The organism is Micromonospora sp. NPDC048835 (genome assembly GCF_040649995.1).
Taxonomy (GTDB): Bacteria; Actinomycetota; Actinomycetes; order Mycobacteriales; family Micromonosporaceae; genus Micromonospora.
Genome location: NZ_JBEZGM010000002.1, coordinates 1 through 55,824, shown reverse-complemented (window position 1 = coordinate 55,824; position 55,824 = coordinate 1). Strand labels below are relative to the sequence as shown.

Annotated in this window: 53 protein-coding genes and 1 tRNA gene (1 of these 54 only partly in view); 29 read left to right on the top strand and 25 right to left on the bottom strand. The window is 70.8% G+C overall.

What is annotated here, in order from left to right; all coding sequences use genetic code 11:
* Both AB0C15_RS02690 and AB0C15_RS02685 read left to right on the top strand, forming a co-directional pair.
* On the top strand, positions 1–1,060 hold the 3' portion of the coding sequence (locus AB0C15_RS02690) for a low temperature requirement protein A (RefSeq protein ID WP_357347995.1). 101 nt of this gene lie to the left of the window's left edge; the window shows 1,060 of its 1,161 coding nt (coding positions 102–1,161); its start codon lies off the left edge, out of view; it ends in the stop codon at positions 1,058–1,060.
* 73 nt (positions 1,061–1,133) lie between these two features.
* Positions 1,134–2,030: a helix-turn-helix domain-containing GNAT family N-acetyltransferase gene (locus AB0C15_RS02685; RefSeq protein WP_357347993.1), complete on the top strand. Its 897-nt coding sequence runs from the start codon at positions 1,134–1,136 to the stop codon at positions 2,028–2,030.
* Between the two features lie 96 nt (positions 2,031–2,126).
* Here the strand turns inward: AB0C15_RS02685 and AB0C15_RS02680 are convergent, their stop codons facing one another.
* The 6 genes from AB0C15_RS02680 to AB0C15_RS02655 all read right to left on the bottom strand — a co-directional run bounded on the left by AB0C15_RS02680 (position 2,127) and on the right by AB0C15_RS02655 (position 9,321).
* Positions 2,127–4,034 carry an ABC transporter permease subunit gene (locus tag AB0C15_RS02680; RefSeq protein WP_357347991.1) on the bottom strand — a complete coding sequence of 636 codons (1,908 nt, stop codon included), beginning with the start codon at positions 4,032–4,034 and terminating at the stop codon, positions 2,127–2,129.
* A 125-nt stretch (positions 4,035–4,159) separates the two neighbouring features.
* On the bottom strand, positions 4,160–5,590 hold the full coding sequence (locus tag AB0C15_RS02675; protein WP_357347989.1) for an extracellular solute-binding protein: 1,431 nt from the start codon (positions 5,588–5,590) through the stop codon (positions 4,160–4,162).
* Positions 5,591–6,037: 447 nt separating this feature from the next.
* Positions 6,038–6,808, bottom strand: a complete 771-nt coding sequence (locus AB0C15_RS02670) for an IclR family transcriptional regulator (protein ID WP_357347987.1) — start codon at positions 6,806–6,808, stop codon at positions 6,038–6,040.
* Between the two features lie 340 nt (positions 6,809–7,148).
* Positions 7,149–8,195 carry a hypothetical protein gene (locus AB0C15_RS02665; protein WP_357347985.1) on the bottom strand — a complete coding sequence of 349 codons (1,047 nt, stop codon included), beginning with the start codon at positions 8,193–8,195 and terminating at the stop codon, positions 7,149–7,151.
* A 58-nt stretch (positions 8,196–8,253) separates the two neighbouring features.
* A complete protein-coding gene (locus AB0C15_RS02660) occupies positions 8,254–8,682 on the bottom strand; it encodes a hypothetical protein (RefSeq protein ID WP_357347983.1) in 429 nt (142 codons plus the stop codon).
* Between the two features lie 72 nt (positions 8,683–8,754).
* Positions 8,755–9,321, bottom strand: coding sequence for a phospholipase A2 (locus AB0C15_RS02655; protein ID WP_357347981.1), 567 nt, complete (start codon positions 9,319–9,321; stop codon positions 8,755–8,757).
* A 105-nt stretch (positions 9,322–9,426) separates the two neighbouring features.
* On the opposite strand from AB0C15_RS02655, the gene AB0C15_RS02650 reads away from it, so the two are divergent.
* The 3 genes from AB0C15_RS02650 to AB0C15_RS02640 are packed head-to-tail and all read left to right on the top strand — an operon-like array spanning position 9,427 to position 12,282.
* Complete coding sequence (locus AB0C15_RS02650; RefSeq protein WP_357347979.1) at positions 9,427–10,542, top strand: ATP-binding protein; 1,116 nt, start codon at positions 9,427–9,429, stop codon at positions 10,540–10,542.
* Positions 10,535–11,656, top strand: coding sequence for a hypothetical protein (locus AB0C15_RS02645; RefSeq protein ID WP_357347977.1), 1,122 nt, complete (start codon positions 10,535–10,537; stop codon positions 11,654–11,656). The genes AB0C15_RS02650 and AB0C15_RS02645 overlap by 8 nt, the downstream gene beginning before the upstream one ends.
* The gene (locus tag AB0C15_RS02640) at positions 11,629–12,282 is read left to right on the top strand and encodes a response regulator transcription factor (RefSeq protein ID WP_357347975.1); all 654 of its coding nucleotides are present in this window, start codon (positions 11,629–11,631) and stop codon (positions 12,280–12,282) included. The genes AB0C15_RS02645 and AB0C15_RS02640 overlap by 28 nt, the downstream gene beginning before the upstream one ends.
* A gap of 109 nt (positions 12,283–12,391) precedes the next feature.
* On the opposite strand, the gene AB0C15_RS02635 is transcribed toward AB0C15_RS02640, so the two are convergent.
* A tRNA-Lys gene (locus tag AB0C15_RS02635) sits at positions 12,392–12,463 on the bottom strand.
* Between the two features lie 219 nt (positions 12,464–12,682).
* Here AB0C15_RS02635 and AB0C15_RS02630 point away from each other — a divergent pair.
* The 3 genes from AB0C15_RS02630 (at position 12,683) to AB0C15_RS02620 (ending at position 15,503) form a co-directional block, all read left to right on the top strand.
* Positions 12,683–13,078: a PadR family transcriptional regulator gene (locus AB0C15_RS02630; protein ID WP_357347973.1), complete on the top strand. Its 396-nt coding sequence runs from the start codon at positions 12,683–12,685 to the stop codon at positions 13,076–13,078.
* A complete protein-coding gene (locus AB0C15_RS02625) occupies positions 13,075–14,124 on the top strand; it encodes a GlsB/YeaQ/YmgE family stress response membrane protein (RefSeq protein WP_357347971.1) in 1,050 nt (349 codons plus the stop codon). The genes AB0C15_RS02630 and AB0C15_RS02625 overlap by 4 nt, the downstream gene beginning before the upstream one ends.
* Before the next feature lie 296 nt (positions 14,125–14,420).
* Positions 14,421–15,503 (top strand): NAD-dependent epimerase/dehydratase family protein, encoded by a 1,083-nt coding sequence (locus tag AB0C15_RS02620; protein ID WP_357347969.1) that lies wholly within the window; start codon positions 14,421–14,423, stop codon positions 15,501–15,503.
* Between the two features lie 136 nt (positions 15,504–15,639).
* Here the strand turns inward: AB0C15_RS02620 and AB0C15_RS02615 are convergent, their stop codons facing one another.
* From AB0C15_RS02615 to AB0C15_RS02595, 5 genes are all read right to left on the bottom strand, one after another.
* Complete coding sequence (locus tag AB0C15_RS02615; RefSeq protein WP_357348660.1) at positions 15,640–16,824, bottom strand: hypothetical protein; 1,185 nt, start codon at positions 16,822–16,824, stop codon at positions 15,640–15,642.
* A gap of 82 nt (positions 16,825–16,906) precedes the next feature.
* Positions 16,907–17,656, bottom strand: coding sequence for a ZIP family zinc transporter (locus AB0C15_RS02610; RefSeq protein ID WP_357347967.1), 750 nt, complete (start codon positions 17,654–17,656; stop codon positions 16,907–16,909).
* A gap of 55 nt (positions 17,657–17,711) precedes the next feature.
* The gene (locus AB0C15_RS02605) at positions 17,712–18,902 is read right to left on the bottom strand and encodes a GNAT family N-acetyltransferase (protein ID WP_357347965.1); all 1,191 of its coding nucleotides are present in this window, start codon (positions 18,900–18,902) and stop codon (positions 17,712–17,714) included.
* An 89-nt stretch (positions 18,903–18,991) separates the two neighbouring features.
* On the bottom strand, positions 18,992–19,711 hold the full coding sequence (locus AB0C15_RS02600; protein WP_357347963.1) for a protein phosphatase 2C domain-containing protein: 720 nt from the start codon (positions 19,709–19,711) through the stop codon (positions 18,992–18,994).
* A 114-nt stretch (positions 19,712–19,825) separates the two neighbouring features.
* Positions 19,826–20,386 carry an XRE family transcriptional regulator gene (locus tag AB0C15_RS02595; RefSeq protein ID WP_357347961.1) on the bottom strand — a complete coding sequence of 187 codons (561 nt, stop codon included), beginning with the start codon at positions 20,384–20,386 and terminating at the stop codon, positions 19,826–19,828.
* A 55-nt stretch (positions 20,387–20,441) separates the two neighbouring features.
* On the opposite strand from AB0C15_RS02595, the gene AB0C15_RS02590 reads away from it, so the two are divergent.
* A complete protein-coding gene (locus tag AB0C15_RS02590; protein ID WP_357347959.1) occupies positions 20,442–21,686 on the top strand; it encodes a benzoate/H(+) symporter BenE family transporter in 1,245 nt (414 codons plus the stop codon).
* On the opposite strand, the gene AB0C15_RS02585 is transcribed toward AB0C15_RS02590, so the two are convergent.
* The 4 genes from AB0C15_RS02585 to AB0C15_RS02570 form a co-directional block, all read right to left on the bottom strand.
* The gene (locus AB0C15_RS02585; RefSeq protein ID WP_357347958.1) at positions 21,599–21,970 is read right to left on the bottom strand and encodes a hypothetical protein; all 372 of its coding nucleotides are present in this window, start codon (positions 21,968–21,970) and stop codon (positions 21,599–21,601) included. The genes AB0C15_RS02590 and AB0C15_RS02585 overlap by 88 nt on opposite strands.
* 214 nt (positions 21,971–22,184) lie before the next feature.
* On the bottom strand, positions 22,185–22,436 hold the full coding sequence (locus tag AB0C15_RS02580; RefSeq protein WP_357347956.1) for a hypothetical protein: 252 nt from the start codon (positions 22,434–22,436) through the stop codon (positions 22,185–22,187).
* Positions 22,437–22,517: 81 nt separating this feature from the next.
* Positions 22,518–22,979 carry a large conductance mechanosensitive channel protein MscL gene (mscL, locus tag AB0C15_RS02575; protein ID WP_357347954.1) on the bottom strand — a complete coding sequence of 154 codons (462 nt, stop codon included), beginning with the start codon at positions 22,977–22,979 and terminating at the stop codon, positions 22,518–22,520.
* Between the two features lie 39 nt (positions 22,980–23,018).
* Positions 23,019–23,702, bottom strand: a complete 684-nt coding sequence (locus AB0C15_RS02570) for a FadR/GntR family transcriptional regulator (RefSeq protein WP_357347952.1) — start codon at positions 23,700–23,702, stop codon at positions 23,019–23,021.
* Positions 23,703–23,881: 179 nt separating this feature from the next.
* On the opposite strand from AB0C15_RS02570, the gene AB0C15_RS02565 reads away from it, so the two are divergent.
* Complete coding sequence (locus AB0C15_RS02565) at positions 23,882–25,030, top strand: MFS transporter (protein WP_357348658.1); 1,149 nt, start codon at positions 23,882–23,884, stop codon at positions 25,028–25,030.
* Positions 25,031–25,043: 13 nt separating this feature from the next.
* On the opposite strand, the gene AB0C15_RS02560 is transcribed toward AB0C15_RS02565, so the two are convergent.
* Positions 25,044–25,400, bottom strand: a complete 357-nt coding sequence (locus tag AB0C15_RS02560) for an STAS domain-containing protein (protein ID WP_007454464.1) — start codon at positions 25,398–25,400, stop codon at positions 25,044–25,046.
* Positions 25,401–25,563: 163 nt separating this feature from the next.
* Between AB0C15_RS02560 and AB0C15_RS02555 the strand changes: the two genes are divergently transcribed.
* Genes AB0C15_RS02555 through AB0C15_RS02530 form a run of 6 tightly spaced genes read left to right on the top strand, consistent with a single transcriptional unit; the run spans position 25,564 to position 31,161 of the window.
* Entirely contained in the window at positions 25,564–26,424 is an 861-nt protein-coding gene (locus tag AB0C15_RS02555; RefSeq protein ID WP_357347950.1) for an STAS domain-containing protein, read from the top strand.
* Positions 26,424–26,834 carry an STAS domain-containing protein gene (locus tag AB0C15_RS02550; RefSeq protein WP_357347948.1) on the top strand — a complete coding sequence of 137 codons (411 nt, stop codon included), beginning with the start codon at positions 26,424–26,426 and terminating at the stop codon, positions 26,832–26,834. The genes AB0C15_RS02555 and AB0C15_RS02550 overlap by 1 nt, the downstream gene beginning before the upstream one ends.
* Complete coding sequence (locus AB0C15_RS02545) at positions 26,831–27,250, top strand: anti-sigma regulatory factor (protein WP_357347946.1); 420 nt, start codon at positions 26,831–26,833, stop codon at positions 27,248–27,250. The genes AB0C15_RS02550 and AB0C15_RS02545 overlap by 4 nt, the downstream gene beginning before the upstream one ends.
* Complete coding sequence (locus AB0C15_RS02540; RefSeq protein WP_357348656.1) at positions 27,247–28,260, top strand: SpoIIE family protein phosphatase; 1,014 nt, start codon at positions 27,247–27,249, stop codon at positions 28,258–28,260. Before AB0C15_RS02545 ends, AB0C15_RS02540 begins: the two co-directional genes overlap by 4 nt.
* The gene (locus AB0C15_RS02535; protein ID WP_357347944.1) at positions 28,257–29,618 is read left to right on the top strand and encodes a sensor histidine kinase; all 1,362 of its coding nucleotides are present in this window, start codon (positions 28,257–28,259) and stop codon (positions 29,616–29,618) included. The genes AB0C15_RS02540 and AB0C15_RS02535 overlap by 4 nt, the downstream gene beginning before the upstream one ends.
* A 13-nt stretch (positions 29,619–29,631) precedes the next feature.
* Positions 29,632–31,161 carry a SpoIIE family protein phosphatase gene (locus tag AB0C15_RS02530; protein ID WP_357347942.1) on the top strand — a complete coding sequence of 510 codons (1,530 nt, stop codon included), beginning with the start codon at positions 29,632–29,634 and terminating at the stop codon, positions 31,159–31,161.
* A gap of 33 nt (positions 31,162–31,194) precedes the next feature.
* On the opposite strand, the gene AB0C15_RS02525 is transcribed toward AB0C15_RS02530, so the two are convergent.
* The gene (locus AB0C15_RS02525; RefSeq protein WP_357347940.1) at positions 31,195–32,022 is read right to left on the bottom strand and encodes an AraC family transcriptional regulator; all 828 of its coding nucleotides are present in this window, start codon (positions 32,020–32,022) and stop codon (positions 31,195–31,197) included.
* 31 nt (positions 32,023–32,053) lie between these two features.
* On the opposite strand from AB0C15_RS02525, the gene AB0C15_RS02520 reads away from it, so the two are divergent.
* From AB0C15_RS02520 to AB0C15_RS02505, 4 genes are all read left to right on the top strand, one after another.
* Positions 32,054–32,638, top strand: coding sequence for a TIGR03086 family metal-binding protein (locus tag AB0C15_RS02520; protein ID WP_357347938.1), 585 nt, complete (start codon positions 32,054–32,056; stop codon positions 32,636–32,638).
* Positions 32,639–32,777: 139 nt separating this feature from the next.
* Positions 32,778–33,314 carry a PadR family transcriptional regulator gene (locus tag AB0C15_RS02515; RefSeq protein WP_357347936.1) on the top strand — a complete coding sequence of 179 codons (537 nt, stop codon included), beginning with the start codon at positions 32,778–32,780 and terminating at the stop codon, positions 33,312–33,314.
* Positions 33,311–34,015, top strand: coding sequence for an ABC transporter ATP-binding protein (locus tag AB0C15_RS02510; protein ID WP_357347934.1), 705 nt, complete (start codon positions 33,311–33,313; stop codon positions 34,013–34,015). Before AB0C15_RS02515 ends, AB0C15_RS02510 begins: the two co-directional genes overlap by 4 nt.
* Positions 34,012–35,541, top strand: a complete 1,530-nt coding sequence (locus AB0C15_RS02505) for an FtsX-like permease family protein (protein WP_357347933.1) — start codon at positions 34,012–34,014, stop codon at positions 35,539–35,541. Before AB0C15_RS02510 ends, AB0C15_RS02505 begins: the two co-directional genes overlap by 4 nt.
* 33 nt (positions 35,542–35,574) lie before the next feature.
* Here the strand turns inward: AB0C15_RS02505 and AB0C15_RS02500 are convergent, their stop codons facing one another.
* Both AB0C15_RS02500 and AB0C15_RS02495 read right to left on the bottom strand, forming a co-directional pair.
* Entirely contained in the window at positions 35,575–35,760 is a 186-nt protein-coding gene (locus AB0C15_RS02500; protein WP_357347931.1) for a hypothetical protein, read from the bottom strand.
* A 167-nt stretch (positions 35,761–35,927) separates the two neighbouring features.
* Entirely contained in the window at positions 35,928–38,024 is a 2,097-nt protein-coding gene (locus tag AB0C15_RS02495; protein WP_357347929.1) for a S9 family peptidase, read from the bottom strand.
* 96 nt (positions 38,025–38,120) lie between these two features.
* Between AB0C15_RS02495 and AB0C15_RS02490 the strand changes: the two genes are divergently transcribed.
* Positions 38,121–39,479 (top strand): FAD-binding oxidoreductase, encoded by a 1,359-nt coding sequence (locus AB0C15_RS02490; protein WP_357347927.1) that lies wholly within the window; start codon positions 38,121–38,123, stop codon positions 39,477–39,479.
* A 31-nt stretch (positions 39,480–39,510) separates the two neighbouring features.
* On the opposite strand, the gene AB0C15_RS02485 is transcribed toward AB0C15_RS02490, so the two are convergent.
* Entirely contained in the window at positions 39,511–39,939 is a 429-nt protein-coding gene (locus AB0C15_RS02485; protein ID WP_357347925.1) for a hypothetical protein, read from the bottom strand.
* 46 nt (positions 39,940–39,985) lie between these two features.
* Entirely contained in the window at positions 39,986–42,049 is a 2,064-nt protein-coding gene (locus AB0C15_RS02480) for a SpoIIE family protein phosphatase (RefSeq protein ID WP_357347923.1), read from the bottom strand.
* Between the two features lie 283 nt (positions 42,050–42,332).
* Here AB0C15_RS02480 and AB0C15_RS02475 point away from each other — a divergent pair, with 283 nt between their 5' ends.
* On the top strand, positions 42,333–46,700 hold the full coding sequence (locus tag AB0C15_RS02475) for a HAMP domain-containing protein (RefSeq protein ID WP_357347921.1): 4,368 nt from the start codon (positions 42,333–42,335) through the stop codon (positions 46,698–46,700).
* Complete coding sequence (locus AB0C15_RS02470; RefSeq protein ID WP_357347919.1) at positions 46,697–47,251, top strand: response regulator; 555 nt, start codon at positions 46,697–46,699, stop codon at positions 47,249–47,251. The genes AB0C15_RS02475 and AB0C15_RS02470 overlap by 4 nt, the downstream gene beginning before the upstream one ends.
* Before the next feature lie 14 nt (positions 47,252–47,265).
* Here the strand turns inward: AB0C15_RS02470 and AB0C15_RS02465 are convergent, their stop codons facing one another.
* Complete coding sequence (locus AB0C15_RS02465) at positions 47,266–47,601, bottom strand: STAS domain-containing protein (protein ID WP_357347917.1); 336 nt, start codon at positions 47,599–47,601, stop codon at positions 47,266–47,268.
* A 179-nt stretch (positions 47,602–47,780) separates the two neighbouring features.
* On the opposite strand from AB0C15_RS02465, the gene hemL reads away from it, so the two are divergent.
* From hemL to ccsB, 6 genes are read left to right on the top strand one after another with little or no spacing between them, the layout of a single operon-like run.
* Positions 47,781–49,118, top strand: coding sequence for a glutamate-1-semialdehyde 2,1-aminomutase (hemL, locus tag AB0C15_RS02460; RefSeq protein WP_357347915.1), 1,338 nt, complete (start codon positions 47,781–47,783; stop codon positions 49,116–49,118).
* Positions 49,119–49,124: 6 nt separating this feature from the next.
* Positions 49,125–49,772, top strand: a complete 648-nt coding sequence (locus tag AB0C15_RS02455) for a histidine phosphatase family protein (protein WP_357347913.1) — start codon at positions 49,125–49,127, stop codon at positions 49,770–49,772.
* Complete coding sequence (locus AB0C15_RS02450) at positions 49,772–50,341, top strand: TlpA disulfide reductase family protein (RefSeq protein WP_357347912.1); 570 nt, start codon at positions 49,772–49,774, stop codon at positions 50,339–50,341. Before AB0C15_RS02455 ends, AB0C15_RS02450 begins: the two co-directional genes overlap by 1 nt.
* Positions 50,341–51,159 (top strand): cytochrome c biogenesis protein CcdA, encoded by an 819-nt coding sequence (locus tag AB0C15_RS02445; RefSeq protein ID WP_357347910.1) that lies wholly within the window; start codon positions 50,341–50,343, stop codon positions 51,157–51,159. Before AB0C15_RS02450 ends, AB0C15_RS02445 begins: the two co-directional genes overlap by 1 nt.
* Positions 51,159–52,784 (top strand): cytochrome c biogenesis protein ResB, encoded by a 1,626-nt coding sequence (locus AB0C15_RS02440; protein WP_357347908.1) that lies wholly within the window; start codon positions 51,159–51,161, stop codon positions 52,782–52,784. The genes AB0C15_RS02445 and AB0C15_RS02440 overlap by 1 nt, the downstream gene beginning before the upstream one ends.
* On the top strand, positions 52,784–53,755 hold the full coding sequence (ccsB, locus tag AB0C15_RS02435) for a c-type cytochrome biogenesis protein CcsB (RefSeq protein ID WP_357347907.1): 972 nt from the start codon (positions 52,784–52,786) through the stop codon (positions 53,753–53,755). Before AB0C15_RS02440 ends, ccsB begins: the two co-directional genes overlap by 1 nt.
* A gap of 70 nt (positions 53,756–53,825) precedes the next feature.
* On the opposite strand, the gene AB0C15_RS02430 is transcribed toward ccsB, so the two are convergent.
* Both AB0C15_RS02430 and AB0C15_RS02425 read right to left on the bottom strand, forming a co-directional pair.
* Positions 53,826–55,112 carry a hypothetical protein gene (locus tag AB0C15_RS02430; RefSeq protein WP_357347905.1) on the bottom strand — a complete coding sequence of 429 codons (1,287 nt, stop codon included), beginning with the start codon at positions 55,110–55,112 and terminating at the stop codon, positions 53,826–53,828.
* 182 nt (positions 55,113–55,294) lie between these two features.
* Positions 55,295–55,543: a hypothetical protein gene (locus AB0C15_RS02425; RefSeq protein WP_357347903.1), complete on the bottom strand. Its 249-nt coding sequence runs from the start codon at positions 55,541–55,543 to the stop codon at positions 55,295–55,297.
* Positions 55,544–55,824 lie beyond the last annotated feature (281 nt).

Sequence of the window (55,824 nt, the reverse complement as noted above, 5' to 3'; positions counted from 1 at the left end):
CCAGTTGGCAGCTCACCTGCTGCACGACCTCACGCTTGCCGGCGCGCTGGGTACGGCCCTGCTGTTGGCCGGCATCTGGTGGATCTGGGTCCCCACCACCTGGTTCGCCGACTGGTACGACCCGGAGAGCCCGGCGGTGCGCTGGCTGCTGGTGTGGTCCGCGCTGGGCAGCCTGCTGGCCGGGGTGGCGATTCCGCAGGCGCTGGACGGGCGGGGTCTGCTCTTCGCCGGGGCGTACGTCTCGGTGCACATCGCCCGGGGTGTGGTCACCGCCGTCGGGCTGCGCGGTCATCCTCGGCAGCGCCGGACGCTGCGCATCCTCTGCTGGTTCAGCGTCTCCGCCGTACCGTGGCTCGCCGGTGGGTTTCTGCCGCAGTGGCGGGTACCGCTCTGGCTGCTCGCCCTGGCCCTCGACCTGACCGGTCCGCGACTCGGTTGGCCCACGCCGGGGATGGGCCGGACCAGGCGGGAGGAGTTGCACCTGGCCGGCGAGCACTTCGCCGAGCGGTACCAGCAAATCATGATCATCGCGCTCGGTGAACTGGTCCTGGTGGCTGGTCTCTCGTACGCCGGCACCGATCTGCACCTCCCGCAGACCGTCGCGTTCCTGCTGGTCTTCGCCATGGCCGTGCTGATCGGTCTGCTCTACGTCACCCCGGCCGGGCAGCGCCTCGGCCCGGCCATCGAGCACGCCGACCCGGCCCGGCTCGGCGTCATCACCGGGTACCTGCACCTGGTGATGATCGCCGGTCTGGTGGTCACCTCGGTCGGCGCCGAGCTGAGCATCGCCCACCCCACGCGGACCGGTGACCTGACGGCGGTCCTGGTCATCCTGAGCGGCCCGATGCTGTTCCTGCTCGGGCGGATCCTCTTCTCGGCGGCGATCCACCGGCGACTCTCCTGGCCCCGGGTCGCCGCCCTGCTGGTGCTCGCCGCCTCGCCGGCCGTCCTGCGGCTGCCGCTGTTGGCGGTCAGCGCGGTCGCCACCGGGGTGGCGCTGGTGGTGGTCGTCCTCGACCACGCCGGGATCGGCTCCTACCAGCATCGGGCTGGTGCGTAGGCCGGCACCGGGCTGGCGCATGGGCCGGCATCGGGCTGGCGCGCAGGCTAGAAGCCTGACTAAAGTCAGGTATATGGACTCGGCTCTCATCGCCGCCGTGCGGCGGTTCAACAGGACAGTCACCCAGCGGGTGGGCGCGCTCGACGACGAGTACATGGCCCAGGGGCGCCCCCTCGGGCAGGCCCGGCTGCTCTGGGAGATCGGCCCCGGCGGTGCCGAGGTCGCCACGCTACGGGCCCGGCTCGGTCTGGACTCCGGATACCTCAGCCGACTCCTGCGCACCCTCGAGAACGACGGCGTCGTCACGGTGGGACCCGTCGACCAGGCCGACGCCGACGGCCGGGTACGGGTCGCCACGCTTACCGACGCCGGCCGAACCCAGTGGGCCGACCTCGATAAACGATCGGACGACCTCGCCGCCTCGATCCTCGAACCGCTCACCGAACACCGCCGCGAACGACTCGTCGCCGCCATGGCCGAGGTCGAACGGCTGCTCGTCGGCTCGATGGTCGTCATCGGGCCCTGCCCGCCGAGCGATCCGCGAGCCCGCGCGTGCCTGCGGGCCTACGCCCGTGACATCTCGCGACGATTCGACGACGGCTTCGACCCCGCACTGAGCAACCCGGTCCAGGACGAAGCGCTCGTCCCGCCCAACGGAGTGCTCCTGCTCGCCACCCTCAACAGCGAACCGATCGGCTGCGGTGCGGTCAAGCTGCACCCCGACGCGCCCGCCGAGATCAAACGAGTGTGGGTGGCCGACACCGTACGCGGGCTCGGCGTCGGGCGGCGACTGCTTGGCGAGTTGGAACGGTACGCGGCAGAACGGGGTGCGACAGCCGTCCGGCTGGACACCAACCGCAACCTGACCGAGGCGATCGGCCTGTACCGGGCGACGGGTTACCGGGAGATCGAGGCGTACAACACCGAGCGCTACGCCCACCACTGGTTCGAGAAGCAGCTCGGGCGGTGAGGCGACGGCACCCTGACCCGACGCTTGCCGGAGCCGTCGTGAGGACGGGCCGTCGTCGGGCCGCTGGTGCGCGATCGGCACCAGCGGCCCGACGGCTCACCCCTTCACCGCTCCGGCGGTGAGACCTTCGGTCAGGAAGCGCTGCCCGAGGGCGTACATGATCACCACCGGGATGCTGACCAGCAGCGACGCCGCGGCGAGTTGTCCCTGCGGAACGACGTCCCCGGCGATCATCGACTGCATCCCCACCGGGAGCGTCTTGTACTCGTCCTTCGTGATGAACACGAAGGCGAAGAGGAACTCGTTCCAGGCGTTGGTCAGGGTGAAGAGCGCGACCGCAAGCAACCCCGGCTTGGCCAGCGGCAGCACCACCCGGCCGAACGCCTGCACGCGGCTGCAACCGTCGACGAGAGCGGCCTCCTCCAGCTCGATGGGGATCGACGAGAAGTACCCCACCAGCAGCCAGGTGGCGAACGGCAGCGTGAAGGTCGGGTACGTCAGCACCAACGACCACAGCGAGTCGGTGAGCCGGGCGCCGATGAGCATCTGGTACAGCGGGATGAAGAGCAGCGCGCCCGGCATCACGTAGGTGAGCAGCACCGTGACGGTGAAGCTCTGCGCACCGCGGAACCGCAGCCGGGCCAACGCGTAGCCCGCCAGCGCGGCGCAGACGAGTGCCACCGTGGTGGACGCCGCGGACACCAGCAGGGTGTTGAGGTACCAGCGGCCGAACGGCTGGTTGGCGAAGAGCGCACTGAACTGCTCCAGCGTCCACGGCGTCGGCCACAGGTCGTCGGTGCGCATGACGACCTGTCCCTCGGACTTGAAGGCCGTGACGGCGATCCAGTACAGCGGACCCAGCACGAAGAAGAGCAATCCGGCCAGCGCGACCCAGGACCCCGTGCCGGACAGCACCGACGACGACCGGCGACCACCCCGCGACTGGAGGGTCGAGACCAACCGACCGACCGCCGCCGCGATCAGCAGGATCACCCCGAGGACCACCGCCGCCTTCCAGAAGATCTCCGGCGATGCCCAGAGCAGCAGACCGGTGACGAGCGCGGTGGCTACCCACGGCAGGGCGCTCCGGGCCGTTCCGACCCACGGCTGTGTGCCGATCCAGCGCGCGGCTCGGCGGCGTCGGGGGAGTTTGATGGTGGTGTCCTGGCGCAACAACCGGACCAGGTAGAACACCAGCCCGCCGATGATCGGCAGCATGACGAGCGTGACCGCCGCGCCCGCGCCGTACTGCAACTGCAAGATCGCTTTCGAGTACGCGATGAGCACGTACGGCGCTGTCACGTCGCCCGGACCGCCCTGCGTCAGCAGCCAGACGAGGTCGAAGTTGTTGAACGTCCAGATCGACGACAGGGTCACCGTCACGGTGATCACGTGGCGCAGCCCCGGCAGCGTCACGTTCGCGAACCGCTGCCACGCCGAGGCCCCGTCGATCGTCGCCGCCTCGTAGAGATCCGCCGGGATGGCCTTCAACCCGGCGAGGAAGCACACGGTGAAGAACGGCACGCCCTTCCAGACGTTCACCAGGATCACCGACGGCATGGCCAGCGACGGGTCGGACAGCCAGCCTGCGGGCCAGCTGTCCACCAGATGCAGGCTGACCAGCAGCGGCCCGATCCCGGTGGCGGTGAGCAGCGTGTTGACGCTGCCGAAGATCGGGTCGAGCAGCGCACGCCAACTGAACGCCGTCACCACCGTCGGCACCACCCACGGCACCAGGAGCAACCCCGCCAGCACCGCGCGCCCGCGACGTCGGTGGTGCAGCAGCAGGGCCGCGGCCAGCCCGAGCACGACCTTGAAGATCTCGGCGTACGCGGTGAAGACGAACGAGTTCACCACGCCGGTGTGGAACTGGTCGTCGCCGACGAGCGCGACGTAGTTGTCCAGGCCGACGAAGACGGTGTCCTGCCCGTGCCGTTCGGTGGTGCTTGTGATGATCGACTTGGCGATCGGCACGAGGACGAGCCCGCCGACCAGCACGGCCATCGGCGTCAGGAACAGTGCCGCCAGCCGCCAGTCACGCCCCAGTCGCCGCTGGACCGCAGTGAGGGAGCCGGGTCCCGACGGCGGGGAGTTCCGCGCCGTCGGGACCCGTACAGGACGGACCGATCTCACTGTGGCAGCCCCTGCTGGTTGAAGATCTGCACCATCTTCGTGTGGGCGGCCGTCACGGCCTGCGCCGGCGCCGCACCCTGGACGACCTGCTGCATCATGTCGGTGAGGACGTAGGCCGCGCCGACGGCCTGCTGACCCGCACTGGCCTTCTGCGGGAAGGTCAGGCCGTTCTTCGTGTTCAGCGGCAGCTTCAGTTCAGTGATCTTCCGCAGCATGTTGAACGCCGGGTCGCCGCTGGTGAAGAACGGGTCGGCGTCCCACACCTTCTGCCAGGCGGGCATGACCAGGCCGGGCGCCTCCTTCGCCACCCCGAGCAGCGCGGGTGCGCTGACCAGGTACTGCGCCAGGAGCTTCGCGAGCGCGGAGTTCTTGGCGCCCTTGAAGACGACGAAGCCCTGCGACTGGCCGAGCAGGAGGGGGTTGTCGGTCGCCGGTCCGATGCAGTCGGAGAACACGTGGGTCTTCTCGTACACCGGGTTCTTCTTGGTCCGGGAGTCCGCGTAGACGCTGAACTGGTTACGGGTGTAGCCGAGGATTCCGGCGAGCCAGTTCTCGTTGTTGCTGGTGTCGGTCCAACTCGCGATCCCCGGCGGCAGCATCGGCTTGTACTTGGGGTTGGTGTAGATGTCGCCGAGGAAGGTCACCGCCTGCACCGTCTCGGGGGAGTTGAACGTGACCTTTCGGCCGTCGTTCGAGGCGATCGACCCGCCGTACGCGTTGATCAACGCCTCGATCATGCCGTTGCCGTCACCCGACCGGTTCACCGTCATGCCCCAGCCGAAGCGGCGCTTGCCCGGGTCGGAGATCTCCAGGCAGAGATCCCGCAGCTCCTCCCAGCTGTAGATGTCCTTCGGGGTGATGCCCTTGTCCTGCATCCAGTCCTTGCGCAGGAACGACCCGATCCCGATGAAGTGGTACGGGATCGCGTACCACTTGCCGTCGAAGACGCAGTAGTTCTTGGCCTCCGCGCAGGGCTCGCCGTACTTGGCGGTCAGCGCCTGGACGACGTCCGTCACGTCCTCCAGGTCGCCGAGCGCCTGGAACTGTGCGACGAACCGCGAGTCGGTCATGAACGCCAGATCGCGGGCCACCCCGCCCTCGACCTCGGCGTGGATCTTGGCCACCACGTCACCGGCGTCGGCCTGGACCAGGCTGTTCTCGATCTTCGTGCCGGTGGTGTCGGCGAACTTCTTGATCGAGCTGTCGAGGGCCTCGTTCGCCGCCGTCGAGTACAGCTTCTGCGACAGCATCCCCATCGAGGAGCCCTTCGCCGCCGCCGCGGCGTCGATCAGCTCCTGCGGAACCTCCGGCTGCACCTTCGAGGGTGGCTCGGAGTCGCCCCCACACGCGGCCAGACCGGCCGCGCCGAGCACACCCACCCCCATCCCCAGGACGCCGCGCCGTGACCACCCCGGTTTGATCTCCATGGACATTCGCCTCCTTCAAGTCCCCGTACCACCGCGCGCCGAAGGCGTGCCTGTGCTCCGGGTGTGCCTGTGCGGGCGACCGCGGACGCGTCGCCCGCATCGATCAGTGGGTTCGCGAACTACTCGCTGTCGACGTTCGTGGGCTTGCCGCGGTGACGACGGGCTCGCTCGTGCCGCTGCTCGCCTTGGCGCCGACCTGGCCACCGAGCGGGTCGCGCGAGAGAATCCGCGAGCCACTCGCCGGGTAGCGCGACGAGGTCGGGGCGATCGGCGACCGGGCCGAGGAAGCGGTGCTGACGTACCAGTTCGGTCGGGCCACGGGACCACCACCGTTCGAGATTTCGAACTGAGTTCGAGATTTCGTATCGAGTGGTCGCGACGCTAGGCCAGCGTCGTCAGAAATGTCAATGTTTCGATGTTGTTTCGAGCCGAAAACGGGAGGTCGGCCTACCGAGGCTGAACCCGGTAACCCATGCGAGCCGACAGCGCCGCCGCCCCCTCACGAACCAGCCCGGTCCACTCCACCTGTGCCTGCGGCGTCCACCGAATGATTGGTGCGGACAGGCTCATCGCCGCGATGGTGGCCCCGGAGTGGTCCCGGATCGCCGCAGCGACGCAGCGCATGGCGATGTCCGACTCGCCGACGTCGACCGCGATGCGCTCCACCCGGACACGATCGAGGTGCTCACGAAGAACGTCAGGGTCGGTGATGCTCTCCGGCGTCATGCCCGGCAGAGGATCCTTCAGCAGGACGGCGTCCAGGTCCTCCTGGCCGAGAGCCGACAGCAGTACCTTGCCGACGGCAGTGCAGTGGGCGGGCAGCCGCAGCCCGACACCGGAAACCATCCGGACAGGGTGCGTGCTGTCGAACTTCACCAGGTAGATGACGTCGGCCCCGTCGAGCACGGCCACGTGGACCGCCTCATCGCACGCGGCGGCGATGTCCCGCGCGACGCCCTGCGCCTCGCGTACCAGATCAAGCCGACCCGCGAACGCCGCACCCAACTGGAACAGCGGCATGCCGAGCCGGTACTGCACCGGCTGCCCCGGCACGGAGATCAGATAGGCGCGAGCCTCGAGCGTGACGAGCAACTCGTGGACGGTCGTGCGGGGCAGGTCGAGTCGCTCCATCACCTGCCGGGCCGACAGTTGAGGGCAGTCCAGGAACAGTTCGAGGACGTCGAGTGCGCGGATGACCGCCGGTACCACACGGGGCATGTCGATTGTCCCTTCGCAGTGCCGGACCCGTGTCAACGATCTCCACACGGGCCAGCACCTGAAGAGGATATCTACGTCAGCCCTCAGCGCCAGGTGCCGTACTCCTCAGCGTCCCGACCTGATTCGTCGCCGTCTGTCGGGCCGTCCTGATCCCGTACGTGCTTGACGCCGCCGGCGAGAATGCCGTCAGTGGGCCGGACACTGGACGACGTTACCGGCCCCGGCAGCGTCTTCCTGTGGGATCGGGTTACCGCAAGGGGCGCCGAATCTGCCCACGACCCCGTGGGCAGATTCGGCACACGCGCGGGCGCGGTGACCTGCACAGCCTTGGTGCTTCACATTACGGGTGCCAGGCCCAACTCTCGGTGCCCGGACAGTCGTTGTGGTCGAGCGGCATCATCGGCGGACTGGTCATGGCGTTCTTGAAGTTGCTGAACACAGCCTGATGTGCCATGCCGTCGTAGTTGCAGACGAGCACGCGGTCGCGTGGGCCGCCGTTGGTGCGTAGGTAGTCGAAGTACAGCGTCTGGATCCCGCGGTGGCTGTTACCTCCGTGAGTCCGCGCGCCGGCCAGGACGACGAGCTTGGCGTTCGGGTTGGCCTTGAGCCACTTGGTGAACAGTTGGCCGCGGTTGTTCTGCGTGTCGCAGGCGTTACCGAGTAGGTCGGCGTCGTTGCCCGGGTCGATCAGCAGGATGTAGTCGATCTCCTGCCAGCGCCCACCGCCCGGGTTTCCCTGCGTCGCCTCAAGCATGTACACCGGCCCGAGCCGGCCGATGCTCCAGCCAGCCGCCGTGGTGACATGCTTGTTGTTCGGCGCCAACCACGACGGGAAGCTGTTGGCGTTGGCGCTGCCGCAGGCCGTTGTGCTGGTCCACTGGTTGAACGTCCGGTGTATCGACGCCGGTGACGACTCGTCGCCGGTGCCGTTCGATTCGAAGTACACGGAGCCGTCGTAGGTGACCGGCGGCGGTGTGGCCGGCGGGTTGCCGTTGGCGTCGCATTCCGGCTCGCCGGGTGTCGGCTGGTTGGCGGTGTTGGGGGTGTTGGCATACCGGTCGGCGATCCAACCGACCTGTCCAGTCGCCGGGCCATTGAGCACGGTGACCCTGTGCCAGCGGCGGTTGTTGTACGGTCCGACCGCCTCGCCGTTCATGCCGCAGATCAGTTCGAACGAGTTGCCGTAGTACATGTATCGCTCGGTGATGCGCCGCACGTTGCCCATGCTCGTGCCGTCACGCAGGTAGATGCCGCTGTACGGGTCGTTGTCCGCATCGACGGCCTGATAGACCAGGCCGGTGCCGGCGGACGCCGGGGATGGTGCGAGCGCAGTAGCGGCGGTAACGAGGATCGCAATGGCGGTTGCCAGGCGGCTGATCCTTTTCACATCGGGTTCCTTTCTGGGGATGTGGGCGGCCGGCGGACCGAGGTCCGCCGGCCGGGTGTCAGCGTTTGATCTGCACGCAGGCGGGTGAAACCTGGCTGCCGTCGGTCCAACGGGCCGCGACGCACACCCAGCTGCCGTTGGCGAGGTTGCGGTTGATGTCCAGCCGGACCTGGGTGGTATCCGACGGAGTACCCGGGTCGCCGTGACCTCGGTAGTAGATGCCGTCGCCCCAGACCTCGATTTCCAGGTACTGGCCGGTCGTGTAGCGGATCGTGCCGACGATGTAGTTCACGTAGGTGCCGCTGCCATTGACGTAGACGCAGCGGTCGACTGGCCGGCCACCATGGGTGCACCCAGAGGCGCTGGCCGCAGCGGGCTGTACCGCGCCTACGAGCCAAACGGCGGTCAGGGCCAGCGTGGCTAGGATTGCGCGGATCATGAGCAGTGCGCGTTTCGTCGATACTGAGGCTTCGGTCTCGATAGCCATCTCCACGTCCTTTCCGGTCATTGCGTGGTCTGGCAAGTATGTGGACGCCATTCAGGGGGTCGGGTCGGGTGTTCACCCCACAACGCGAGACGGATACCGCCAGTCGTTCGCCAGCCGCACTGCGGTGTACATGGCGTCGGCTTCCTTGAAGCACGCCTGCAAGTTGGCATACTGGGTCCAGTCGCTGAACCGATAATTGCAAATCCCTTTCATCTCCGCCACGAACCGGTCGTCGATCCATCTGCGGGTGTTCTCGTCTCGACCGAGGGTCAGCCCTTTGCCAAAGTTCCGGTATCCGAAGTCATGTAGTTGGCAGGCGGGGTCGAACAACCTCCCCCAACTCGGCGGCGTCGGTGGGCTGCAACTGTCGCTGGTCCAGTCGAATCGCTGGTACGGGTTGGGCTTGGTGCAGGTAGCGAGTTGTCCGCACCCGGCCCCGAGGAAGTTCGCCTTCCGTGTCGCGAACTGATCATTTCGCAGCGCGACGGTCTCCTTCGCGTAGCGGATCTGTTCGGCCCGGTCGGTGGCCGCATCGGCAAACGCGGGAGAGGTCGAGAAAACGATCATTCCGGCCGCCAGGGACGCGATCAACGCGCGGCCGGTGCGGCGGATTCGGCCGATCATCAGGTGGTATTCCATGCGTTCAGATATTGCGTCATCCACCGATAAGCTCTGTCGGCTGTTCACCCGACACGATTCCGCGCGATGCGGGTTACCGTGTCGAGTGTGGAAGGTGACGCGGTCATGGGTCTGCGGAGGGCGGGCCGGCACTACGCGGCGGCAATCAGAATAATTACGCTGCCGGTCGCGGCCGTCGTCGCCATTGCGGCGGCCGGCGACGCCCACACCCGTGCCGCCGCCGTATTAGCGTGGACGGCCGTCGGCCTCTGGAGCATCGTGTACGTGCCGTTCGTCATCCGAACACACCTGCGCTGGCCCACCGTCGTCGACGGCCTGGTCCTGACTGCTCTGGCAATCGCCACGCCATGGGCCGTGCCGCAGTCGTGGCTGAGCACCGGCAAGTCGTGGGTCGTGCCCTTCTGCACCTTCGCGTGCGTGGCGTACCAGTACTACGAACGCTGGACGCTCGGCGGTGGCGTGGCGCTCGTGGTCGCGGCGGGCATGGTCACCGGCACTGCGGTCGGTCGGCCCGACGGTGCGGTGATCGATGGGCTCATCACGGCATGCTGGTCGCTGGTCGTCACCGCGCTCGCCCGTCTGCTGTGGACCCTCGTGCACCGCGGCGGCGCACAGGCCGACGCGGCTGTCGCCGATGCGGCGGTCGCCGTCCGCGAGCGTGCGGTCTCGGCCAGGATCCGGGTCGATGAGCTGTTCACCAACCGAAAGCTGCACGACACTTCCGCCACGACACTGTTACTCGCTGGTCTCGGGCAGACCGCGGCCATGGCCGATCTGATGAGCAGACGGGCCAAGCGTGACCTGGAGTTCCTCAGTGTCCTGCGCAGCAACGTGATCCCGCCGCAGTCCGATCTGATCGATCTGCTCCGCGACGTGGCGGACGCCAGCCCGCTCGACGTGCGCTGGATCGCCGACGAGCGAGCATCTCTCGACGCTTCGGTCGCGCACGCTCTCGCCGACGCGGCCGGGGAAGCGCTGACCAACACCGCACGCCACTCCGGCGCAACCGTCGCCACCCTGTCGGTCAGCAGACTGGCCGACGGGGTCCGGGTCGAGGTTCGCGATGCCGGCCGGGGGTTCGAGCTAGCGGCCGTGCCCAGCACTCGCCGCGGCGTCCGCGAGTCGATCATCGACCGAGTCAATGCGGCGGGTGGGGTGGCCGTGGTGGACTCCGTTGCAGGCCACGGCACCACCGTGCGGCTGGAGTGGCATCGTGCCTGAGTCACCGGTAGGCGAAAGCCTCGGACGCACCACCGAACGACTGCTGCGCGGCCTCAGGCTGGCCGTGCTGGTGGTCACCGTGACAGTCCTGCTGATTCCGCTCAGCTTCGTTCGCCACCTGAACGTCTACCAGCCGTTGTGGCCACAGTTGGTCGCCTACGGAATCCTGCTGGCGATCGTCGCCGCCGAGGCCGTCCTCGTCGTGAAGCAAAGGTCCTGGCCGGCCATCCGCTGGGCAGTGCTCGCCGTGGCGCTCGGTGCTGCCCTGCTCTCCCGGGCGTTCCTGCCCTCGGGTGCGACCGTCTCCGCCGCCGACTGGGTGTTCGGCGCGCTTGGTTGGATGGGTGTGATCTTGCTGCTGGACCGGTCGCTGTGGTACCTGATCGCGTTCCTGGCTCTGCACGAGGCAGGCACGGTCGCCAAGGTGCTCGTTACCGGCCCCGCCACCAGCGACGTGCTGCTCAACCTGGCGGCCGGCTCGCTGGGCACCATCGGGTACCCGCTGGCCAGCGGCATCGCCGCCCTCGCGCTGCGGAGGGTGGCTGTCACCGCGGACCGAGCGTCCCAGCAAGCCGAGGAAACCCGGACCGCGAATGCCGTCGAGGCGGAGGTCCACGCGCATCGGCAGCGTCGCTTCGCCGACCTGTACGAGGCGGCCAGCCCGCTGCTGCAGGGGATAGCCGAACGGACCATCGACCTGGAGGCCGCAGGCGTGCGGCACCGATGCGCCGTCGAGGCAGCACGGATGCGGCGGCTGTTCGCCGAGACGGACACGGCTGCAAATCCGCTCGTACACGAGCTGACACAGTCCGCGGACGTGGCGACCCGTAAAGGCGTGGTCGTTGATTTGGAGGCCCGAGGCGCCTGGCCGGATATGCCAGTGTCGATCCGGAGGGCTCTCACCGAACCGATCGTGACGGCGATGTCGACGGCGGTCTCCGAAGCACGGATCACAGTCGTCGGCACCCCTGGCGTGGTGTCGGTCAACGTCGTCGCCGACTGCGCTCCGGTCGACACCGCCAGCGGCGGCTCCCCCGTGCGTGTCAGCAGCCTCAACGAAAACGGATTCACCTGGGTGGAGGTGCAGTGGACGACAACGCCATCACCGTCGTGATCATCGATGACCACGAGGTCGTACCCGTCGGCGTCGGGGTTTGGTGCGCCCAGGCCGAGCCGCCCATCCAGATCATCGATGACGCCACCAGGATCAGTGCCGCGTGGACCGGGCCGGGGGCACAGGCCGACGTGGTCATCATGGACCTCGGCCTGCAGGACGGCCGCCAGGCATTCAACGATCTGCGCCGGCTCGCGGAATCTCGCCGCCACGTCGTCGTCTACACCCAGGACGCGAGCAGCAAGACCGCGATGAAGTGCATCGACCTCGGCGCACTCGCCTACGTCACCAAGAAGGAAGGGCCACAGCACCTGGTCGCCGCGATCCGCGCGGCGGCACAGGGCCTGCCGTACACCCCGCCCTCGCTGAGCGGCGCCATCGCCGCCGACGACGACCCGAACCGCCCGAAGCTCCCGCCGCGGGAGATCGACGCACTGCGGGCCTGGTGCGGATCGCGCTCGAAACCCATGGCGGCCCGCTCCCTTGGTATCTCGGAGAGCACCCTTGAGACCTACATCGAGCGCGCCCGGGTGCGGTATGCCAGCGCCGGCCGTCCCGCGCCCACGAAAGCCGCACTCATGGCCAGGGCGGTTGAGGACGGCCTGATCAACCTGGACGACCTGTGAGCGGGTGGGAGCCGCTTGACGCGTCTGGGTGACGGCATGCCTGGACAAAACACTGTCCGTGCCCAGCCGACTTTGCGACCCCGTAGAGGGCCGCTGAGCTGGAACGGAGTGGGCCGCCAGGGACTCGAACCCTGAACCTATGGATTAAAAGTCCACAGCTCTGCCATTGAGCTAGCGGCCCGCGCGCTCAGATTACCCGACCGTCTGCGCCCCGGCTGATGTCCGCCCCCTGGTCCGGCGGAGCGATGCCGGTCTACGCCCGCGACGGCAGGCCCCGTTGCTGATGCAGGCCAGGCGACCCGCCGGCCCATGAGGTTCGCGTCCACGGCCGCCGACCTCTACGGCAGACTTCCGGGCCACTTCGTCAACGATATAGCTTCGTCACCGTTATATTGACCTCATGGCCACACCAACGCCGCTGCGGGAACCCACCTTCCTGATCCTCACCGCACTCGCGCGGGAGCCCATGCACGGCTACGGGATCATCAGCGACGTCGCGGCCCTCTCCGGTGGGGGGTTGGCACTGCGTCCCGGCACCCTCTACGGCGCACTCGACCGCCTTGCCGACGAGGGGTTGGTCGAGCGGGACCGCGAGGAGGTCGTCGAGGGTCGACTACGCCGCTACTACCGGCTCACCGAAGCGGGCCGGTCCGTGCTCACCGCCGAGACCGAACGACTGCGCCGCAACGTCGAGGCCGCCACCCAGCGGCTGCGTGCGCAACCTGCGGGCACCCGCGGCACCTCCCGCGGGCCGGCCGCCCGCCCCATCCTCCGACCGGCCGGAGGCCCGGCATGAACCAGCCCAACCACGCTCAGGAACAGGCCGGGTCGCCGCTGGAGTCCCGCTACCGGCGGCTGCTGTGGGCCTACCCGGGTGACTACCAGGCTGAGCGGGGCGACGAGATCGTCGGCACGTACCTCGACACGGTCGAACCGGGGCGGCGCTGGCCATCCCCACACGACGCCGTCGACCTGCTCGGCGCCGGGCTCCGGGAGCGACTGCGCGGGTACGGCGCTCTCGGGCTGGTTGCGGCTCTTCCGCTGGCCGCCACCGCCGCGCTGAACACACTGGTCGCGGTGTCCGCCTTCCTGCTCCTGCAGGTCGAGTTCGAAGATCCCCGCTTCGCCGGGCTGGATCCGGTCGGCCCGTTCCAGACCTTCGGCGCCGTGATCTGGCTGGCCTGGCTGCTCGTCGGCCTCACCGCCACGGTGCTGCCCGGGGCCTGGGCCCGCTCGGTCGCGGCTGGCGGTCTCCTGCTGACCGTCACCGTGCCACCCGTGGCTGCCATCACCGGGCAGCCTGGGCCGCCGCTGTTCGTGCTGGTCCCCGTCGTCGTGCTCGGCCTGACCACGCTCGCGCTGCCCTCCCATCCCGGCTGGGTGGCCCGAAGCCTGCCGCTGCTCACGGCCGGCTGTGTGACGACCGCATCGGGGGCGTTCAACGCAGCCGAGCACGGCGGGAGCATGTTCACCTCGTACGGCTCCACGCCCGAGCTGTTGGCGATGGTCGGGGGGTTGATGTTCGCGCTGGTCCTGCTCGTCGGCCTCGGTCGCGCCCTGCGAGCCGACGACGCCGGTCTCTGGGCGGCCCTGCTACTCGCCACCCCGGCCGGCCTGTTCGGTGCCAATCAGCTCAGCCAGGGGATCTGGGGCAGCCAGGGCGGCTGGCCGACCTCGGTGGCCTACGCCGTCACGACCGGTTCGATCCTTCTCGTCGGCACGGCGCTGCCGGCATTGGCCCTCGCCGGCCAGGCCACACGCCACCAGGCCGTACGTCGACGAGCGCTCGACAACGCCTGCCCGACCTGCGGACACCGCTCGACCGCGACGACTCGGGCCTGAACTTCGGGCACGGCCTCCAGCCGGCGGGGGTCCGAGTTGCGGCGGCGGTGATGCGGGGCAAGGAAAAGCACGGCTGGGTACGGGACTCCCCTCGCCCTTGATCGACTCGGGGTGCAGGAAGTCGGGCTGTCGTAAGCGCGTGGACGCCCCGACTTTCCGGAAGTCGAGTGGATCAAGCCCTCGGGCGACGGGCCGTGGGCGACTGTGGTGGGCGGTGGGTCGTGGGCGGCGGGCGATCGGCCCTGGGCGGCGCCGGTGGGTGGTTGAGCTGCGGCTGGGCGGGTACGGGGTCGGGCATGCGGATCGTGGTGGTGGGGGCGAGCGGCAACGTCGGTACGGCAGTACTGCGGCGGCTGCGCCGGGAACGGGGCGTGGAGCTGGCCGGGGTCGTTCGGCGGTTGCCCGGCCCGGACGCCGGCGAGCCGTACGACCAGGTTGAGTGGCATTCCTGCGACATCGGCGCTCCGGGCGCGGCCGGGCAGCTCGCCGAGGTCTTCGCGGGCGCCGACGCGGTGGTGCACCTGGCCTGGCAGATCCAGCCCAGCCACGACCAGCGGGTGCTGCGCCGGACCAACGTCGAGGGCAGCCGGGCGGTGATCAACGCGGTGGTCCAGGCCGGGGTGCCGGCCCTGGTGTACGCCTCGTCGGTCGGCACCTACGCACCCGGCCCGAAGGACCACCCGATCAGCGAGCGGTGGCCGGCCACCGGGGTGGCCGGCTCGTCGTACAGCGAGCACAAGGCGGAGGTGGAGGCGCTGCTGGACGAGGTCGAGCGGGATCACCCGACGCTGCGGGTGGTGCGGATGCGACCCGGACTGATCTTCCAGCGGGCTGCCGGTGCGGAGATCACGCGGTACTTCCTCGGCCCGCTCGCGCCGGTGCGGCTGCTGCGCTTCGGCCGGATCCCCCTCGTACCGACGAACCGCCGCCTGCGGATGCAGGCGGTGCACGCCGACGACGTGGCCGATGCGTACGCCCGGGCGGTGTTGGGTGATGCGCGCGGCGCCTTCAATGTCGCCGCGGACCCGGTGCTCACTCCGGAGCTGGTGGCCCGGCACTTCCATGGTTGGACGGTGCCGGTCGCCGCCCCGGTGCTGCGGGCGGCGGCGGCGCTGACCTGGCGGGCGCGGCTGCAACCGGTCGACGCGGGCTGGGTGGAGCTGGGTCTGAACGCCCCGCTGATGTCCAGCGAGCGCGCGGAGACCGAGCTGGGGTGGCAGCCCAAGATCAGTGCGCTGACGGCGCTTCAGGAACTCTTCGCCGGCATGGCCGACGGCGATCACACGGCGAGCCCACCGATGTCCGGCGCGCGAGACCTGCCCGGCCGCCCCGCCGCCCTCCTCCACGCCCGCCCTCCAGGCGAACAAAACCCCTACTGACCACCCACCCCACCCACCCCTCCAGCTTGGTTGATCAAGAGCTTTCGGTCATTCGCGCGGCGTTTTCTGACCGAAAGCTCTTGATCACCAGCGGGCGTCGGGGGTGCCGGGGAGGGGGAGGGGCGCGGCGCGAGGGTTAGGAGAGCTTGGAGTTCGTGATCGTGGGGTTGCGGGCGCCCAGGAAGAAGATGCCGGGGAAGCCGCGGGTCTCGAAACCGGCGCTCGGGTTGCGGCGCAGGGTCGAGTTTTCGATCTTCATCGTGCCGGTGCGGTTGTTGCTCACGAAGAAGATCGCGCCGCCGCCCTCGTTGGCCCTGTTGTTCTCGATGATCGTGCCGGCGAGTCGGACGGTGAACTCGTTGCCGTCGCAGTAGATCGCGCCGCCGCTGCCGCCGCCCGGCTTACCGGACCTGGCCGGATTGGCCCCGCTGCCGATCGCCTCGTTCTTCTTCAGCAGGCTGTTCAGCACCACCCAGGACACACCGATGCTGCTCAGCGCCCCGCCGTTGGAGCAGGAACCGCCGTCGAAGGTGCTGCTCACCACGTACACCGGCTTGTCCTCGTACTGGCTCAGCACCCGGATGGCCGCGCCACCCAGGTCGGGGCCGGTGCGGTCGCAGCGGTTGCGGACGAAGCGCGAGTTGACCACCTTCAGCCGCCCGCCGCGTACGAAGATCGCCCCACCGCCGCCGCCCTCGGCCTTCTCGCCTGTGGAGTTGCCGTCGGCGAAGGTGAGGTTCTGCACGGTGAGCTGCGGGTGGTCCTGGTTCTGGCAGTGCGAGGTGGTGAAGCCCTGGGCCTCGTCGCAGGTGTTCATGTAGAGGATGCGGCGCTGTCCCTGGCCGCTCAACGTGACGGTGCCGCCGCCGTCGAGCACGATCTTCGGCCCGTTCGCGTTGCGGACCTTCGCGGTGGCGGCCATCTTGATCGTCACCGGGGCCGGTCCACAGTTGAACCTGATGACGCCGCCGGCCGCGACAGCCTTCACGACGGCCGCGGAGGTGCAGCTCGCCGGGGTGCCGGTGCCGATGGTCCGGGTCGGCTTCGAGGTGTCCACCGCCCGCGCCTCGGACGGCACGGCGGCCTTGCCGTTCGGGTTGCCGGCCGCGAGCACCCTGGTGGCGGGTTTCGGGCTCGCGCTGGCCCCGGGGCCGCCGAGGCCGTCCCGGGCCCCCGGCGCCTCGGCCGGACCGCTTGCCGGCGGCGGCGTCGGCGACGCGGACGAGCCGGCCTCGAACGTGGGGGCCGGCTCGTTGGGCGCGCAGGCGGGCAGGGTCGCGGCGGCGACACCGAGGACGAGAAGAGCGGCAAGCGACGTCATGCGCACTCCGTGATGCTAAGAGCCAGGGCGGCGTCGCGACGAATCCGCCGAGCCGGTTCAACGCGCCGCTGAGACGCCATCGTCAGGCGTGGGAGAGGGCGAAGGCGGTGAGGAAGCCGGCGACCGTGATCAGACCGACCAGGAGGTGTGCGTTCTCGAACGCCTCGGGGACCATGGTGTCGGTGATCATGGCGAGGATCGCCCCGGCGGCCAACGCCGTGATGGCGGCGAGCGCCTCCGGCGGCGCACCACCCAACAGCGTGTTGCCGACAAGCGCGGCGACGCCGCTGACCAGCGCGATCCCGGTCCAGAGCAGGAACACGTACCGTCGGCTACGGCCGGCCTGACGCATGCCGGCCGCGCTGGACAGCCCCTCCGGGACGTTGCTGAGGAACACCGCGGCCACCGTGACCAGGCTGACCGCGCCGCCGCTGAGCAGGCTCGCGCCGATCACGACCGATTCGGGTACGCCGTCCAGGAGCGCCCCGACGGCGAGCGCCGACCCGGAGCCGGGCTGTTCCACCTCGGAGGGCTGCTGGTCGCCGGACCGCTTCCGATGCCGTGCACCCCGGCGGGCGAGCGCCAGGTTGGCAAGCGTGTAGACCACCGCACCGGCGGCAGCGCCGAGCGTGGTGGGCAGCAGCCCGCCCTGCGCGTGCGCCTCGGCGATCAACTCGAACGACACGGCGGAGAGCAGCACTCCCGCCCCGAAGGCCATGACGGACGCGATGAGGCGCTGCGGCACCCGCGCGAACCAGCCGACCGCCGCCCCGACCAGCAGAGCTGACCCGGCCAGCAGGCCCCACCCACCCGCCTGTAACCACTCCGGCATTCGCGGGACCGTACCCACGGTCGCCGGGCCGGCAAACCCCGATCGCGAGGAAGACTCAGAAGTCGGCGAAGAGGTACGGCACCCGGCGGGGGAAGATGCCGCGCAGCTCCGTGGCGGCATCCACCGGCACGTCACCCAGGCCGCGAAGCGGCAACTCGGCCGGGTCCAGCACACCGTACGCGAGGGCGGAGAGCCCGGCGGCGGTGAGCGTGGCGGTCGGTGCCCGGCCGGTGCTGTCGTCGACCAACTCCAGCACCCCGGTCGTGCCGTCGAGCAGATGGGTGCCGGCCAGCCAGCGGTCCCCGGTCAGCTCGATCCGCACCCGGCCCGGGCCGGCGGGCAGCCCACGCAACGCGTCGAGCGACAGCAACCGGGCCATCGGCGCGGACGAACCCGGGACGGCCGTACGAACCTCGACGTGCACGTCCAGGTCGGTCGACCACAGCTCGGGCAACTCGTCGGGCGGAACCTGGACGGTGATCCGCTGGATCTGGTCGACGTGCCGGGCGAAGAACTGCAACAGCAGCGTCCGCGCGAGCGGGTCGGTGACAAGCAGTTCGTTGCCGTGCAGCGTGCCACCGTATTCGTCGATCCGGTACGTCACCGCGCCGGTGACCTCGCCGCCGACCCGGGCGGTGAGCAGCCAGTACTCGTCGCGGTCGCGCATCCCGACCGCCCGGTAATCCGGAAAGACGGCGAAGCCGTGTCGCTCCTGGAGGGTGCGCTCGGTGAACGCCCGCCACACCGGATAGCCGGCGGCGATGCGTTCCCAGCCGACCTCGCCGGGCAGGTCCACGCGGAGCAGCGAGCCCAGGTGGGCCGGCGTGAAGGTGACCCGGCGCGGCTTCGGCAGCCCGGCGTAGCCGAACCGGGCGTAGAAACTGGGCCGGAACGGATAGAGCGCACTGACCGGGTGCCCCTCGTCGCGCATCTCGTCGAGGAGTTGGTGCAGCAACGCCCGGACGTGCCCCTGCCGCCGGGCCAGCGGATGGGTCGCCACCCCGGCGACACCGGCCATCGGCAGCACCACCCCGCGCAGGTTCTGCCGCATCGGAATGGCCGACACGGCGGCCAACGTGGTGCCGTCCTCCTCGGCGATCAGCGTCCGGTTGCCCTGGTTGTAGGGCAGGTAGTCGCGGAACTCCGCGGTCCGGGCAGCACTGAGCGGCGAGGACTCGAAGGCGTACGCGGCCAGCGGAAAGCTGGTGGTGAGACGGTCGTCGTCGGTCACCCGGCGGATGGTCATCCGCCCATCTCAACCCGCCGCTGGGGGTCGCAGCAACCTGATTGGCCCGATCCGTGCAGCGGTGACCGGGCCCGTCCGGGGCCGGTGGCTCAGTGGGCGACGACGTCGGAGACGACGACTGTGACGTTGTCCGGCGCGCCGGCGTGGTGGGCCAACTTGACCAACTGTTCACCGCACTGCTGACGGTCGGCGTACATGCCCAGGGCGGCGGCGATCGCCTCGTCCTCGACGTAGTCGGAGAGCCCGTCGCTGCACAACAGCAGCCGGTCGCCGGGCACCACGGTGAGCACGCCGACCGCGGGCGGGGTGTCGGCGCCCTGCACGGCCCGGGTCACCAGGGACCGCTGCGGGTGGTGGCGGGCCTGCTCGGGAGAGAGGGTGCCCTGATCGACGAGCGCCTGTACGAACGTGTCGTCCCGGGTGAGCTGGGTCAGCTCCCCGTCGCGCAGCAGGTAGCAGCGGGAGTCACCCACCTGGGCCAGCACCAGCGTCTCCCCGGCGAGCAGCGCCGCGGTGAGCGTCGTACCCATGCCGTCCCGGCTCGGGTCGACGGTGATCGCGGCGTGGATGCGCTGGTTGGCGGTGCTGACCACGGCACGCAGGGCGTCGGCGGCGCCGTCGGGGTCGGTGGGCGGAGCCAGCTCGTCCAGGATCCGGATCACGATCTCGCTCGCCACCTCGCCCGCAGGCAGCCCCCCCATGCCGTCGGCGACGGCGATCAGGCGGTCACCGGCGAGGGCGGAGTCCTCGTTGTTGGTGCGCACCAAGCCGATGTCGTTGAGGATGACCGAGCGGAGGATCAGCGTCATGGGGTCAAGCTTGCCAAGAACAACCCGCATTCGTCTCTACGCCTCCTACCTCGGTCGAGAATTGATTGCGATTTTCGCCGGCGGGACGACGGTCCGTGACCGGTCGGCCCGGTCTCAGCGGCGCGGATAGCGCAGCAGCAGGCTGGCGGCGACCTCTTCGTCACCGACCGCCGCGTAGCTGTGTGACACGTCGGACACCCACCGAAGGTGACCACCGGCCGGAGCGGTGAGCGGTGCGTCGGCCGGCCCGGCGCGCAGCACCCCGGCGAAGACGGTGATGTGCTCGGTGACCCCCGGCGCGTGGGCGGGGGAGAGCTGCACGACGCCGGGGGCGACCCGCATCCGGTACAGCTCGTAGGTCGCGTCGGTGTCGGTGAACACCTCCAACAGGGTGGCGGTGACCGCGGTGCCGTGCACGGTGGGCTCGGCCGTCGGCTCGGCCAGCAGGGCGGTGAACGGTACGCCGAGCTGCGCGGTGACCGCCCAGAGCGTCTCCAGGGTCGGGTTGCGGGTGCCGTTCTCCAGGCCGGAGAGGGTGGCCTTCCCGACACCTGCGAGTCGGGCGAGTGTGGACAGCGAGATCCCCTGCTCCTCGCGCAGGGCGCGGACCCGGCGTCCGACGACTGCGGGATCCACGTCGAGGCCCGGACGCGGGGCTGGTGGTGGGTGCGGCACCCGGCTATCGTGCTACACGCTGCCGTTCCGTAAACGGAACAGTCGGGAGGGTGGAGTGGCCGGACGCGTACAACCGTTGCTGGCGGGTGCGGTTACCGCGGTGGTGGGCTTCGCGAGTTCGTTCACCGTCGTGCTGGCCGGGCTCCGAGCGGTGGGCGCGTCGGACGCACAGGCCGCCTCCGGCCTGCTCGCACTCTGCGTGGCGAGCGGGCTGGTCGCCGCCTGGCTGGGCTGGCGGTACCGGATACCGATGAGCGCGGCCTGGTCCACACCGGGCGCAGCGCTGCTGGTGGCGACCGGGCCGCCGCCCGGCGGGTGGCCGGTGGCGGTGGGCGCCTTCCTCGTCTCGGGCCTGCTGATCGTCGCGGCCGGGCTGTTCCCGCCACTCGGCCGGGCGGTCGCCGCCATCCCCAGGCCGGTGGCCGGCGCGATGCTCGCCGGGGTCCTGCTACCGCTGTGTACGGCCCCGGTCCGCGCGCTCGTCGAGCTGCCGGTGGTGGCCGGGCCGGTGGTGGTCGGCTGGCTGCTGCTGCACCGGTTCGCCCGCCGTTGGGCGGTGCCCGGGGCGCTTGTGGTGGCGGTGGCGGCGATCGCACTGACCACACCGCCGGCGGGCCTGACCGGCACCTCGCTCGTCCCGTCGGTCACGCTGACCGCGCCGGCCTGGAACGCGTCCGCCCTGGTCGGGTTGGCCCTGCCGCTGTTCCTGGTCACCATGGCCGCGCAGAACGTACCCGGCATGGCGGTGCTTGTCGGCTACGGCTACCGGCCGCCGTTCGGCGCCGCGCTGCGGACCACGGGCCTGGCCAGTCTGCTCGCCGCCCCGGCCGGCGGGCACGCGGTGAACCTCGCGGCGATCACCGCCGCCCTGGCCGCCGGACCGGACGCGCACCCGGACCCGGAGCGCCGGTGGATCGCCTCCGTCACCGCTGGCGCCGGGCTGGCCGTGCTCGGCCTGGGTGCCGGCGTGGCCACCACGCTCGTCGCGGTCGCCCCACCGATCCTGATCGAGGCGGTCGCCGGGCTGGCGCTACTGGGCGCGCTCGCCACCGCGCTCGCCTCGGCGGTGACCGAACCGACGACCCGCGAGGCCGCCGTGGTCACCTTCGTGGTGACCGCGTCCGGGGTGACGCTGATCGGGGTGGGCGGCGCGTTCTGGGGCCTGGTCGCGGGCTGCCTGATGCTGCTGCTCTTCCGCTGCCGCCCGCGGGGTCACTCCTCGGGCGGCAGGTCGGCCACACCGACGGCCAGGAGGACCCGCCCGTCGGCAACCGATCCGATCCGGTCGGCCGGTACGTAGACCGCGCCGGTGCGGGTCAGGTCGGTCGAGACCTTCAGGTAGCCGCTGTGCAGCAGCCGCGCCGCCAGGTCGGCCGGGACGTCCGGCTCCTCGACCGCGGTCGCCTCGATCAGCTCGTCCAGGCTGCTGCCCGGGTCGGCGCCCGGTGTCTGGACGGTCACCGCGTTCGGGTCGCCGCGCTGGACGAGGTCCACGGTCCCGACCTCGGTGCCGGCTGAGTCGATCACCGGCATCCCGGTGGTGATCCGCGAGATGGTCGCCTGCTGCTCGTCCTGCTGGTCCATCCCGCTGCGGTTCCCAGGGCAGCAAGCCGCTAAACGCCGCCCACCCATCAGCCCGATGCTCAGCAACTACGGCAGCGACTTGGAGCGCGATGGCCGGGAAGCGATGGGCCTGAAGAGCGTGATGACTCTGAGGCATCAATATGCCTCAGAGTCATCACCGTCGAAAGCAATGCCGCCTCCACGGCCCGCGTCGCGCACGCCGCGCCGCCCTCACTCAGGTGTTCGGGAGGGTCCAGCTGCCGGGCTGGCGGGGGGACAGTTCCCGCCAGGCGTCCGGGCCGTCGAGCAGGGCCCGGACGGTCTCCTCGGCCTCGTCCGCACTGCCGTACTCGTAGAAACGGGATATGCCTTCGGCGCCGCCGGCCCGCTGCTCGACGTGCCACCGATCGGCGTCCACCCGCAGGAATACGTCCCGCCGGGCCAGCCGCCCCCACTTCCCGTTCCACCAGTGCTTTCGCTGCTCCATGGCGGGACTCTATCGAACACACGTACGAGAAAGTGCGGCCCCTGCGGGAATCCCACAGGGGCCGATGTGCATTCGTGTGTGTCAGCGCTGCGTCGGCGGTTCGGTACGCCGGCCAAGCGCTTCGTCAAGCGCTCCGCGCTGCTGACCGGGGGTGGTGTGGCCGGCGGAGACCAGGGCGTCCCGGATCTCGGTGAGCAGCTTGACCTCCTCGCTCGGCGCCGCCGGCGGCGGCTCCTCGCCCCGCTTGCGCCGCTCGGCCAGCTTGTTCATGGGGAACACCACGAAGAAGTAGAGCACCGCAGCGGTGAGCAGGAAGGTGATCAGGGCGTTGATGAACCCCGCCCAGTCCATGTAGTTGCCCTTGGTGATCTCCCACCTCCCGGCCGACAGGCCAGTGCCCCCGCCGAGTGCCTTGATCAGCGGTTCGAGGAACGACTTGGTGAGTTGGGTGACCACGCCGGTGAACGCGGCACCGATCACGATGCCGACCGCCAGGTCGACGACGTTGCCGCGCATGATGAAGTCTTTGAAGCCCTTGAGCATTCGTACTCCCGAGGTGTCCGCTTTTCTGTCGGGCACAACCTATGCCCGTTCGGCGGGTTCCAGAAAAGCGCCGGCTTCGAGCGCCGCCCGGGCGGGATCGCCGGCCCGGATCGCCTCGACCAGCCGGGTGTGGTCGACGTAGCGCTCGGGCGTGAGCGCCCCACCCATGGCCTGGGCGACCGTGCTGCGCAGTGCGGTGCCCACCGAGGCGTACAGCTCGGCGAGCATGGCGTTGTGCGCGGCGGCGACCACCGCGGTGTGCAGTGCCGCGTCGGCCTCGACGAACGCGTCGACCCGGCCGCCGTGCCAGGCGGCCTCGCGCCGGGCGAGCGCGCCGTCGAGCGCCGCCAGGTCCTCGGGTGTACGCCTCAGCGCGGCGAGCCGGGCGGCCTCCACCTCGAAGGCGCGGCGCACCTCGACGACCTCGGTCATCCGGTCGTCGCCGAGCCGGCGGGCGACCACCGGCGCCAGTTCGTCGGTGGACACCACGTAGGTGCCGGAGCCCTGCCGGCACTCGAGCACCCCGGCGTGCACCAGGGCGCGGACGGCCTCGCGGACCGTGTTGCGTCCGACGCCAAGCGCGGCGACCAGTTGGGGCTCGGTGGGGATGCGCCCGCCGACCGGCCATTCGCCGCCGAGGATCCGGGCGCGGAGTTGCTCGGTGGTCTGCCGGACCCGATGGCCGCGGGGAGGCACGGAGGGGAATTCAACCGACGGTGGCACTGGTTACATCACCGAGCCCAAATTCATCCCATGATTGTAGGTTAGCGGTCATGACCCCGCCACCAACCGCCGCTCCGGCGCTGCCTGCCCCCGTCGCCGTCGACTTGCGCCCGACGGGGGACCCCGGTGCCGGCCGGCGGACACACCCGGCGACAGGCGGGGCGCTGGTGCTGGTCGGGATGCTGCTGGTCGCGCTCAACCTGCGTGCGGTGGTGACGAGTCTCGGCGCGCTGCTGGACGAGGTCCGTGACGGGCTGGGCCTCTCCGGCGTCACCGCAGGTCTGGTCACCACTCTGCCGACCATCGCGTTCGCCGGCCTCGGCGCGCTCACCCCGTGGCTGGTCCGCCGGGTGGCGCCGGCCCGGGTGCTCGTGGTCGCCATGCTCGCCCTCGCCGTCGGCCAGGTGCTTCGGGTCGCCACCGACTCGGCCTTGATCTTCGTGCTCACCAGCGCGTTGGCGCTGTCCGGCATCGCGGTCGCGAACATCCTGCTGCCGATGCTGGTCAAGCAGCACTTCCCGCACCGCACCGGCCTGGTCACCGGGGCGTACACGATGGCGTTGACAGTCGGCACGACGGTGGCCGCCGCCTCCGCGGTGCCGATCGCCCACGCCTTCGGGTCGTGGCGGGCCGGGCTCGGCGTCTGGGCCGCGATGGCCGCGGTGGCCGTACTCCCGTGGGTGCCGCTGGCGTTGCGGACCCGCGCCGGGGCGCGGCGGGTGACCCCGACGGCGGTCGCCACACCGATGCGGGTCCGGCCGGCGCGGACCCGGCTCGGCTGGGCGATGGCCGTGTACTTCGGGGCGCAGTCACTCAGCGGGTACGCGATCATGGGCTGGCTGGCGCAGCTGTTCCGCGACGCCGGTTACCACCCGGAGTCGGCCGGGCTGCTGCTCGCCGGAGTGACCGCGCTCGGCGTGCCGATCGCTCTGCTGATGCCCACCCTGGCCGGCCGACTCGGCAGCCTGCGCCCGCTGGTGCTGGGGTTGACCACCGCGTCGGCGCTCGCCTACCTGGGGTTGGCGCTCGCGCCGCACGGTGCCGCGCTGCTCTGGGTCGCCCTGCTGGCGATCGGTCAGGGCGCCTTCCCGATGATCCTGACCGCCATCGGCCTGCGTGCCCGCACCGCCGAGGGGACTGTCGCGCTCTCCGCGTTCGCGCAGAGCACCGGGTACGTGATCGCCGCCCTCGGCCCGCTGATGGTCGGCATCCTCTACGAGGCCACCGGCGGTTGGACCGCACCGATCGGGTTCCTGCTGGGCGCGCTCGCCGTGCAGACGACCGCGGGCATGGCGATCGCTCGTCCCCGTTACGTCGAGGACGAGTGACCAGTCGCTGCGGTCAGGAGGAAGCCGGCGTCGGTTCGCCGGCGACTGCCTCATCCACCGTCGGGTAGGTGTGCAGCACCTCGACCAGCCCGCTCACCTCGAGGATGCGCAGCACCCCACGCTGCGGGGCGGCCAGGCGAACCACGCCGCCGGCCTCGTCGCAGCTGTTCTTGGCGCGGACGAAGACCGACAGCCCCGTCGAGTCGCAGAACGAGACGTCCGCCAGGTCGAAAACGAGCCGGTTACGGCCCTTGTCGAGCAGGTCGGTGATCTGGTCCTGAAGCTGCGGTGCGGTGGCCATGTCCAGCTCGCCCGCGACCGACACGACGACCACGTCGCCGCGTTGTTCCGTGTGCACCGTCAACGACATTCGCCAAGCCTCCTGTTATCGGGGGAACGGTATCCCAAGACCGGGGCCCGATGCAGAACGGGAGCCATCATCCGGTGGCCACCGTCATTCCGTTGCTACGGGGCAAGTAGTTGATCAGCTCCCGGTGATAGAGTCCGCCCGGTCCAGGTCAAGGGGGTTCGAAATGGCGTTGAGCACCGAGGAAAGCAGTCGGCTCGTCGCGCTGCTCGGCGGGCAGGCCGACCGGGTCACGACTCGGTGGACCGAGATCGTCACCAGTTCGTTGCGCGGCCGGTTGAGCCAGGCCGAGCTGCGCCGACAGGTCCAGGATCTGCACGGCGCCATCGTCACCACCGGCGAGCAGGGCACCATCGACCTGTCCGCCGACGGCGCCGGCGAGCTGCGTGCCGCGCTCTCCGAGCTGTCAAGTGGTCGGGCCCGGCAGGGCTTCTCCGCCACCGAGACCACGATCAGCGTCTTCGCCCTCAAGGAAGTCCTGGCCGAGCTGCTGCAAGAGGCCGGCGGCCCGAGCGCGCTGCAGGACTACGTCGCCTTCTCGAAGCTCGTCGACGAGATGGGGCTCTACACCTTCGAGAGCTTCGTGCGCACCCGCGAGAGCCTGATCGCCGACCAGGCCGAGCAACTGCTCGAACTCTCCACGCCGGTGGTCAAGCTCTGGGAGGGTGTCGTCGCCGTCCCGCTCGTCGGCACCCTGGACTCGGCCCGGGCCCAGGTCGTCATGGAACGACTGCTGCAGACGCTCGTCGACACCGGCTCGCCGTACGCGATCATCGACATCACCGGCGTACCGGCGGTGGACACCCAGGTCGCCCAGCACATCCTGAAGACCGTGGTGGCCGCCCGGTTGATGGGCGCCGACTGCATCATCTCCGGCATCCGGCCGCAGATCGCGCAGACCATCGTGGCGCTCGGCATCGAGTTCGGCGACATCGCCACCAAGGCGAGCCTCGCCGACGCGCTGCGCCACGTGCTGCGGCTCACCGGGGTGGAGACCGCCCGCCGCCAGCCGCGTAGGGACATCTGATGGAACGTGTGCCGATCCTCAAGATCGGTGACATCCTCCTCGTCTCCATCCAGCTGGACATGTCCGACCAGACGGCGGTGCAGCTCCAGGAGGATCTCGCCGAGCGGATCGTGGCGACCGGTTGCCACGGCGTCATCATCGACATCACCGCGCTGGACATCGTCGACTCCTTCGTCGGTCGGATGCTCTCCACCATCGCGTCGATCTCCAAGGTGCTCGACGCGGAGACGGTTGTCGTCGGAATGCGCCCGGCCGTCGCCATCACCCTTGTCGAACTGGGGCTGTCGCTCAACGGCATCCGTACCGCGCTGAACGTCGAGCGCGGCATGGAGTTGGTCGCGGCGGCCCGCGCCGACGAGCTCGATCTCCAGCTCGACGACGATCCGGACGCCGAGACGGCCACGCCGTGACCGCGGGCGTCGACCTGGGCCAGCCGCAGGCGCAGGCGATCCGGAGCGACGAGGACGTGGTGCGCGTCCGGCAACTGGTCCGCGCCGTGGCGGTGGCCGTCAAGCTGTCCCTCGTCGACCAGACCAAGGTGGTCACCGCGGCGAGCGAGCTGGCCCGCAACACCCTGGTGTACGGCGGCGGCGGTTCGGTGGAGGTGGCGGTCGTGGACAACGGTCGACGCAAGGGCGTGCAGATCGTGTTCGCCGACTCCGGGCCGGGCATCGCCGACCTCGATCTGGCCATGACCGACGGCTACACCAGCGGCGGCGGCCTCGGCCTCGGGCTCAGTGGGTCGAGACGCCTGGTCGACGAGTTCGAGATCGAGACGTCAGCGGAGACCGGCACCCGGATCACGGTCACCAAGTGGGCACGGTGAACGCCGATGCGGTCACCGACAGTGGCATCTGGTTCCGGGTCGAGGCCAGCAGCGCGGCGAGCGCCGTCCGGCGTGCCGCCGAGCGTCTCGGCGCGCAGGTGGAGATGGGCGAGGCACGCATCGCCGACCTCGCCATCGTCGCGGCCGAGCTGACCAGCAACCTGGTCAAGCACGCCGACGACGGCGTCCTGCTGCTCCGACCGGTACGCCGCGCCGGGCAGGCCGGGGTGGAGCTGGTGGCCATCGACTCCGGGCCCGGCATGGCCGACCTGACCGTCTCGTCCCAGGACGGGCACTCCACCGCCGGCACCCTCGGCATCGGCCTGGGTGCCATCGTTCGGCAGGCCAGCTGGTTCGACGGATACTCACTGCCCGGCCGCGGCACGGTCCTCGCCGTGCAGGTCTGGTCGGCCGAGGCGGCCCGGCCGTCGTGGGCCGAAGCCCTCACCCGACCGCTGACCGGTGAGACGGTAAGTGGCGACGGGTACGCGGTCCGGGTCGCCGACGGGCGGCACCAGGTGCTTGTCAGCGACGGGTTGGGGCACGGCCCGCTGGCCGGGGCCGCCACCGACGCGGCGCTCGCCGCGTTCCGCAACGCCCCGGCGGGCCCGCCGGCGACGGTCGTCGGTCACCTGCACCGGAGCATGTCGCACACCCGTGGGGCCGCACTCGCGGTCGCCGAGTTGGCACCCGAGGCCGGGATGCTGCACTACGCCGGCCTGGGCAACATCTCCGGCGTGGTCGTCGATGCCGACGACAAGCGTCGCGGGCTGGTCTCGTTGCCAGGCATCGCCGGGCACCAGCGGCCGACGATCCGGGAGTACGCGTACCCGTTCGGTTCCGGCGCCCGCCTGGTGATGCACAGCGACGGGGTGGTCGACCGGTGGCGGTTGGCCGACTACCCGGGCCTGATGGAGAAGTCACCACTGGTGATGGCGGCGACGCTGCTGCGCGACGCCGGCGTGCGGCGCGACGACGCCTGCGTACTTGTCGCACGGTCCTGGTCATGATCGACGAACCCGCGGCCCTGCCGCTGCTGCAGATGGCCCTGCGGGTCGAGCAGGACATCTTCGTGATCCGCCAACGAGGCCGCGAGGTGGCCGCGGTGGTCGGCCTCGAACACCAGGACCAGGTGCGGATCGCCACCGCGCTCAGCGAGGTGGCCCGGGATCTGCTGCGGACGACCGGCGGAGCGGACGTCAGCTTCCACATCGTGGCGGGCTCCGACGGCCGGTTCCACCTGCGCGCCGACCTGGCCCCGGTGGCCCCGCTACCGGGTGACCGCTACGAGCCCCAGTCCGGCGCGGTGTCCCGCCTGGTCGACACGTTGAGCGTGTCGACCGTCGAGGGGGTTACGGTCGTACGGATGTCCCGACGAGTCCCGGCCAACGCGCCGACGCCGACCCCGGAGCGGCTCGCCGAGTTCCGTACCGAACTCGGCCGCACCGCGCCGAGCAGTGCGCTGGATGAGCTGACCGTGCAGAACGGGCAGCTCATCGCCGCCCTCGACGAGGTGCGCAGCCAGCGCGACGAACTGGCCGTGCTGAACGAGGAGCTGGCCGAGACCAACCGCGGCGTGCTGGCCCTCTACAACCAGCTCACCGAGGAACTGGAAGAGACCAACCGCGGGGTGGTCGCCCTCTACGCCGAGCTGGACGAGAAGTCGGCCCAGCTCCGTGCGGCGAGCGAGTCGAAGAGCCGGTTCCTCGCCAACGTGAGCCACGAGCTGCGGGCCCCGGTCACCGCGATCATCGGGTTGGGGCGGCTGCTCACCGACTCCGCCTCCGACCCGCTCACCGACGAACAGGGCCGCCAGGTCGACCTGATTCGTTCGTCCGCCGCCGACCTGCTCAACCTCGTCAACGAGCTGCTCGACCTGGCCAAGGCGGAGTCCGGCCGGATCGAGCCGGAGCTGACCGACGTCGACCTGCGCCAGGTCTTCGGTCAACTGCGCGGCACGCTGCGCGCGCTTGCCACCCGACCGGAGGTGGAGCTGGTCGTGGAGGAGCCCGCCGCGCCGGCCCTCCTGCGCACCGACGAAGTCCTGATCGGCCAGGTGCTGCGCAACCTGCTGCACAACGGGCTGAAGTTCACCGAGCGCGGCGAGGTGCGACTGCGGGCCAGCCAGCACGGCGACCGGTGGCAGTTCGAGGTCAGCGACACCGGGCCGGGCATCGCTCCGGAGCTGCACGACCGGATCTTCGAGGAGTTCTATCAGGTGCCGGGCGCCACCCGGGTCGGCGGCACCGGCCTCGGCCTGCCGTACGCCCGGCGGTTGGTGACGCTGCTCGGTGGCACACTTGAGCTGACCAGCGCGGCCGGTCAGGGCAGCACATTCACCGTCTCCCTACCCGTCGGCGGAGCGTGACGGCGTGGACGGCATGCCGACAACCATCCTGGTGGTCGACGACAGTCGTACCAAGCGCTACCTGCTGGTCAGCTGGCTGACCCGGGCCGGGTTCACCGTGTTGGAGGCCGAGAACGGCGCCGACGCGTTGGCCCGGGTCGAGGTGGACCGGATCGATCTGGTGGTCCTCGACGTCCGGCTGCCCGACCTCAGCGGGTACGAGGTCTGCGAACAGATCAAGGCGCGGCACCCGGCGATGCCGGTGATCCACGTGTCGGCGCACGCCGTGGACGTGGCCGACCGCGCCCAGGGGCTTACCCGGGGCGCGGACGCGTACCTGACCGAGCCCATCGAACCTGAAGAGCTGATCGCCACCACCCGGGCGGTGCTGCGCTACTACCAGGCACGGCAGCGGGCCGAACTGCTCGCCGAGCGGCTGCTCGGGCTGGCCGACACGACGGTGGCGGTGCACGCCGCGCCGACCTTCGCGCGCCTGCTGGAGGCCGCCGCCGAGGGCGCCGCGCTGATCTTCAAGAGCCCGGCAGCGGTGATCGCCGAGACCTTCGACGGTGACTGCATCGCCGGTGTCTGCGCCGGGCCGGGCGAGGCGGCCACCGTCGTGCCGTGGATCGTCGACGACACCGGAGTGCCGACCGGCCCCACGGTGCGGGTGGACGCCCCGGAGAACTGGGCGTTGGTCGACTGGCCGGACGCCGACTCGGTGACCGTCGCCGCCGCCAAGCTCCGCGAGGACCGCGCCCCGCTGTACGTGGTGGTGCCGACCGCCACCCAGACCGCCCGGACCCCGGTGCTGGTGCAGCTCGCCCAGGCGGTGGCGGCTGCCGTGGAGGCCCAACGCTCCTTCGACGAGGAACACCGGATCGCCGTCACCCTGCAACGCAGTCTGCTTCCGCGCGGGCTGCCCTCGGTTGTCGGCCTCGACCTCGCGGTGCGCTACGAGCCGGCAAGCGCACAGACCGAGGTGGGTGGCGACTTCTACGAGCTGGTGATGCTCGACGGTCACCTGCTGCTGGCGATCGGGGACGTGGCCGGCCACTCGCTGCACGCGGCGACCGTGATGGCCGAGCTGCGGCACGCGGTGCGGGCGTACGCGGTAGAGGGTCACCAGCCCGGCGAGATCCTGCACCGGGTCAACGAGCTGATGCGTACGCTGCTGCCGAACGAACTGGCGACGCTCTGCGTGCTGTTGCTGCACCCGCCGACCGGGCGGGTCCGGTTGGCCAGCGCCGGGCACCTCCCGCCGCTGATGGTCGTGGACGGCAAGGTCGAGTTCGTGCAGCACTCCGCGCCACTGCTCGGCGTCCGCGCCCCGCGCCCCGCCGACCTGGAGTTCGTGGTCCCGGCCGGGGCCACGCTGGTCTTCTACACCGACGGGCTGATCGAACGACGGGACGCCACGATCGACGAGGGACTCGCCGCGCTTGCCGCGGTCGCCGCGACTGTCGACGGTGACCTGGACCAGTTCTGCGCCCGACTGCTCGTGGAGCTGGCCCCGCCCGAGATCCAGGACGACGTCGCGGTGGTCGTCCTGCGCCGCCGTTGAGCTGTCCGCCCGGTCAGCCGTCTCGCGACGTACTCAGCGCACCGAGCGGGCGTACGCGGCGGGGGAGACCCCGGCCACGGCGGTGAAGTCGCGGACCAGGTGGGCCTGGTCGCTGTAGCCGAGGTCGGCGGCGAGGTCGGCCCAGCTCAGCGGGCCACCGGCGGCCTGTTCGACAGCCTCCTGAAGCCGGTAGCGGCGAATCACCCACTTCGGCCCGACCCCCACGTACTCCAGGAAGAGCCGCTGCAACCGGCGGACCGGGACGTCGTGCCGCGCCGCGAACTCGTCGACCCGCAACACCGTCCGGTCGGTGCGGATCGCCTCGGCCAGTCGGACTGCCTCCCCGGCCATCGGGCCCGGCTCCGGCCGCCACGCGGTGAGGAGGGCGTCCAGGGCCCGGCAGCGCGCGTCGTCGTCGGCCGCCGACGTCTGTGGTCCCTGGGCTACGCCCGCGTGCACCGGGATGTGTGTGCGGGTCAGCCGACCGGTGGGCAGCGGCACCCTACGCCCGGTCAGCTCACTGACCGGGCTACGCCAGAACGCGTGGAAGCCGCCGGGGCGGAACTGCACCCCGGACACCTGGCCGGTGCCGTCGATCGTGATCCGGAACAGGTTGCGACCCACCCCGGCCACCTCGCCGGACTCGGGCCCGTCGTCGTCACGTCGGAACACCACGTTGACCGCCGGATGCGGCACGACCCGCTGCTCGAACGGCGTGCTCAACGCCCAGTCGATGAGCCAGTAGTGCTCGACCCACGGACGCAGCGGCTCCGCCGGCAGGTGCCGACGGAAGGACACCTCGCGCAGCAGACGCCCGGGGTCGAGAATCCCCCGGCTGTCGCCACGCGGTCGCTGTCGCATTTGTTCAAGACCACCCTCATACGCTGGCCCTATGTCCACTCAGACTAGCCATCTGCTGGCCGCCGCCGCGCCGCGAACCGTCGACGTGGTGCGCGGCATCGCCGACGACCAACTCGACCTGCCCACGCCGTGCCGCGACTACGTGGTCCGTGACCTGCTCAACCATCTCTTCGAGGTGGTAATCAACTTCCAGGGGCTGGCCGCGAAGCAACCGGCGGAGTGGGCCGAAAAGCCCGACCACCTCGGCGACGGCTGGCGGAATCGGTTCGGGGTGGAGACCGACCGGTTGGTCGCCGCGTGGTCGGACCCGTCCACCCTGGAGGGTCTGTCGCCGGGCATGGGCATGCCGCAGACCGTCGTGGGAGGGATGGCCCTGCTGGACCTGACAGTGCACGGCTGGGACCTCGCGGTCGCCACCGACCAGCCGTACCACCCGGCCCCGGAGGCGGTGGCCGAGCTGCACGGGCTGGTCGAGCAGTTGGGCCCCACCGCCCGCAAGATGGGCGTCTTCGCCGACCCGGTGCCGACCCTCACCACCACCCCCGACCTGGCCTCCGACCTGACCCGCCTCCTGACCCAGACCGGCCGCACCCCCACCTGGCCCCAAACCCCCTAACAGACCCCCCCGGCCTCCACCCCTCCCGGGTTAACCGACCCTGCCGCGTTGACCGACCCCACGGGATGACCAACCCTTCCGCGTTGATCATGGTGGGTGGTTGTTGACTTGGGTATTCGCTGGGTGAATAGTGGGCGGGGTGTCCACGCCGCATGTTCTGCTCGGGTTGTTGGCTGCGGGCAGCCGGCACGGTTATGAGCTGAAGCGTGCGCACGACGAGCGGCTGCCACGGGCTCGGCCGTTGGCGTTCGGGCAGGTCTACGCCACTCTCGGCCGGCTCGAACGCGACGGGCTGGTGGCGACCGCCGGGCAGGACCGGGTGGCCGGGCCGGACCGCACGGCGTACGCGCTGACCGACCAGGGGCGGGACGCGCTGGACCAGTGGTTGTCCACGGTGGAACCACCAATGCCGTACGTGGCGAGCACGCTCTTCGCCAAGGTCGTGGTGGCGCTGCTTGTCGCCGACGTCGATCGGGCCCGCTCGTACCTGACGGCCCAGCGCGCCGCGCACACCGCACGGCTGCGTGAGCTGACCGCGGTCAAGACCGATGTGGCCGCCACCCTCAGCGACGTGGTCGCGGCCGATTTCGCGATCGCCCACCTCGACGCGGATCTGCGGTGGCTGCACGCCACCCTGGGCCGGGTCGCCGACTGGCACCGGGAGGTGCATCCGTGACGCAACTCCAGGCTCGCGGCGTGGTCCGGGCGTACGGCCCGACGCCCGCGCTGCGCGGTGTGACGCTCGACGTGGCCGAGGGTGAGATCGTCGCGATCACCGGCCCGAGCGGCTGCGGCAAGTCGACCCTGCTGCACTGCCTGGCCGGGATCCTCCGGCCGGATGTCGGCGAGGTCACCTGGCGCGGGCAGCGGATCGACACCTGGTCCGAGGCGGCCCGGTCCCGGCTGCGGCGCACCGAGTTCGGGGTGCTGTTCCAGTTCGGTCAGTTGGTGGCCGAGCTGACCGCCGTCGAGAACGTCGCACTTCCTCTGCTCCTCGCCGGCACGGGGCGGCGAGAGGCACGGACGGCGGCGCTCACCTGGCTGGAACGGTTCGGGGTGGCCGAGGTGGCCGACGTCCGGCCGGGTGGGATGTCGGGGGGTCAGCAGCAACGTTGTGCCACGGCGCGGGCGCTGGTGACCGAGCCTCGGGTGCTCTTCGCGGACGAGCCGACCGGCGCACTGGACACGCTCAGCGGCGAGCAGGTCCTCACCCAACTGGTCCGGCTCGCCCGTGAGCAGCGCACCGCGGTCGTGCTGGTCACCCACGAGCCGCGGATCGCCGCGTACGCCGATCGGGAGGTCGTGTTGCGCGACGGCCTGGTGGACCACGGCGGCCTGGGGCTCGACGTGCCGCTGGCCGGCGGTGCGCCCCGGTGAGACCGACGACGCTTGTCCGTCTCGCGCTCGCCGGCACCCGCACCGACACCGCCCGGGTGGTGCTGACCGCGCTCAGCGCCCTGCTGGCCAGCCTGGCCGGGCTCGCGGCGCTGACCGTGCTGGCCATCCCCACGCCTCTGGCGACGGATGAGAACCCGAACAGGTGGTCGGAGCAGTACCACAACGCTCTGCTGGTGGAGCCCGGGTTGCGCGGCGGCACGGCGTTCGCGCTGCTGACGCTGATGATTCCGGTGCTGGCGCTTGCCGGTCAGTGCGCCCGGCTCGGTGCGCCGGCGCGGGACCGCCGGTTGGCCGCGCTCCGGTTGGCCGGCGCTACTCCCGGGCAGGTCACCCGGCTGGTGGTGCTGGAGACCGGTGTGGCCGCTCTGTTCGGCACGCTGGCTGGGCTGGGTGTCTACCTGATCGGTCGCGAGTCGCTGCACCGCCCGGACGCCCGGGGTCAACTGGCCCTGCCCACCGACGTGCTGCCGTCGACAGGCGCGGTGGCCGGCGTGGTGTTCGGTCTGCCGGTCGTCGCGGCGCTGGCCACCGCCCTGATGCTGCGTACGGTCACCACCAGCCCGCTCGGGGTGAGTCGTAAGGCTGCCCGCGAGCGCGGGCCGGGTCCGTGGGCCGGGATCCTGATTGGGTTCGGCGTGCTCTCGTTCGCGCTGATCGATCCTGCGCTGGCTCGGTTCGACGACCGGACGGAGGTGGCTTGGCTGGTGCCGCTGCTGTTCACGGCGGGTGCGTTCGCGGCGATGATCGGGGTGGTGATCGGCACCGGCTGGATCTCGTACCACTGCGGGGTGCTGCTGCGTCGGCACGCCCGCCGCGCCTCGGCCCTGCTCGCGGCGGGTCGGCTGATGGCCGATCCGTGGGCGGGCAGTCGCACGTTCGCGGCGCTGCTCGCCGCCCTGATCTTGGGTGGCGGTGCGGCAGCCCAGCGCGCCTACTTCGCCACGAAGGACCAGGTCGAGCGGGAGCAGAGTCGAATCGCCGGGGCGGACGGTGGCGCCAACCCCTTCTACCTGTCGACGATGGATCTTGTCGACGGCGCGATCGCCGTGGCCATCCTGATCGCGACGGGCGGCCTGATCGTCGCGCTGGTCGAGGGGATCGTTGCCCGACGCCGCGCCTACGCCGCACTTGTCGCCACCGGGGTGCCCCGCGCCACGCTGGCCCGTTCGGTGGCCTGGCAGGCGTTGCTGCCGGCCGTGCCGGCGATCCTGCTCGCGCTCACCGTGGGCACGCTGCTCGGCCGGGGCCTGGAGACGGAGGTGTCAGCGGGCAGCGGGTCGACGTTGATCTGCGAGGCCACGGCCGCGCTCTGCGACGACCCGGCCACCCGGGAGCAGTACTCCCGGATCGTGTACTACCCCGAGGTGCAGCGAGCCGTTCCCGTACCCCTGGAGCACCTGGCATGGCTCGGCACCGGCGCCCTGGCGGCGGTGCTGGTGACGGTCGGTGTCGGCCTGCTCTTCCTGCGATCGAGCACCGCCCTGGACGAGCTGCGGGCGACCTGAGCCGATCTTCCACACCGGCTCACGCCCGGCCGGTCAGGCGGTGAGCAGACCGGACGAGAGCGCGACGAGCGTGCCGACCACGGCCGAGCAGCAGCAGACCAGCAGGCCGGTGACCACGGCGAGGATCAGCCAGACCCGGCGATCCCGTGCCACCGCCGCCACGCTCGGTCGGCGGGCCTCCTCGGCGGCCTCGCCGTCGCCATCCGTCGCCTCGGTCACCTCGGAAGTCTAGGCCGCGACATCCGCCGCGATCCGGGAACACCAGCCACACGGCGTGCGGTGCCCCGAGCCGCCGGTGCTCGCGCCCGATCGTGGACGAGGTGGTCTCCCCGGCCGCCGAGGAGACCCTTCCCACGATCGAGCGCGAGCACGCCAACGGCGACGGGTCAGGCGCGGCCGATCCGGTCCAGGATCCAGGCGTTGATGAACGCCTCCTCGCGCCAGGAGTCGTAGCGACCACTCGGACCGCCGTGCCCGGCACCCATCTCGGTCTTCAGCAGGTAGTCACCGCCAGGTGCGACCGCCCGCAGCCGGGCGATCCACTTCGCCGGCTCGGAGTAGAGCACCCGGGTGTCGTTGAGGCTGGTCACCGCGAGGATCGCGGGGTAGTCCACGGCGGCGACATTCTCGTACGGCGTGTAGGACTTCATGTACGCGTACACCTCGGGGTCGTCGAGGGGGTTGCCCCACTCCTCCCACTCGGTGACGGTCAGCGGCAGCGACGGGTCGAGGATCGAGGTGAGCGCGTCCACGAACGGCACCTGCGCCACGATCCCGGTGAACGCGTCCGGCGCGAGGTTGGCCACCGCGCCCATCAGCAGACCACCGGCCGAGGCACCCCGGGCGACCAGCCGGTCGCTCGCCGTCCAGCCGGCCTTGACGAGGTGCTGGGCGCACGCCACGAAGTCGGTGAAGGTGTTCTTCTTGGCCAGCAGTTTGCCCTGGTCGTACCACCGACGGCCCAACTCGCCGCCGCCCCGGATGTGCGCTACCGCGAAGACCACGCCCCGGTCCAACAGGGACAGTCGGGCCACCGAGAACCACGGGTCCATGCTGGCCTCGTACGAGCCGTAGCCGTACAGCTCGCAGGGCGCCGAGCCGTCCCGGGGGGTGCCGACGCGGCAGACCAGCGAGATCGGCACCCGGGTGCCGTCGTCGGCGAGCGCCCAGTCGCGGTGCTGCTCGTACTCGTTCGGGTCGTACGGTCGCCCGTCCGGCCCCGGCAGCACCGGCTTCTGCTTCAGCAGCACCATCTGCCGGGTGACCAGGTCGTAGTCGTACACCGAGTCGGGGGTGATCAGGGAGGAGTAGCGCAGCCGGACCTGGCCGGTGCGGTACTCCGGGTTGGCGTCCAACCCGACGCTGTACAGCGGCTCGGGGAAGTCGATGTCGTACCCGTCGTCACTGCCCACCGGCAGGACCCGCAGCCCGGTGAGCCCGTCGGTGCGCAGCGACACCACCAGGTGGTTGGCGAAGGCGTCGACGGCCTCCAGCCGGGTGCCGGGGGTGTGCTCGATCAGCGGCACCCAGTCGCCCGGTACGTCCGCCGAGGTGAACGCCAGCGCGAAGTCCTCCGCGCCGTCGTTGTGCAGGATCAGGAAACGGTGGCCGTGGTGCTCCACCGTGTACTCGACGCCCTGTCGGCGGGGCGCGATCACGGCCGGCGCGCCGGTCGGGTTGCCGGCGGGGATCACCAGCACCTCGCTCGTCACCTTGCTGTGCACGTCGATGAGGATGAACTTTTCCGACCGGGTGAGCTCCACGCCCACCCAGAACCGCTCGTCGTCCTCCTGGTGGACCACCACGTCGTCGGCGGCGGCGGAGCCGACGGTGTGCCGCCAGACCCGGTTCGGCCGCCACGCGTCGTCGACGGTCACGTAGAACAGCGCCGAGGCGTCGGTCGACCAGGCGGTGCCGTAGAAGGTGTCGGGCACCTCGTCCGGCAGCAGCTCGCCGGTGCTCAGGTCCTTCACGCGCAGGGTGAACCGCTCGTCACCGGAGAAGTCGGTGGAGTAGGCCAGCCAGCGGCCGTCCGGGCTGACGTCGAACGCGCCGAGCGAGAAGAAGTCGTGCCCGTCGGCCAGTTGGTTGCCGTCGAGCAGCACCTCCTCGCCGTCGAGCGGGGCGCCGTCGGCGCTTACCGGCGGGTCGGTCTCACCGTCGCGGACCGCCCGGCGGCACTGCACTCCGTACTGTTGTCCCTCGACCGTCCGGGTGTAGTACCAGTGCCCGCCCTTGCGGGTCGGCACGGACAGGTCGGTCTCCTGGGTGCGTCGGCGAGTCTCCTCGAACAGGGTGGCGCGCAGGTCGGCGAGGTGTGCCGTCCGCGCGTCGGTGTACTCGTTCTCGGCGGTCAGGTAGGCGATCGTCTCCGGGTCGTCCTTGGCGGCGAGCCAGGCGTACTCGTCGACGACGGTGTCGCCGTGGTGGGTGCGCTCGCTGGGCACCCGCTTCGCCGCGGGCGGGGCAGTCTCGGTGGTCACGGCGGCCACGTTACCGGCCGGCAGCCGCCGTACGCCGGACCAGCGGCATCCCGATACCCGCCACCACCGCATTCGAACACATGTACGATGGCCGGCATGGCGGCAGCAGCGAGTTCCCTCGGCCGGTCCGGAGCCCTCGAGATCACCCGGCGGTTGGCGGCGATCTGCGGTCCGCCCTTCTCGCGGCTGGCCGGGCCTGCCGACGAGGTGGCCGGGCGGCCGGCGCGCTGGGTGGCCGTCCCGGGTGGTCCGCACGCCGCCGCCGAGGTGCTGCGGCTGGCCGCCGTGCACGACCTGGCGGTGGTGCCCCGAGGCGCGGGCACCAAGATCGACTGGGGTGCCACTCCCGTTCAGGTCGACATCCTGCTCGACACCGGCCGGCTGGCCGGCATCGGTCACGACCCGGTCGACTCGCTGGTGACCGATGTCGGGGCCGGCACCCCGCTGCGGGCGGTGCAGGCCACCCTTGAGCGCACCGGGCAACGGCTCGCGATGGACGCCCCGTCACCCGGCGCGACCCTCGGCGGCGTGCTCGCCGCAGGCGAGGCCGGCCCGCTGCGTCACCGGCACGGCAGCCCCTGCGACCAACTGCTCGGCGTGCGCTACCTCGCCGCCGACGGCGAGCTGGTGAGCGTCGGCGGCGGCGCTCCCGGGCTCGACCTGGCCCGCCTGCTCTGCGGCTCGCAGGGCGCGCTCGGTGTGCTGGTCTCGGCGAGTCTGCGGGTGCAGCCGGTGCCGGCGAGTCGGCTCTGGGTGTCCCGCCCGGTGTGGACACCGTTGGAGGTGCACGATTTGGTCCGGACGATTCTCGCCGCCCGGTTGGACCCGTCGGCAATCGAGCTGGACCTGCCCGGCGGCACGCCGCGCCCTCGCACCCCGTTCCCGCCCGGTCATCCGGCGGCCACCGCCCGGGAGCGTCATCCGTCGATGTCCGGCCGGGCCGGCGCCCCGTCCCGGGCGGGCAGCCTGGTGGTGCTGCTGGAGGGCGGCCCCGCCGAGGTGAACGAGCGCGCCGAGCGGCTTGTCGGCCTGCTGCACGGGGAGGCGACGATCACGCACTCCGCGCCGACGTGGTGGCGGCGCTACCCGTTCGCGCCCGGTGACACGGCGCTGCGCCTGGAGGTCCCGATCGGCGACCTGCACGCCGCCGTCTACGCGCTGCGCGACGCGGCCGGCGCGCCGGTGCCGGTGCGCGGGTCCGCCGGGCTGGGCACGGTGCACGCGGCGCTGCCCGGGGCACTGGCACCCGAGCGGGTGGCGTCCATCCTGGCCGCCGTCCGTGGGGTGCTGCTGGCCCGGCAGGGCCGCTGCGTGGTGGTCTCCGCTCCGGCGGCGGTCCGCCAGGCCGTCGACCTGTGGGGTGAGCTGGCCGGCCTGGCCCAACTGCGGGCCGCCAAGCGGCACCTGGATCCGGAGCACCGACTCGCCCCCGGGCGGCTCCCCGGCGGCCTGTGAGGCGGGCCGCTCCAGGTGACCCGGCCCGGGGTCAGTCCAGCCACCACCGGTGCATGTCCAGCAGCGGCGGGGTGAAGCGCGCCACCAGCACCAGCAGGCCGCCCACCGCGCCGGCCAGCAGCACGCGGGTCACCCGAGGCAGGGCCTCGCGCTCCCGAGCGGCAAGCGCCACCGCGACGATCGCCATCGGCAGCGCGAGCACCGCACCCGCCACATAGAGCATTCCGACCACGGCGTAGAGCCAGAAGAACGGGTTCAGCCCGTCCATCCCGAACGGGACCAGCTCCTTCGGGTCGTACGCACCGGTGACCATGTCGGCCGGGCCGACGCCGGCGGTCGCCATCCGGCCCAGGTACAGCAGAAGCACGGCGAGGAACGCGCCGATGGTCGCGAGCTGTGCCACGATCACCGCCCGGACCACCGGCCGCGAGTACGACGAGACCTGCGCGACGCTCGACATGGACGTCAATCTACCGGGCGAAGCCGAACCCCGACGCCTGCGGCGGTCAGGCCGCGTCGTTGCGGAGCACCAGCACGGCGATGTCGTCCCGGGGCGGCTCGACCGAGAAGTTGATCGCCGCGGCGCGCAGCCGGGCGGCCACCACGTCGGCCGAGTAGCCGGCCAGGGGTGCGGCGGCGTCCCGCAGCCGGTCGGTGCCGAACAGCTCCCGGCCGCGCCGCCGCTCGGTGACGCCATCGGTGTAGAAGATCAGCGAGTCGCCAGGTGCGAGCGGGATCTGCGCGGCCGGCGAGGTGATCGTGTCGAGCAGGCCGAGCGCGGTGCCGCCGGTGCCGACGAAACCGGCGCCGCCCGACCCGGCCAACAGCACCGGCCGGTCGTGCCCGGCGAGGTGCAGCGACACGTCCAACTGGTTGCCCTGGCCCGGCCCGACAGCCGCCAGCGCCAGCGTGCAGTAACGACCACCACCGCGCTCGACAAGCGTCTCGTTGAGCCGCGCCAGCGCCTCCGGCAACGGTTTGCCGTCGCCGACGAGCACCCGGATCACGTCCCGGACCAGCCCGGTCACCGCGGCCGCCTGGACACCCTTGCCGGAGACGTCGCCGATCACCACCAACCAGCGCCCGTCGGGCAACGGCACCACGTCGTAGAAGTCGCCGCCCACCTCCGCGTCGTCACCGGTGGGCACGTACTCGGCGGCGAACCCGATCCCGTCCACGACCGGCAGCACCGGGGGCAGCAGAGACTGCTGGAGCGTCTGCGCCACGCGGCGGCGTTCGGCGTGGATCCGGGCGTTCTCGATGGCCAGCGCGGCCCGTCGGGCGACGTCCTCCAACACGGCGACCTCGTCCGGGTCGTGCCGGTGCCGCTGGTGCCGACCCACCGCCAGGGTGCCGAGCCGCTGCCCGCGGGCGATCAGCGGGACCGCGAAACCCTCCATCGGCCCGCCGAGCGGAATCTGCGCCGCGCTGCGGGACGCCTCACGAAGCCGGGCCTGCACCGAATCCGGCCCGGTCTCGGCAAGCACCTTGTGCAACTGCGGAAGCATCGACTCGTCGGCGTGGCTGGCCGCCGCCAGCCGGAGCCGGCCCCACTCGTCGGTGGTGTGCACGGCGCACCACTGACCGAGTCGCGGCACCACCAACTGCGGCACCAACGCCATGGTCAGGTCCACGTCCAACGACTGGGCCAACAACTCGCTCGCCTCGGCCAGGAACGTCAGCCACACCTGCCGACGGACGTCTGCTCGGCGCAGCCGGTCGTTCTCCAGGTGCAGTGAGAGCCGCTCGGCGGTGAGCACCGCCAACGGTTGGGCGTACGCCGACGGCGCGGCGTCCAACTCCAACTCCCCGGCGTACGGACGGTGCACCGTGAGCGGCACCCGGAGCAGCTCACTGTCGGGGCGGGGCGGTCGACCGAAGCGGGCCAGTACCCGGCGACCCTGCCCGTCGCCCCGGTCCAGGCGGATCGTGCCGCCGGCCGCGCCGACCATCTCGGCGACCCGGCTGAGCAGGCTGGTGGCGAAGTCGGGCAGCGGGTCGTCCCCGTACAGGTCGGGGGTGGTCTGCATGAGTTCGCTCATCGCGCTGGCGCTCGGCGCGGACCGATCGGCGCTGGTCTGCGGGCCGGCGCTCGCCGGTGTCGACCCGCCGGCGCCGGGCGGGTCGGCGCCGGGGCGGTCCAGCCGGAACCAGACGCCCTTGCCGGTGGGCAGGTACGTGGTGCCCCAGCGGCTGGCGAAGTGGTCGACGAGCAGCAGGCCCCGACCGCGAACGGAGACCTCGTTGATCTCGGCGGAGTCGTTGCGGTCGCCGACGGTCAGCTCGTCGCCGGAACCGGGGGCGAAGTCGGAGACGGTGACGGTCAGCCCGATCTCGTCCGCGACGACCTCGATGTCCAACTCGGTGCGGGCGTGCTCGACCGCGTTGGTGGTCAACTCGGTGGTGAGCAGGAGAGCCTCGTTGACCAGCTCGTCCAGGTGTGACTCGGTCAACACCGAGCGGACCACGGCGCGGGCGGCGGCCGGCGTACGGCGGTCGGCGGGCAGCCGGACACGCCGGACAGCCCCGTCCCGGGCCCCGGCCGTCGCGGCCCCCGCCTCGGCTGACACCCCCGTATCCTCCACCGTCGCCGGGCCGGGTGCCAAGCCGATCACCCGATCGCGGGCTGTCGCGTCGCTCAGCGGCATGGCGGCTGGCGCGCCGAAACGACAGGCGCGGGAGCCGCGCGAGGTTTGCGGCGCGCCGTCCCGGCCCGACGCCGATCGGGCGGGTCGGGAGGGCGATCGATGCCACCTGGCGGGTCGCGCACCCTGGCACCACGGCGCGCGCGGGCACAATATGGGGTGCCGGTGTGTCCGCACGGACCGGCGCCCCCGAGTTGAGCGAGGAATGATGACCACGGCGAAGCAGTCGGTGGCGGATCCGTCCGCGCCCGACCACGAGGCGCTCCTCGGCGAGCTGACCGAGGCACTGCGACGGATCGGTCGCGGCGACCTGAAGGTCCGACTTCCCCGCCGCGCGGGCGCGGCCGGTGAGGTGGCGGACGCCTTCAACGAGGTGGTCTCGCTCCAGGAGCGGCAGTACCTCGACCTGCGGCGGATCAGTCGGATCGTCGGTCGCGACGGCCGGCTCACCGAACGGCTCGACGACGAGGGGCTGGACGGCTCGTGGGCGGAGGGGCAGCGGGCCATCAACTCGCTCATCGACGACCTGGGTCGACCCACCACCGAGATCGCCCGGGTGATCGTGGCGGTCGCCGACGGTGACCTGTCCCAGCACATGGCGTTGGAGATCGACGGTCGGCCGCTGCGCGGTGAGTACCTGCGCATCGGCCGCACGGTGAACACGATGGTGGACCAGCTGTCGTCGTTCTCCAACGAGGTCACCCGGGTGGCCCGTGAGGTGGGCACCGAGGGCAAGCTGGGTGGGCAGGCCGACGTGCGGGGCGTCGCCGGCACCTGGAAGGACCTCACCGACTCGGTCAACACGATGGCGTCGAACCTGACCGGCCAGGTGCGGTCGATCTCGCAGGTCGCGACGGCGGTGGCCAAGGGCGACCTGTCGCAGAAGATCACGGTCAGTGCGCGTGGTGAGGTGGCCGAGCTGGCCGCCACGATGAACTACCTCACCGACACGCTGCGGCTCTTCGCCGAGCAGGTGACCCGGGTGGCCCGTGAGGTGGGCACCGAGGGCAAGTTGGGTGGGCAGGCCGAGGTGCCGAACGTGGCGGGCACCTGGAAGGACCTGACCGACAGCGTCAACTCGATGGCGTCGAACCTGACCGCCCAGGTCCGTAACATCGCGCAGGTCTCCACGGCGGTGGCGCGCGGCGACCTGTCGCAGAAGATCACGGTGGCGGCGCAGGGCGAGATCCTGGAGCTGAAGGACACCGTCAACACGATGGTGGACCAGTTGTCGTCGTTCGCCGACGAGGTGACCCGGGTGGCCCGTGAGGTGGGCATCGAGGGCAAGCTCGGCGGCCAGGCCCAGGTGCGCGGCGTCTCCGGCACCTGGCGGGACCTCACCGAGAACGTCAACCAGTTGGCCGGCAACCTGACCAGCCAGGTCCGCAACATCTCCCAGGTTTCCACCGCGGTGGCCAAGGGTGACCTGTCGCAGAAGATCACGGTGGACGCGCAGGGCGAGATCCTGGAGCTGAAGAACACCGTCAACACGATGGTGGACCAGCTCTCGTCGTTCGCCGACGAGGTGACCCGGGTGGCGCGTGAGGTGGGCACCGAGGGCAACCTGGGCGGTCAGGCGCAGGTCAAGGGCGTCAGCGGTACGTGGCGGGACCTGACCGACAACGTGAACTCGATGGCCTCGAACCTGACCAGCCAGGTCCGCAACATCGCCTCGGTGACCACGGCGGTGGCGAAGGGCGACCTGTCGCAGAAGATCACGGTGGACGCGCGGGGCGAGATCCTGGAGCTGAAGTCGACTGTCAACACGATGGTGGACCAGTTGTCGTCGTTCGCCGACGAGGTGACGCGGGTGGCGCGTGAGGTGGGCACCGAGGGCAAGCTCGGCGGTCAGGCGCAGGTACGCGGCGTCGCCGGCACGTGGCGCGACCTGACCGACAACGTGAACTCGATGGCCTCCAACCTGACCGCCCAGGTGCGGAACATCGCCCAGGTCTCCACGGCGGTGGCGAAGGGCGACCTGTCGCAGAAGATCACGGTGGACGCGCGGGGCGAGATCCTGGAGCTGAAGTCGACCGTCAACACGATGGTCGACCAGTTGTCGTCGTTCGCCGACGAGGTGACCCGGGTGGCCCGTGAGGTGGGCACCGAGGGCAAGCTCGGTGGCCAGGCGCAGGTCAAGGGCGTCTCCGGCACCTGGCGCGATCTCACCGACAACGTGAACTCGATGGCCTCGAACCTCACCAGCCAGGTCCGCAACATCGCCTCGGTGACCACGGCGGTGGCGAAGGGCGACCTGTCGCAGAAGATCACGGTGGACGCCCAGGGCGAGATCCTGGAGCTGAAGTCCACTGTCAACACGATGGTGGACCAGCTCTCGTCGTTCGCCGACGAGGTGACCCGGGTGGCCCGTGAGGTCGGCATCGAGGGCAAGCTCGGTGGCCAGGCGCAGGTGAAGGGCGTATCCGGCACCTGGCGGGACCTCACCGAGAACGTCAACCAGCTCGCCTCGACGCTCACCACGCAGTTGCGGGCCATCGCCCAGGTGTCCACCTCGGTGACCCGGGGCGACCTGACCCAGCGGATCGCGGTCAAGGCGCAGGGCGAGGTCGCCGAACTGAAGGACAACATCAACCAGATGATCGTCACCCTCCGGGAGACGACGAAGAAGAACGCCGAGCAGGGCTGGCTGGACTCCAACCTGGCCCGGATCGGCGGCCTGTTGCAGGGTCAGCGCGACCTCGGCGAGGTCTGCCGCATGATCATGACGGAGGTGACGCCGCTCGTCGACGCCCAGCTCGGCGCCTTCTTCCTGGCCGACGACACCGACGGCAGCATGCGGCTGAAGTTGACCTCCTCGTACGGGTACGTGGCACGCGGGCACGACGTCACCTTCGGGCCGGGTGAGGGGCTGGTCGGGCAGACCGCGCTGTCCCGTCGCACGATCCGGGTCAGCGCCTCCCCGAACAGCCGGCTCACCCTGCGCTCCGGGCTGGCCGAGACACCGCCGTCCGACCTGGTGGTGCTCCCCGTGCTGTTCGAGGGTGAGCTGCTCGGGGTGATCGAGTTCGCGAGCGTGTCGGCCTTCTCCGAGCTGCACCTGTCGTTCCTGGAGCGGCTGGTGCTCACCATCGGCATCGCGGTCAACACCATCCAGGCCAACCGGCGTACGGAGGAGCTGCTGGCCCAGTCGCAGCGGTTGGCGCACGAGATGCAGGAGCAGTCGGCGGAGTTGCAGCGCACCAACGCCGAGCTGGAGGAGAAGGCCACGCTGCTGTCCGAGCAGAAGGGCAACATCGAGACGAAGAACCGGGAGATCGAGCTGGCGCGGCTGGGCCTGGAGGAGAAGGCGCAGCAGTTGACCCGGGCGTCGGCGTACAAGTCGGAGTTCCTGGCGAACATGAGCCACGAGCTGCGGACGCCGCTGAACTCGCTGCTGCTGTTGGCCCGCCTGCTGGCCGAGAACTCGGAGCAGAACCTCAGCCCGAAGCAGATCGAGTTCGCCCGGACCATCCACGGCTCCGGCTCCGACCTGCTGCGTCTGATCGACGACATCCTCGACCTGTCCAAGATCGAGGCGGGTCGGATGGACGTCGAGCCGACCGAGATCCGCTTCACCGAGCTGCGCGGCTTCGTCGAGCAGGCGTTCGCGCCGCAGGCCGAGGAGAAGAACCTGGACTTCCAGGTACGGGTGAGCAAGGATCTGCCGCCGGCGTTGGTGACCGACGCGCAGCGGTTGCAGCAGATCCTGCGCAACCTGCTCTCCAACGCGGTGAAGTTCACCGACAACGGTGCGGTGACGCTGCGGATCGCCCCGGCTGCCGACAACGCGGTCTTCGACGTCCCGGCGTTGACCAACGCCCAGCAGGTGATCGCGTTCACCGTGATCGACACCGGGATCGGCATCTCCGACGACAAGCTGTCGATCATCTTCGAGGCGTTCCAGCAGGCCGACGGCACGACAAGTCGCCGCTATGGCGGCACCGGCCTGGGTCTGTCGATCAGTCGTGACCTGGCCCGCCTGATCGGCGGCACCATCACCGTCTCGTCCGCGCCCGGCCAGGGCTCGACCTTCACCCTGTTCGTGCCGCAGGTGCTGGCCCCGGACGCCGTGGTCGCGCCGCAGACTCCGTCTCCGCAGCGGGCCGGCCTGCCGTCGTCGCTGCTGATGCCGCCGCTGGAGCTGCTGCCGGAACGGCCGGAGGCACCGGCCACCCGTCAACTGGACGGCGCCACGGTGCTGATCGTGGACGACGACGTTCGCAACGTCTTCGCCTTGACCAGCGCGTTGGAGCTGCACGGGATGACCGTGCTGTACTCGGACAACGGGGCGGACGGTGTCCGCCTGCTGGCCGAGCACCCGGAGGTGGACATCGTGCTGATGGACGCCATGATGCCCGACCAGGACGGTTACGAGACCACCCGGCAGATTCGCCGCAACCACCGGTTCGCCGACCTTCCGGTGGTCTTCCTGACCGCGAAGGCGATGCCGGGCGACCGCGAGTCGGCGCTCGCCGCCGGGGGCAGCGACTACATCACCAAGCCGGTCGACCTGGACGATCTGATCGAGCTGATGTCGTCCTGGATCAACGGCAGCCGGACCGAGGAGACTTCGTGACCCAGATCGCCAAAGCGCTGCTCGTGGACGACCGGCGGCAGAATCTGACGGCCCTGGAGGCGATCCTCCAGGGCCTGCCGGTCCAGTCCGTGGCGGTGGAGAGTGGCGAGGCGGCGCTCAAGCAGTTGTTGGTGGACGACTTCGCGGTGATCCTGTTGGACGCGCAGATGCCGGACATGGACGGCTTCGAGACGGCGAGCCACATCAAGCGCCGCGAACGGACCCGGCACGTGCCGATCATCTTCCTCACCGCCGCCGACCGGGACGCCCAGCTCGCTCTCCGCGGCTACCAGGTGGGCGCGGTGGACTACCTCACCAAGCCGTTCGACCCGTGGGTGCTGCGGGCCAAGGTGTCGGTCTTCGTCGAGCTGTGGGTGAAGACCCGGCAGTTGGCCACCCAGTCGGACCTGGTGCGGGAGCGCGACACGCAGTGGCGTCGGCTCACCGACGCGGTCGACGAGGCGACCGCACTGCTCCGCTCGGACGACCCGGAGGTCCGCGACCAGGCGGTACGCCTGCTCGAACAGGCCCGCTGGGGCAACACCGCCTGACCGGGCGGGACGACTCAGCCGGCGGGCTGGTCGTTGCGGATCATCAGGGCGCTGCGGAGGCCGGTGATGTCCAGCACCCGGATCAGGAAGTCGCCCACGTGCGTCAGCATCAGCAGGCTCTGCGCGTGACTGGCCTTGCGGCTGAGCACGACCAGGGTGCCCAGCCCCTGCGAGTCGCAGAAGGTGACACCGCCGAGGTCGAGGATGATCTTCGGGGGCGGGTCGGTCAGCACCTCGTTGACGACGGTGGAGAGCTGCGCCGCCGTGAGCATGTCGATCTCACCGGCCAGGCGCAAGACTGCTTCGTCGCCCGTCCGGTGTAGCGTGATGGACAGTTCGGCACGATCCACCCGGTCAGCCTAGCGCGATCCGACTGACCTGGCCTGTCGAGGCCGCGAGCCGTCGCCGTCCAGGCCACGGGGCCCCCGTGTTCGAGGCCGCTGACCGGCGCGGGTGACGGGTGAGCCGGGTAACCCGACCACGGGGTGGCTGCTGGTTGACCGCCCGGCGCTGTCACAATGGCGGCATCGTGACCGACATCTTTTCCGCCGGATCCGGCCGCTACCCAGCCGATGCGCCGGCCTCCGAGGCCCTGTTCGACCGCGCCCGCGCCATCGTGCCGGGCGGGGTGAACTCCCCTGTGCGCGCCTTCCAGGCGGTCGGCGGCGCCCCGCGTTTCATGGTCCGTGGCGAGGGCCCGTGGCTGTACGACGCCGACGGTCGCCGCTACGTCGACCTGGTCTGCTCCTGGGGTCCGCTGATCCTCGGGCACGCCCACCCGGAGGTGGTGGAGGCCGTCCAGACCGCCGCGGCCCGGGGCACCAGCTTCGGCACGCCCACCCCGGGTGAGGTGGAGTTGGCCGCCGAGCTGGTCGACCGGACCCCGATGGAGCAGGTCCGCCTGGTCAACTCCGGCACCGAGGCGACCATGTCGGCGATCCGGCTGGCCCGTGGCTTCACCGGCCGTTCCAAGGTCGTCAAGTTCGCCGGCTGCTACCACGGGCACGTGGACGCGTTGCTCGCTTCCGCCGGCTCCGGCGTGGCCACCCTGGGCCTGCCCGACTCGCCCGGCGTGACCGGCGCGGCGGCAAGCGAGACGATAGTTCTTCCGTACAACGACATCCGGGCCGTCGAGGAGGCGTTCGCCGCCGAGGGCCCGCACATCGCCGCGGTGATCACCGAGGCCGCCGCCGGCAACATGGGCGTGGTGGCCCCCCGCGACGGCTTCAACCAGCAGCTCGCCCGGATCGCCCACGCACACGGCGCGCTGCTCGTGGTGGACGAGGTGATGACCGGGTTCCGGGTCTCCCGCTCCGGGTGGCACGGCCTCGACGCCTCCGACGCCGACCTGTGGACGTACGGCAAGGTCATGGGTGGTGGCCTGCCCGCCGCGGCGTTCGGCGGGCGCGCGGACATCATGGCGCGGCTCGCGCCGGCCGGCCCGGTCTACCAGGCCGGCACCCTCTCCGGTAACCCGCTCGCCTGCGCCGCCGGTCTGGCGACCCTGCGGCTCGCCGACGACGCGCTCTACCGCAAGCTCGACGACACGGCCGCCGTCGTGGGCAAGCTGGCGTCCGACGCGTTGGCCGCCGCCGGGGTCCCACACCGCCTGTCGTACGCGGGCAGCATGTTCTCGATCTTCTTCACCGACGCCGACGTGGTCGACTACGACAGCGCGCGCACCCAGCAGGTGCCGGCGTTCAAGGCGTTCTTCCACGCGATGCTCGCCGCCGGGGTGTACCTGCCGCCGAGCGCGTTCGAGTCGTGGTTCGTGTCGGCGGCGCTCGACGACGCCGCTCTGGAGCACATCGCGGCCGCGCTGCCGACGGCGGCGAACGCGGCGGCGGCGGCTGGTCACGGGGGGTAGTCAGCAGTGGCGAAGACAGTGGTGCATGTGCTGCGGCACGGTGAGGTGCACAACCCGGACCAGATCCTCTACGGCCGGCTGCCCGGTTTCCGCCTGTCCGAGCTGGGCGTACAGATGGCCAAGGCCGCCGCGCAGGGCCTGGCCGAGCGGGAGATCGTGCACGTGGTGGCCAGCCCGCTGGAGCGCGCCCAGCAGACCGCCGAGCCGATCGCCGCCCAGTTCGGGCTGCCGGTCGGGGTGGACGAGCGGCTCATCGAGAGCGCCAACTGGTTCGAGGGCAAGAAGGTCTCCCCGGGGGACGGGTCGTTCCGTGACCCGCGCAACTGGTGGGTGCTGCGTGACCCGGTGACGCCGTCCTGGGGTGAGGCGTACCGGGTGATCGCCGAGCGGATGTTCGCCGCCGTGCACGCCGCCCGGGTCGCCGCCGAGGGGCGCGAGGCGGTGCTGGTGTCGCACCAGCTTCCGATCTGGACGTTGCGCCGGCACGTCGAGCGCAAGCGGCTCTGGCACGACCCGCGCAAGCGGCAGTGCGGGCTGGCGAGCCTCACCTCGTTCCACTTCGACGGCGCGAAGGTGGTGGGCATCGGCTACAGCGAGCCGGCCGCGCACCTGATCGCTCTCTCCGCGACAGCCCGGACGGCCAAGGGGGCCTGATGAACGCCCGGAGGTGGACCGCCGGTCTGCTCGCCGCCGTCGCCGCGGTGGCCCTCGCCGGCTGCACGTCGTCGAAGGGGCAGGAGAAGACCTGTACGACGACCACCGACGGGATCTTCGAGTGCGCCCCCGACCAGCGCTCCGCACCACCGAAACTCGCCGGTGAGCTGCTGCTCGGCGGCAGTTACGACGTGAGCCAGGCGCGCGGCCAGGTGGTCGTGGTCAACTTCTGGGGTTCCTGGTGCGCGCCGTGCCGCGCCGAGGCGGACGACCTGGAAGCCGTCTACCAGGCCACCAAGGCTTCCGGGGTCAGCTTCCTCGGCATCAACGTCCAGGACCAGCGGGACAAGGCCAAGGCGTTCGAGCAGGGCCGGGTCACCTATCCGAGCCTCTTCGACCCGGCCAGCCGGCTGGCGCTCGACCTGGACATCCCGCCGAACACCGTCCCGGCGACTGTGGTGCTGGACCGGAACGGCCGGATCGCCGCGGTGATCCGCGCGGCAGTCAAGCAGGAGGGCCTGCAACCGATCGTCGAACGGATCGCCGCCGAGAAGCCGGCGTCGAACTGATGGGCGAGACCTTCCGGAATCTGGCGCTGAACGGGCCGCTGCTGCTCGCCATCGGCGCGGCGGCGCTCGCCGGGCTGGTCAGCTTCCTGTCCCCGTGCGTGCTTCCGCTCGTCCCCGGTTACCTGTCGTACGTGACCGGCCTGGCCGGGGCCGACCTGGAGGGCCGGCGGGCGCCGGCGGACCCGGCACCCGGCGGCGCCGGCGGTGTCGCGGTCAGGGAGCGGGCCGCGACAGCGGCCGTCAAGGGGCGGGTGCTCGCCGGCACCCTGCTCTTCATCGGCGGCTTCACCGTCGTCTTCGTGGCCACCGCGATCCTCTTCGCCGGCATCGGTCGGGTCTTCTTCGACTACGAGCGCGAACTGCAGATCGGCGTCGGTGTGCTGATCATCGTGGCGGGGTTGAGCTACCTCGGGATGATCCCCGCCCTGCAACGGGAGTTCCGGATCTCCCGGCTACCGTCGGCCGGGCTGCTCGGTGCGCCGGTCTTCGGGGCGGTCTTCGCGCTCAGTTGGGTGCCCTGCACCGGCCCGACCCTCGGTGCGGTGATGGGCATGGCCACCGCAAGCGGCCAGAGCGACCGCGCGGTGGTGCTCGCGGTGGCGTACTGCCTCGGGCTGGGGATACCGTTCGTCGTGTTCGGGCTGGGCTTCGAACGCCTGCTCGGGGTCTTCCGCGCCGTCCGGCGCAACAGCCGCTGGGTCACCCGGGTCGGCGGTGCCCTGCTCATCCTGATCGGCCTGGCGCTTGTCACCGGCGGATGGCAGAGCTTCGTGATCTGGTTGCAGACCACCGTCGGGGTGGGCGAGGTGAGCATCTGATGACGGTCGTCGACGATCGGCCGGAGACCGTGGCGCCCGCGCCCCGCCGCCGGCCCAACCGGCTGCTGGCCCTGCTGCGCAACTCGTGGCGGCAGCTCACCAGCATGCGTACGGCGCTGATCCTGCTCTTCCTGCTCGCCGTCGCGGCCATTCCCGGCTCGGTGCTGCCGCAGCGTGGGATCAGCCCGGAGAAGGTCAACGAGTACTTCGTCGACCACCCGGACTGGGCTCCCCGGCTGGATCGGATCGGCGCGTTCGAGGTCTTCGGCTCGGTCTGGTTCTCCGCGATCTACCTGCTGCTGTTCACCTCCCTGATCGGCTGCATCACGCCCCGACTGCGCGACCACGTCCGGGCCCTGCGGTCCCGGCCACCGGCCGCGCCGAAGCGGATGGCCCGGCTGCCGCAGCACACCGTGCTGCCCGCCCCACCCGGCGGGGTCGCGGCCGTGGCCGAGGTGCTGCGCAAACGCCGCTGGCGGGTGCAGGTGCGCGGCGACGAGGTCTCCGCCGAGAAGGGCTACCTCAAGGAGACCGGCAACCTGCTGTTCCACACCTCGCTGATCGCGGTGCTGATCGGTGTGGCGCTCGGTTCCTGGTACGGCTGGAGCGGCAACCGACTGCTGGTGGCGGGGGACGACAAGGCGTTCTGCAACACCCGCCAGCAGTACGCCGAGGCGAAACTCGGCCCTCGGGTGGACAGCGCCGACCTGCCCCGTTTCTGCCTGCGGCTGGACGACTTCGAGGCCCGGTTCCTGGAGAGCGGTCAGCCGGACTACTTCAACGCGAAGGTGACCGTCGACGGCCCGGACGAGCCGACCCGCAGCGCGAACTTCTCGGTGAACTCACCGCTGCGTCTGAAGGACGCGAGCGTCTACCTGCTCGGCCACGGGTACGCCCCGGTGATCCGCTACACCGACCGGTTCGGCAACAGCCAGATCAGCGACGACCCTTTCCTGACCACCGGCGACATGGGCCTGACCAGCGAGGGGTTGGCGGCCTTCCCGGACGCCAACGTTGACCCGGCCACCGGGCAGCGGGCGCCGGACCAGCAGATGGCGTTCACCGGCATCTACCTGCCCACCGCACCCGACCAGGCACCGTTCGCCCGTTCGCTGTACCCGACCGAGCGCAACCCGGCACTGAACCTCGTCGCCTACCGGGGCAACCTCGGCCGGGACGCCGGCATCCCCGGCTCGGTCTACCAGCTCGACCAGCGGCAGGTACGGACCGGCAAGGTCAAGGAGGTCGGCACCAAGCTGCTGCGCAAGGGCGAGACCTGGACGCTCGACGACGGGGCGACCGTCGAGTTCCTCGGCACCAAGCGGTACGTCACCCTCTCCGTCCGGCACGACCCCGGCGCGACGCCGCTGCTGGTGAGCTGTGCGGTTCTGCTGGTGGGGCTGATGGGTTCGCTGTTCGGGCGGCGTCGCCGGGTGTTCTTCCGGGTGGTGCCGGGCGACCCCGGAGAAGGATCTCCGACAAGCGGTAGTAGCTTGATGGAGGTCGGCGGGTTGCCGCGTACCGACTATCCCGGGTTCGCCGAGGAGTTCACCCAACTCGTCGCCGCGGTCAAGGGCGACGAGCCAGCGGCCGAACGGTCCGGCGTGCGAGAAGGAGCCGAGTGATGTCCGCACTCTCCGACAATCTGGTGACCTTCGCGATCCTGGCGTACCTGGTCGCGATGATCGGCCACGCCGTGGAGTACGCGCTGGGCAACGTGCGTACCCGGGTCGCGACGGCAGCGCCGGTGCGGGAGCTGGTGACCGCCGGCGGCGGTGCCGCCCCGACGCCGCCCGCGCCGCCCGCGTCGCCGCCGACGTCCGACCGCACCGCCGGGCGGGCCCGGCTCGCCGGCCTGATCGGGGTGGCCGCCACCGCGGTCGCCGCTGCGCTGCACCTGGCGGCACTGGTTACTCGCGGGCTCGCCGCGGACCGGATGCCCTGGGGCAACATGTACGAGTTCGTGCTCACGGTGACGTTCATCGGGGTCGCCGCCTGGCTGGTGGTGCTCTGGAAGCGGCAGTCACTGCGCAAGCTCGGGCTCTTCCTGACCCTGGTGATGGTGCTTCTGGTCGCCACCGCCGAGCTGGTGCTGTACGTGCCGATCGTGCCGCTGGTGCCGGCCCTGAACTCGTACTGGTTCATCATCCACGTCTCGACGATCGTCTTCGCGTCCGGCATCTTCCTGCTCGGCGTGGTGCCGGCGGTCGGCTTCCTGATGCGCAACGGGTACGAGCAGGGCAAGCGGAGCTTCCCGTACACCCTGGCCAAGCGCCTGCCCGGCGCGGTCGGCCTGGAGCGGCTGACCTTCGCGCTGCACGCGTTCGCGTTCCCGATCTTCACCTTCGCGGTGATCGCCGGTGCCATCTGGGCCGAGGCGGCCTGGGGTCGGCCGTGGGGCTGGGACCCGAAGGAGACCTGGGCGTTCATCTCCTGGGTGGTGTACGCCGGCTACCTGCACGCCCGCGCCACGCCGAGCGTCAGGCGCAACGTGGCCACCTGGATCGCGGTGCTCGGCTTCCTCACCATGCTGATGAACCTGTTCGGCGTGAACATCTTCTTCACCGGCCTGCACTCGTACGGCGGGCTGGACTGACAGTGGCAACACGATGCGGGCCGGTCACCGATTCGTCGGTGACCGGCCCGCATCGTTCGAACGGCCTCCGTCAGCTCACCGTGACCGGGGCGATGTCGTTGCCCGGGTTGTCGTCCACCCGCGGGTAGCGACCGACCGGCTGGACCTCCCCGGCGGACCCGCCGAGACTGTCGATTCGCAGGTCGAAGGTGGCCGTCTTGCTGGTCCCGGCGGGGAACACCGCTCCGGGGCCATTGCAGTACCAGGTCTTCGCTGTCGCTCCGCCGTCCTCCTCCTCGCCGCCGGGCGACGCGCAGCCCGGCGGGTCGGCCAGCACGGTGACCCCGGTGGGCGGGGTGAAGGAGAACGCACCGACGGTGTCGCCGGAGTTCGTGCCGTCCGGCACGCCCGGGCCGTCGTTACGGATGCCCACTGTGACCTGGACAGTGTCGCCGACGGCACCGGTAACGGCGGCGCCCTGGGCGACGATGTCGAAGGCGCTCTGGACCTCCCACAGGTAGGTCTGACCGCCGGCGCCGTTCACCTCGACCGGGATCACGTCGAGCGCTGCGAATACCGGCCGTAGCCGCAGCGCCTGGTCGGCGTCCCGGCTCCTGAGCTTCACCCCGCTCGGGAGTGGGCCGGCGCTGGTCAGTGGCTCCACGACCTGGGTGATCCGCGTGTCGCCGAGCGTCGCCGGGCCGACCGTGGTGGTGAGCCCGCCCCGTAGCTCGTGGCGTTGGCCGGGCGCGAAGGTGCCCCGCACGGTGCAGACGACCACTGTGGCGAGCACCTGGTCGGTGCCGTACCGACAGTTGCGGTAGCTGGCCGGCACGAGGCCCACCGAGAAGCGCATGGTGAGCCGCAGATCCACGGCCGGCTGGTCGCCGGCATTGACCACGGACACCGCGAGGGGGAGCGTGTCGCCCACGTCGACGCCGGTCAGGTATTCGTCGACCCTGTCGAGCAGGTCGGGCCCGGACCGCACGGTGACCGTCGCCTGCTGGGTGTACGCCTCGGTCTGGTCGCCGAGCGCCGTGTAGTCGAGGGTGCCGGTCGCGCCGTCGACAGCGCCGGGCGCGGGCCGGAACACCACCGGCACGGTGCCGGTGAGCGTGCCGGACTCGTCGATGGCCGTCGGTGGCATCGGGCAGGTCACCGAGGTGCCCTGGGTGACGCAGTAGTCGGGGAAGCTGACGGTGGCCACACCCGCCAGGCCGGTCAGGTCGATGGTCACCCGGGGCTGGTTGGCCTCGGTGCTGGTCAGGGTCAGCGGTGCCGTGCGGCCGGGAGCGCCGGGGCCGCCAACCGTGACGTCACCCAGCCAGCCGTCGACCCAGCCGGGGTCGTCCTCGGCCGCGGCCGGGCCAGCCGCCATGGCTACCCCTGCGGTCCCCACGACCAGCGCGGTCAGACCGCGCAAGAGCCTGCCACGCGCAACGTGCACAGATCTCATCGATCTCCTTGGTGAGGGATGAGCCGATCCGAAAAAGCCGGGTTTGCGGCACCCCGACCCGACCGGCATCCATGATCTTAGAGATCGCCTGTGACAGTTCTCGATCAGTCGACCAGGTCGCGGCCGTCGTCGGAACCGGGCCCGGCCGGTGCCCGCCGCGCCGGTCGCCAGGCCCGCAACGCCCGCTCGACCTGGACGGTGACCTGGTAGGACACCTCCGGTAGATCGGCCAGCTCGATCCGCTCGCCGCGCATCGCCAGTTGGGCGTGCAGCTCCCGGGCGACGGCGTCACGAAGCTCGACCAGTAGGGGCGACAACCCGTCCGGGTCGCCGACGACGTAGGCGTCCGACATGGGTCCACTCTGCCCGGTGTTCCGCCGTTCCGCGATGAACGGTGAGATGTGTCCACCGGGCTTGACCAGCCGTGGTCGGCAATGTGGCGGTGTCCCGCGCCCGCTCGGCAAGATCAACTCGGCTTTCAGGAAATCGGGCTGTCCTGCGGCCTTGGGTTCAAGTGGTTGTTGCAACGGGGTGGATTCTCGTCAGGATGAGGAGTCATGCCGGGGCAGAGGTTGTCGTCCGCGGAGCGGGCGCAGATTGAGGTGTTGTTCGGTCAGGGGATGAGCTGTCCGCA

Coding starts and splice junctions, on each gene's coding strand:
- AB0C15_RS02620 (WP_357347969.1), top strand. CDS start 14,421: ATGCGGATCGTGGTGGTGGGGGCGAGCGGCAACGTCGGTACGGCAGTA.
- ccsB (WP_357347907.1), top strand. CDS start 52,784: ATGTCCGCACTCTCCGACAATCTGGTGACCTTCGCGATCCTGGCGTAC.
- AB0C15_RS02550 (WP_357347948.1), top strand. CDS start 26,424: ATGGAACGTGTGCCGATCCTCAAGATCGGTGACATCCTCCTCGTCTCC.
- AB0C15_RS02600 (WP_357347963.1), bottom strand. CDS start 19,711: ATGACGCTGATCCTCCGCTCGGTCATCCTCAACGACATCGGCTTGGTG.
- AB0C15_RS02680 (WP_357347991.1), bottom strand. CDS start 4,034: ATGGCCGTGCTGGTCGGCGGGCTCGTCCTCGTGCCGATCGCCAAGTCG.
- AB0C15_RS02660 (WP_357347983.1), bottom strand. CDS start 8,682: ATGGCTATCGAGACCGAAGCCTCAGTATCGACGAAACGCGCACTGCTC.
- AB0C15_RS02445 (WP_357347910.1), top strand. CDS start 50,341: ATGGGCGAGACCTTCCGGAATCTGGCGCTGAACGGGCCGCTGCTGCTC.
- AB0C15_RS02450 (WP_357347912.1), top strand. CDS start 49,772: ATGAACGCCCGGAGGTGGACCGCCGGTCTGCTCGCCGCCGTCGCCGCG.
- AB0C15_RS02525 (WP_357347940.1), bottom strand. CDS start 32,022: ATGCGACAGCGACCGCGTGGCGACAGCCGGGGGATTCTCGACCCCGGG.
- AB0C15_RS02430 (WP_357347905.1), bottom strand. CDS start 55,112: ATGGCGGCTGGCCCGGCCGCGGCCGAGGACGACCCCGGCTGGGTCGAC.
- AB0C15_RS02685 (WP_357347993.1), top strand. CDS start 1,134: ATGGACTCGGCTCTCATCGCCGCCGTGCGGCGGTTCAACAGGACAGTC.
- AB0C15_RS02560 (WP_007454464.1), bottom strand. CDS start 25,400: ATGTCGTTGACGGTGCACACGGAACAACGCGGCGACGTGGTCGTCGTG.
- AB0C15_RS02580 (WP_357347956.1), bottom strand. CDS start 22,436: ATGGAGCAGCGAAAGCACTGGTGGAACGGGAAGTGGGGGCGGCTGGCC.
- AB0C15_RS02670 (WP_357347987.1), bottom strand. CDS start 6,808: ATGCCCCGTGTGGTACCGGCGGTCATCCGCGCACTCGACGTCCTCGAA.
- AB0C15_RS02555 (WP_357347950.1), top strand. CDS start 25,564: ATGGCGTTGAGCACCGAGGAAAGCAGTCGGCTCGTCGCGCTGCTCGGC.
- AB0C15_RS02655 (WP_357347981.1), bottom strand. CDS start 9,321: ATGGAATACCACCTGATGATCGGCCGAATCCGCCGCACCGGCCGCGCG.
- mscL (WP_357347954.1), bottom strand. CDS start 22,979: ATGCTCAAGGGCTTCAAAGACTTCATCATGCGCGGCAACGTCGTCGAC.
- AB0C15_RS02520 (WP_357347938.1), top strand. CDS start 32,054: ATGTCCACTCAGACTAGCCATCTGCTGGCCGCCGCCGCGCCGCGAACC.
- AB0C15_RS02530 (WP_357347942.1), top strand. CDS start 29,632: ATGCCGACAACCATCCTGGTGGTCGACGACAGTCGTACCAAGCGCTAC.
- AB0C15_RS02425 (WP_357347903.1), bottom strand. CDS start 55,543: ATGTCGGACGCCTACGTCGTCGGCGACCCGGACGGGTTGTCGCCCCTA.
- AB0C15_RS02585 (WP_357347958.1), bottom strand. CDS start 21,970: ATGGACCAGCAGGACGAGCAGCAGGCGACCATCTCGCGGATCACCACC.
- AB0C15_RS02440 (WP_357347908.1), top strand. CDS start 51,159: ATGACGGTCGTCGACGATCGGCCGGAGACCGTGGCGCCCGCGCCCCGC.
- AB0C15_RS02565 (WP_357348658.1), top strand. CDS start 23,882: ATGCTGCTGGTCGCGCTCAACCTGCGTGCGGTGGTGACGAGTCTCGGC.
- AB0C15_RS02650 (WP_357347979.1), top strand. CDS start 9,427: ATGGGTCTGCGGAGGGCGGGCCGGCACTACGCGGCGGCAATCAGAATA.
- AB0C15_RS02630 (WP_357347973.1), top strand. CDS start 12,683: ATGGCCACACCAACGCCGCTGCGGGAACCCACCTTCCTGATCCTCACC.
- AB0C15_RS02535 (WP_357347944.1), top strand. CDS start 28,257: ATGATCGACGAACCCGCGGCCCTGCCGCTGCTGCAGATGGCCCTGCGG.
- AB0C15_RS02490 (WP_357347927.1), top strand. CDS start 38,121: ATGGCGGCAGCAGCGAGTTCCCTCGGCCGGTCCGGAGCCCTCGAGATC.
- AB0C15_RS02475 (WP_357347921.1), top strand. CDS start 42,333: ATGACCACGGCGAAGCAGTCGGTGGCGGATCCGTCCGCGCCCGACCAC.
- AB0C15_RS02675 (WP_357347989.1), bottom strand. CDS start 5,590: ATGGAGATCAAACCGGGGTGGTCACGGCGCGGCGTCCTGGGGATGGGG.
- AB0C15_RS02605 (WP_357347965.1), bottom strand. CDS start 18,902: ATGACCATCCGCCGGGTGACCGACGACGACCGTCTCACCACCAGCTTT.
- AB0C15_RS02610 (WP_357347967.1), bottom strand. CDS start 17,656: ATGCCGGAGTGGTTACAGGCGGGTGGGTGGGGCCTGCTGGCCGGGTCA.
- AB0C15_RS02485 (WP_357347925.1), bottom strand. CDS start 39,939: ATGTCGAGCGTCGCGCAGGTCTCGTCGTACTCGCGGCCGGTGGTCCGG.
- AB0C15_RS02625 (WP_357347971.1), top strand. CDS start 13,075: ATGAACCAGCCCAACCACGCTCAGGAACAGGCCGGGTCGCCGCTGGAG.
- AB0C15_RS02615 (WP_357348660.1), bottom strand. CDS start 16,824: ATGACGTCGCTTGCCGCTCTTCTCGTCCTCGGTGTCGCCGCCGCGACC.